This window comes from Candidatus Limnocylindrales bacterium (assembly GCA_035626395.1).
Lineage (GTDB): Bacteria > Desulfobacterota > Binatia > UBA1149 > CAITLU01 > DASPNH01.
In genome coordinates this window covers 173,014-222,503 of the sequence record DASPNR010000011.1, presented here as the reverse complement: position 1 = coordinate 222,503, position 49,490 = coordinate 173,014, and the positions used below count along the sequence as shown (strand labels likewise).

At 66.4% G+C, this 49,490-nt stretch carries 28 protein-coding genes (1 of these 28 running past the window's edge); 16 read left to right on the top strand and 12 right to left on the bottom strand.

Annotated elements, in window-relative coordinates:
• From VEC57_06730 to VEC57_06715, 4 genes are all read left to right on the top strand, one after another.
• Positions 1-121 (top strand): ATP-binding protein (locus VEC57_06730; GenBank protein HYB98816.1); only part of this gene is annotated, 121 nt, incomplete at its 5' end.
• Positions 122-1,060: 939 nt separating this feature from the next.
• Positions 1,061-2,662: a DEAD/DEAH box helicase gene (locus tag VEC57_06725; GenBank protein HYB98815.1), complete on the top strand. Its 1,602-nt coding sequence runs from the start codon at positions 1,061-1,063 to the stop codon at positions 2,660-2,662.
• Positions 2,662-4,470, top strand: a complete 1,809-nt coding sequence (locus VEC57_06720) for an ATP-binding protein (protein ID HYB98814.1) — start codon at positions 2,662-2,664, stop codon at positions 4,468-4,470. The genes VEC57_06725 and VEC57_06720 overlap by 1 nt, the downstream gene beginning before the upstream one ends.
• Before the next feature lie 9 nt (positions 4,471-4,479).
• Positions 4,480-5,409 (top strand): phospholipase D family protein, encoded by a 930-nt coding sequence (locus VEC57_06715; protein HYB98813.1) that lies wholly within the window; start codon positions 4,480-4,482, stop codon positions 5,407-5,409.
• A 50-nt stretch (positions 5,410-5,459) separates the two neighbouring features.
• Here VEC57_06715 and VEC57_06710 read toward each other — a convergent pair whose 3' ends face one another.
• From VEC57_06710 to VEC57_06690, 5 genes are all read right to left on the bottom strand, one after another.
• On the bottom strand, positions 5,460-6,263 hold the full coding sequence (locus VEC57_06710; protein HYB98812.1) for a phosphoadenosine phosphosulfate reductase family protein: 804 nt from the start codon (positions 6,261-6,263) through the stop codon (positions 5,460-5,462).
• The gene (locus tag VEC57_06705) at positions 6,260-9,529 is read right to left on the bottom strand and encodes a hypothetical protein (GenBank protein ID HYB98811.1); all 3,270 of its coding nucleotides are present in this window, start codon (positions 9,527-9,529) and stop codon (positions 6,260-6,262) included. The genes VEC57_06710 and VEC57_06705 overlap by 4 nt, the downstream gene beginning before the upstream one ends.
• A gap of 293 nt (positions 9,530-9,822) precedes the next feature.
• A complete protein-coding gene (locus VEC57_06700; protein HYB98810.1) occupies positions 9,823-10,785 on the bottom strand; it encodes a DUF4007 family protein in 963 nt (320 codons plus the stop codon).
• A gap of 244 nt (positions 10,786-11,029) precedes the next feature.
• Positions 11,030-12,568, bottom strand: coding sequence for a DNA phosphorothioation-associated putative methyltransferase (locus VEC57_06695; protein ID HYB98809.1), 1,539 nt, complete (start codon positions 12,566-12,568; stop codon positions 11,030-11,032).
• A 27-nt stretch (positions 12,569-12,595) separates the two neighbouring features.
• On the bottom strand, positions 12,596-12,817 hold the full coding sequence (locus VEC57_06690; protein HYB98808.1) for an HTH domain-containing protein: 222 nt from the start codon (positions 12,815-12,817) through the stop codon (positions 12,596-12,598).
• A 1,063-nt stretch (positions 12,818-13,880) separates the two neighbouring features.
• On the opposite strand from VEC57_06690, the gene VEC57_06685 reads away from it, so the two are divergent.
• From VEC57_06685 to VEC57_06660, 6 genes are all read left to right on the top strand, one after another.
• Positions 13,881-14,153 (top strand): DUF4236 domain-containing protein, encoded by a 273-nt coding sequence (locus tag VEC57_06685; protein HYB98807.1) that lies wholly within the window; start codon positions 13,881-13,883, stop codon positions 14,151-14,153.
• A 60-nt stretch (positions 14,154-14,213) separates the two neighbouring features.
• On the top strand, positions 14,214-15,155 hold the full coding sequence (locus VEC57_06680; protein ID HYB98806.1) for an HNH endonuclease: 942 nt from the start codon (positions 14,214-14,216) through the stop codon (positions 15,153-15,155).
• A gap of 66 nt (positions 15,156-15,221) precedes the next feature.
• Complete coding sequence (locus tag VEC57_06675) at positions 15,222-15,998, top strand: glutathione S-transferase family protein (protein HYB98805.1); 777 nt, start codon at positions 15,222-15,224, stop codon at positions 15,996-15,998.
• A 152-nt stretch (positions 15,999-16,150) separates the two neighbouring features.
• The gene (locus VEC57_06670; protein ID HYB98804.1) at positions 16,151-17,275 is read left to right on the top strand and encodes a Hint domain-containing protein; all 1,125 of its coding nucleotides are present in this window, start codon (positions 16,151-16,153) and stop codon (positions 17,273-17,275) included.
• 158 nt (positions 17,276-17,433) lie between these two features.
• Positions 17,434-20,082, top strand: a complete 2,649-nt coding sequence (locus VEC57_06665; protein ID HYB98803.1) for a VCBS repeat-containing protein — start codon at positions 17,434-17,436, stop codon at positions 20,080-20,082.
• Positions 20,083-20,184: 102 nt separating this feature from the next.
• Complete coding sequence (locus VEC57_06660; protein ID HYB98802.1) at positions 20,185-21,015, top strand: CAP domain-containing protein; 831 nt, start codon at positions 20,185-20,187, stop codon at positions 21,013-21,015.
• A 110-nt stretch (positions 21,016-21,125) separates the two neighbouring features.
• Here the strand turns inward: VEC57_06660 and VEC57_06655 are convergent, their stop codons facing one another.
• The 6 genes from VEC57_06655 to VEC57_06630 form a co-directional block, all read right to left on the bottom strand.
• Entirely contained in the window at positions 21,126-22,316 is a 1,191-nt protein-coding gene (locus tag VEC57_06655) for a cache domain-containing protein (protein HYB98801.1), read from the bottom strand.
• A 101-nt stretch (positions 22,317-22,417) separates the two neighbouring features.
• Positions 22,418-23,512 (bottom strand): roadblock/LC7 domain-containing protein, encoded by a 1,095-nt coding sequence (locus VEC57_06650; GenBank protein HYB98800.1) that lies wholly within the window; start codon positions 23,510-23,512, stop codon positions 22,418-22,420.
• Between the two features lie 8 nt (positions 23,513-23,520).
• Entirely contained in the window at positions 23,521-23,838 is a 318-nt protein-coding gene (locus tag VEC57_06645; protein ID HYB98799.1) for a hypothetical protein, read from the bottom strand.
• Positions 23,835-27,023, bottom strand: a complete 3,189-nt coding sequence (locus tag VEC57_06640) for a hypothetical protein (protein HYB98798.1) — start codon at positions 27,021-27,023, stop codon at positions 23,835-23,837. The genes VEC57_06645 and VEC57_06640 overlap by 4 nt, the downstream gene beginning before the upstream one ends.
• Positions 27,024-27,069: 46 nt before the next feature.
• Complete coding sequence (locus VEC57_06635; GenBank protein HYB98797.1) at positions 27,070-27,282, bottom strand: hypothetical protein; 213 nt, start codon at positions 27,280-27,282, stop codon at positions 27,070-27,072.
• A gap of 26 nt (positions 27,283-27,308) precedes the next feature.
• Positions 27,309-29,585: a DUF1329 domain-containing protein gene (locus tag VEC57_06630; protein ID HYB98796.1), complete on the bottom strand. Its 2,277-nt coding sequence runs from the start codon at positions 29,583-29,585 to the stop codon at positions 27,309-27,311.
• 422 nt (positions 29,586-30,007) lie between these two features.
• On the opposite strand from VEC57_06630, the gene VEC57_06625 reads away from it, so the two are divergent.
• A complete protein-coding gene (locus tag VEC57_06625) occupies positions 30,008-30,577 on the top strand; it encodes a hypothetical protein (protein ID HYB98795.1) in 570 nt (189 codons plus the stop codon).
• A gap of 16 nt (positions 30,578-30,593) precedes the next feature.
• On the opposite strand, the gene VEC57_06620 is transcribed toward VEC57_06625, so the two are convergent.
• Positions 30,594-33,164, bottom strand: a complete 2,571-nt coding sequence (locus tag VEC57_06620) for a vanadium-dependent haloperoxidase (GenBank protein HYB98794.1) — start codon at positions 33,162-33,164, stop codon at positions 30,594-30,596.
• Positions 33,165-33,513: 349 nt separating this feature from the next.
• Here VEC57_06620 and VEC57_06615 point away from each other — a divergent pair, with 349 nt between their 5' ends.
• The 5 genes from VEC57_06615 to VEC57_06595 all read left to right on the top strand — a co-directional run.
• On the top strand, positions 33,514-37,281 hold the full coding sequence (locus VEC57_06615) for a PKD domain-containing protein (protein HYB98793.1): 3,768 nt from the start codon (positions 33,514-33,516) through the stop codon (positions 37,279-37,281).
• Positions 37,281-38,297, top strand: coding sequence for a hypothetical protein (locus VEC57_06610; protein HYB98792.1), 1,017 nt, complete (start codon positions 37,281-37,283; stop codon positions 38,295-38,297). The genes VEC57_06615 and VEC57_06610 overlap by 1 nt, the downstream gene beginning before the upstream one ends.
• Positions 38,294-40,063, top strand: a complete 1,770-nt coding sequence (locus tag VEC57_06605; GenBank protein ID HYB98791.1) for a hypothetical protein — start codon at positions 38,294-38,296, stop codon at positions 40,061-40,063. The genes VEC57_06610 and VEC57_06605 overlap by 4 nt, the downstream gene beginning before the upstream one ends.
• A gap of 8 nt (positions 40,064-40,071) precedes the next feature.
• Entirely contained in the window at positions 40,072-49,155 is a 9,084-nt protein-coding gene (locus VEC57_06600; GenBank protein HYB98790.1) for an Ig-like domain-containing protein, read from the top strand.
• A 120-nt stretch (positions 49,156-49,275) separates the two neighbouring features.
• Positions 49,276-49,490, top strand: partial view of a hemolysin III family protein gene (locus tag VEC57_06595; protein ID HYB98789.1) — the 5' portion only. 424 nt of this gene lie beyond the right edge of the window; the window shows 215 of its 639 coding nt (coding positions 1-215); its start codon is at positions 49,276-49,278; the stop codon falls past the right edge of the window.

Sequence of the window (49,490 nt, the reverse complement as noted above, 5' to 3'; positions counted from 1 at the left end):
CACCGCGATCCTGGACCGCCTCCTGCACCACGCCATCACGCTCAACATCCGCGGAAACTCCTACAGGCTCAAGGACAAGCTCAAGGCTGGCCTGGTTCAGGAAGCAGAGGCGCAGCAGTGAAACTCAGGGTGGGGAATTTTCAGTTCCCATACCTGGGGAAAATTGGGTTCCCCTTGACAGGCGACGCACCGTGATTGTGTGGTCAGGGAGTGGCAGACGCATTGTGTGGTAAAGTAGCGCACGTCACTCGCACCGTGCGGCAGGCCGTTGCATCGAGGGAAGTATGGAGGATGCCCGCTGTTGCGCTTCAACCAACTCTGCCGACTCGGTAACAAGCGAAGGTGCGGTGCCAATTGGCGTGTCAGGCAGATCAGGACGGAGGGGCTGCTTCGATGGCCCATCTCCGGCAGCGCTGGCTTCGACCCTTTCGGTTCGGGACTGTTAGACGAATGAAGATTCGTATCTTGCACGCTGGCGAGATCCACTTTGACGGCCCTCGGGACCTTGCCCGCTATGACGGTGTCCGCGAGGAGCCGAATAAATTCCTGGAGGTTGGCGGGTTGAGTGGCGAGCCGATCCAGCGCGGGGCATACCCACCGGACCCTTCGCGCCCGAGCGGTAGCACTCACGCGTCGGCGCCAGTTTGGCGGGGACGAACGAACTCCGGCACGACAGCCCGAACCGGCCGAGATGTGTTGAACTACGGAGAGGAAATCGCCGCGCGAGGAAGCGTTCTTCCGCCAGGAGACGAACGAGGGTTTCGTGCCCACAAGCTTGGCAAACTCCAACTGGATCACTCCAGTCTTGGCGCGAAGGCTCTGGGTACTTTTCGCCAGATTGTCGCACGCCTGTTCTTAGGCGACAAGCTTCTGCATGCCGCGAGGGCACCGGAAATAGTGGCTTTCAAGTTCGTTGATGGTAGCTCGTTCGGCCGCGTGAATCCGCATGTTCTTGCCTCCGCAAAAGTTTTTGGCACCACGGCAATCCGGAACGCTCCTCGGTCGCGTAAGACAGCAAGCGAGCCCTTAGAGAAGACATTGGGCACACAAGAGGTCTGTCATGCGCTTTGACCAAGTCCTCTCGCGCGCTGACGACGAGGTGCTAGAACAACTAATAGGTCCACCAGTCGTCCGCCTTCTTAATCTCCTCGACCCGTCTCTCGCGCGTCCTCGCCGTCTACGGGGCTTGGTGACGTCCTTTCGTCCCGCCGACGAACTTCTCCGCGACCCGGATGCCAGACGCGAGCTCCTCGACCTCCTGCCGCCCGACATCGCCGAGACACTGGCCGCGGTGCTCGGTGGTCATAGCCCTGACGCTTACGCATTCCTCCGAAATCTCCGTATTCCGAAAGGTTCGCATAAAGAACGTCTGATTTTTGACTTCTTCGGGGTCCCCCCTACGCCTGTCGATCCAATCGAACAACGCCCTGCGATCGGCGAATCCGTATGCGATTATGCGCTATTCGCTCACCAGCGTGTGGCAGTGCGCAAGGCTCAACTTTTTCTGCGAAGCAGTCCGCATCGCGTTTTGCTACACATGCCGACCGGCGCAGGGAAGACGCGTACTGCTATGCACCTCGTAGCTAATGAGCTACGAGGTCGCGAACCGTGTCTCACTGTGTGGTTGGCATACAGCGAGGAGCTCTGTGACCAAGCTGCATCCGAATTTGAGGCGGCATGGAAAGCGCTGGGGGACCGACCCATCCGTATCTACCGATACTGGGGCACCCGCTCGCTTTCTATTCCCGACGTCCACGATGGTTTTATGGTCGCGGGTCTTGGCAAGACCTACGCGACAGCCAAGCGGGATATGGATTTCATTGTTCGCCTCGCTGATCGCGCATCTCTGGTGATTATCGACGAGGCACACCAAGCGATCGCAGAGTCGTATCGTCTAGTTCTTGAAGTACTCGTAGACCGTAACCCCGGATCCAAATTGTTAGGCCTGACCGCTACTCCCGGTCGAACATGGAACGACCCAGACAAAGACATTGAGCTGGCAAATTTCTTTCACAGAAACAAGGTCTCGCTTGAGGTTCCCGGATACCCGAATCCGGTGGACTACTTGATTGATGAGGGGTACCTAGCGCGCCCATCTTTCGAATCGTTGAGCTACGGTGGCGGCCCAACGTTGACGACAGATGATCTCGCGAAATTGTCGGAATCGCTCGACGTACCTGAGTCGGTCTTAGAGAAGCTCGCGGAAGACGACCAGCGCAACCTCGTAATTATTGCAAAAGTAGAGTCGTTGCTTGCACAACACGCGCGTGTGTTGGTTTTTGCAGCAACTGTTGCACACGCACGTCTGTTAGCTACGGTCCTAGAGGCGCGCGGCAAAGACGCCGCCGCTGTCACTGCTGCCACGTCGGCCAACGAGCGTCATCGGTTGGTCACAAAATTTCGGAGTTCTACACCAACACCCATGGTCCTCTGCAACTATGGCGTGCTGACAACAGGTTTCGATGCACCCCGGACTAGTGCTGCAGTCATTGCACGGCCGACCAAGTCCCTTGTGCTGTACAGTCAGATGGTCGGCCGGGCGACGCGCGGTCCTAAGGCCGGTGGAAACGCGCGGGCTACAATCATTACGATAGTAGATACAGCTCTGCCCGGGTTCGGGCGTATGAGCGACGCATTCATGAATTGGGAGGATGTTTGGTGATGGCCGATTCGCTCGCTTTTGACCTAGTACCGACCCACCTCGCCGTGCAAGCAATGCGCGACAACGGCTATCGCAATACGGCCTATGCGGTTGCGGAACTCATTGACAACTCGATACAGGCGGGGGCGACATCAGTCGAGCTCCTCTGCTGCGAGGATGAGGAGCTTGTGCAGCACCGGGTACGACGACGGATTGCTCACGTGGCGGTCTTGGACAACGGTTCAGGGATGGATGCCAAGGTACTGAGAATGGCGCTCCAATTCGGCAATGGTACCCATCTTGGCGATCGAAATGGCATTGGACGTTTCGGAATGGGGCTACCATCCGCGTCGATAAGCCAATGTAAGAAGGTCGAGGTCTGGTCATGGACGGATGGTCCGGCGTCTTCGGTGTACAGCTATATCGATCTTGAAGAGGTGGCCCGCTCGCGAATGCGTGAGGTGCCGGCACCAACTCCACGCGCACTACCCGAGCTCTGGACCTCCGTGGCGAGAAGCGTGGCCCGATCCGGTACACTGGTGGTGTGGTCGGTACTTGATCGGTGCATGTGGCGCACTGCCCTAAGCGTGATCCGCAACTCCGAATTCCTGATAGGGCGTATGTACAGACGCTTCCTACACGACGGGCGCGTGGCCATTCGCCTCGCCGCTTTCGTGAAGGACGATCCGACTACGATGACAATCGATGACTACGCTGTCGCGAACGATCCGATGTACTTAATGGTTCCAAGCTCCACGCCCGCTCCGTACGATAATGAACCGCTGTTCCAGCACGACGGCGATAACTACGAAATCCCAATGGAGATTGAATTCCAGGGGGTTTGTCACACTGTAAAGATCCGCTTTAGTTTCGCACGAGAGGAAGCACGCAACCGCCCTAACGCAGGCGCCACCGATTATGGCAAGCACGCGGCGAGGAATATTGGGGTCTCGCTGGTCCGTGCAGATCGGGAACTCGACATGGACCAAGCTTTGGTTAATGGCTACGACCCCCGAGAAAGATGGTGGGGCGTGGAGGTAGACTTCCCTCCCAGCCTGGACGAGCTCTTTGGCGTCACGAACAACAAGCAGGCTGCACGACATTTTTCGGAGGTCGCCTCGAATATCAAGAGCCTGCTCTCCGGCGGCGAAACCTCGCTGACTGAGCGTTTGGACAATCTCAAGGAAGACGAGGATCCCACGCTTCCACTCATGGATATAATCTCGCTAATCGACCGCCGTCTCGGCACTCTCCGCAACCTGATCAAAGTTCAGCACAAGGGCACTGGTAAAGGTCGCAAACGTTACGATCCGAATGCTCCCGAGGTTCAGGCCACTGAAGTAACCAGGGAACGGCAACTCGAAGGCCACGAGGGCTTCAGCGATGCCGACGAGCAACTTCCTGAGGCGGAGCGAACCGCAACCCTGACGCAGGAACTGGTCGATACTGGTCTCGGCGAAGAGCAGGCACGCGAGCTCGCCGCACGGACGATCGAGTCGGGGATCAAGTACACATTTGCGGAGGCGAATCTCGAAGGCCGGTCGTTTTTTACCGTGCGTCCGGTCGCAGGAGAGATTCTCATCAAGATCAACATCAACCATCCCGCCTACAAAAACCTCGTCGAAGTCCTTGAAGAGGACGTGGATGACGACCTGTCGCCAGAACATCTTCGCGAGCGACTTACGCGCGCGAACCGTGGGCTGAAGCTGCTTCTGATGGCGTGGGCGCGGTATGAGGACGAGCAACCTTCAGAAGAGAAACGAGAGGAGATTCAAGACATTCGGACGGATTGGGGTCGCGTAGCTGCACGCTTCCTCAGGAACACATAGTGGACGACTGTGATCTTTTCTCAGATCGAGCGGCTTTGTTGCTCCACGGAGAAAGAGATTGTGATTGTTGCGCCATTCATGAAAGCTCCAATCGTGAACCGCGTACTGAGAGCAGTTCCCGATACGGTTGCCGTAACAGCGATCACTCGTTGGTGGCCTGAAGAGATCGTACAAGGTGTATCAGACCTAGATGTCTGGCTGTGTTTTCGAGATCGGCCGCTGGGGAGGCTTTTTTTGCGCCACGACCTTCACGCAAAATACTACCGTGGCGACCACACCTGCCTGGTCGGGTCGGCGAACCTTACAGCACGCGCACTTGGCTTAACAATGTCGCCGAACTTGGAACTCCTTGTGGAGCTGCCAAGCTCCGTAGTCGCCATCCAAAACTTTGAAGCGAACGTGTTCGAAAATGTCGTCGAAGTAACAGACGACCTTTATCGTTGTACCGCTCAAGCTGTACAAATGCTGTCCACGCAAATATCGAAGGTAGAGGACGAACGTCCGGGCGGCGATGCGACCTTCGACATCGGTGTTTGGCTCCCAGCATCTCGGCAACCGGAGGACCTGTATGAGATGTATTGTGGCAACGCAGAGGTCGTGCCATCGAGTTCGCGACTGCCGGCCCTGCGCGACCTCCATGTCCTTCAAATACCGCCGGGCCTGAATCCAAGCGCTTTCGAAATGGTCGTCGGGACGCGACTACTGACGATGCCGGTCGTAGCGGCCGTGGATCGCTTTGTATCCGTAAAGGAACGCCGATTCGGAGAGGTGCGCGACCATATCTATGCACACGCACCAACGCTCGATTCATCGCACGCGTGGCAAACGCTATTTCGTTGGTTGATGTATTTCTTGCCACGACGGTACACCTACCGTCGTCCGGCGCACTCGGAGCTGATAGGTCGGGCGTCTAACGTCGACGTAGCAACGCCCGTTTAAGCGCTCCTTTAATTGATGGAGAAACACTTAGCCGCCTAAGCTGCCCCCGACTACAAGTGGCATATTAAACAGGAAGATTCGTCGTCGTCTTCCTGTGGCTCGATCGCTTCTCCGAGGATCGACACGAGAGTTGTGCCCTTTGACGTGGTCCTCTTACGTGCCTCTCCGTCGCGGATCTTCCGCGCGCGGCTTTCATTTTCCAGCTCTTCAAGGCTTTCGTTCTGTTGCCAGGTATATCGTTTCCCCGATTCCAGATCGGTCTTCTCGTACGACTTGGCTTCCTCGAACAGCTCCGGGTGATTGCCCTTCAGCCCCAACCACTCGTTTTTCCGCTGGAAGAAACAAAAGTAGCAACCAGACCGCGAACGCCATTTGTAATAATCAGGAAGCCCCAGCCCGGCTTCGTCCAGAATTCTGAGAACGTCAGCTTTCTTGATACCGTCTTCCTTGAAAGGGAAGCGCGCCGTGATGTTCTCCTTTGTAGAGATGTATCCGTCGCGGTCTTCATCCGCGCGTATGCCGATGTAGGTTACGACGGGGCCGTCTCCCACGTAACGCTCGAAGGGGACTAGCTTCAGCACTCGGGTACACCAACGGCTTCTCGGAGATGGGAGATAGTTGCCGTGAACCTCAAGCCAATGATCAAAACCGCGGTCGGCGTTCAGGCGAGCTATCGGTTTTCCAAGATACGCTTCCAACTTAGCCAAATACTCGTAGGTTTCCGGAAGCTCCTTCTGGGTATCGGTAAAGATGTACTCCATCTCGGGGATTCGGTCGCGCAAATACACCGCCAATGCCGCGCTATCCTTTCCACCCGATAATCCAAGAATATGCCGAACCCGCTCCGCGGTCATGACTGAGTACCTCGCTCTTCTGACGTGTGCTCCGCAGCATCCTCATCCAAGAGGTCCTCGATCGCTAACGAGAGCGCCGCTAACAGCTCAACATGTCCCAGCTCAGAGCGATGCCCACGGACCATCTCAGCTAGGGCCTCTCTACAGCGGCCGACACGCGCGGCGTCTGGGCTGCTCACGGTAACTACTCGTGCACGCTCCACAAGACCCGGTCGTGCAACAGAAACCCGAAGCAGCAGCGCGTCCACGTCTGCATGTGACGGAGAATCAGCGCCGAACGTAAGGGCTTCGAACGTCGCGAATTTCTTAGCAGCGACACCGAGCGCAGCCTCAAAGCGATCGATGTCCACATCATGCCATGTTGTGGGAGGCTTGCCCGACAATAATGTTGCCAATGAAACCAGCCAGTCATCTGCCGAAAGAGAGGTATCTCGGAGTCGCCCCACCAGAGTTCGAACGGACGGCTCCACGACAATGGCTTCAACGCGTGCGGCTCGGTGAGAGAGCTCCGTCCTTAGACGATTGGCATCGCCGCGAACATCGAACGCTTGGCCCAGCCGCTCCGAGAGCCGCGACCGCAAGCTAGCATCGGCACTCTCAAGCTCAGCCAATGCATCACGAAGCCTCTCTACGAATGCAGCCACATCCTCACGACGCACCGCTCGGGATGACTCGAGCCCGTCAAAGCCACACGCTCGCGGGAGGTCACGAACCAAGAGCGTGTGTGGCTCCTGCGCGCGAAGCAATACCTCCCGGATTGCAGCGGCGTGGGGCGAGACCTGCTTGGTGCGACGGGCATACTCGGAGAGCGTTGAAACTCGGCTGACGAGGCTGCGAACGATGGGGACGATCTGCCTCCCTTTGCGTTCGCCCTTTCCAAGCAAGAGGTGCGCTAGTCTTGCGAAAAGGTCGGCACGTGGGCCGTCCACGTGGAATCTTTGGACTTCAAACCGCTTCGGACTACGAAGCATGCGCTCGACGATAGGACCAGAAAGTCGCGGGATGAACCGATCATCCTCGTAGACTGCCACCTCATCGGCGAGTTGCACGAGACAGACGAGCACCAGAAGCGGCAGCACGCCCTGCTTGACGCCATACGGCGGTGCACTGAGCGTGTCGTAGAGGTCGGCGAGTGAACGTCGTTTCCGCTCCGAACCTTCGAGTTTACTGTAGATTGCGGCCCAAACCTGCTGTAGACCCCCGCGCTGCGCGTTGGCTGGCGGAACGAAGCACCACCCTGCCGACGTCTCGACATGGAGGCTGTGAGCCTGCAATATCGAACGATACATGGCGAGTTCAGGCGGATTACCTTCGAAGCCGAGATTCTTTTGATCTCCCCGTTCGACAATGGCTTCCGCCAGGTTTCGCCGTGCACCCGCCGCAGGCGTTGAGAGCTGACGCCGATTCAACAGCTCACTATGGATATAGGGTGCGTGCTCGTAAGCATGATCACAGAGCTCCGAAAGGAACGCACTGATTGATCGACCCGATCTGAGACCATCGATTCGGCCGTTGCGTCCATACCACTGCGTCGTCGCCTCACCACTCCACAGCCCGAGTAGTAGCATCCGCAGCTGACTCTCCGCATCTGCCAACCGGCCTTCCAATTCCCGTCTTGCGATAGGGTCGCTGTGGAGCTGCTGAGTTTGTGACAGAACCCACTCAATGGCACCGACCTCGTAGGCGGCATCACGAATGACTTCAGCGTCATCCGGCATACAAACGAGAACAGGGATATCCGACGGACCAACTTTCAGCCACATGAAGGCCTCGGTCAGCCGTTGGCGGACCTCGCCAGCAATCCGCTCACTAGTTGGAAGCATCAACCAAACGAGTCCATCCTCCTCGCCTCGTCGCGTCGAAAGCCCCTCGTCGATCTGGCTCTCATCGCAATACGAAATAGAGAAGTAACGGATGGTCCCGGTAGTAAAAAGATGTCTCTTGGCGACCAGGGGTTGCGGTGGGACGAGGCGTTCAAGACGCGGAATGAGCGTCCGCTGAAGGTCCGCTTTTTGATATGCGGACCTTATCAAATCATCGATATTAAGATCGCTCCCCTCCCAAAGTTGGTACGCCGCCCGATACTTACGAAAAACGACCAACGAAGCCTGCACCAATCGTTTCATCGCAAGGAGGTACTGACGTTCGCTTGTACCTCTCCCAACTCCCACCGCCGAGCGAATGAGGTCGTCGGACGCCGATAAGCCGGTCGCCGAAGACACAACGTTCAAAAGTCCGATCGTCTTGACGATCCTCGCTTCGAGATCACCCGAGGATTCGGGCAATCGGCGAAGTGCCTCGTCCACCTGTGCCCATCGACGTCCTACAACACCATACAGGCGGGCACCCCAAGCGGTAGCTACGTAATCGTAGAGACGGTCGATACCATACAAGGGCCAGTCTTCGATTGGTCCGGAGCGTGCTTCGCCGAGAAACGATTGGAAGGCCCCTGGCTCTGTTGAGCCCAAGAACGCGAAGAGTGAGCGTTCATTCTGCGATAGACCGCTGCGAAACAAAGGACCCAAAAGCAGAGCGGTCACGGGATGAAGCGGCGCACACGTCGAAAGTAGCGACGCGACGTCCTCGTCGGAGTGCGCGAGGGCGGCGGTGCACGATTCGAGATCTTGTGCGATAACGCGGGTGTCCGTCACGATTTTCGCCGGTAGCCGTGGCTTCTCAATGGCAGTGCCTATCAGCCGTACTACCTGATCAAGGGACTCGAGGAACGCGATGTCTTCGAAACGTCCCTGTACTTTGGCCCAATCGTTTCTCTGGGCAACGCCGACACGCCCGGCATATCGCTCAAACGCCTGGTGGAGAAGCGTAACAAAGACAATCGGGGTGTCACCGCTTCGATTGGCCGCTTCGGCCAGTTCCTGAAACAGATGAATATCACCTCTGGTAGGATGCTGGGATGCGAATTCAAGGAACTTGCCTGCCTCATCAACGATTATGAGAATTCCTTGACCCGACGTGGCCGACTCCTGAACCTTCCGCGCGTACTCCTCGACCAGCGTGACGATGATATGCGTATTGATCGGGCGACCTTCGAGCAGCTTTGCATGTGCGTCACGGATCTTCGAGAGCACTTGCGGTGGCCGGCGGCTCCAGAAGCCCGCAGCGCTCGCAAGGAGTGCGCGCAATAATGCCTCGTCGAGCGGTGCTCGTTCGCCTGTTATGACGATGGGATGTAGTCCGCCCGCCTCTGCGATGGTCCCTGATTTGCCGAAGAGCGACGCCCACAGCTGCGGATCGGCCTGCTTCAACAGAGCGCGAGCACCCGCCCCTTTCGGTGTCTTGGGAACGCGAAGAAGTCCTGTCAGGAAGAGGGCAAAGGCCGACTTGCCGGAACCGTAAGGGCCGGTGAGACTCCAGGCCCGCGCCGTGTCACGCGCGACTAAGCCATCTGCGATGCGACGTAAAACTCGCCGAACGAGCGGCGTGACAACATAGCCTTCTAGCCAATCATCTCGCGCTGTGTCGCGCTCCAGGTGAACTGAGCGTCGATAACGGGAACGGACGGAGATTAGATCGGCCCAAGTCTTCGGTGTCGATTGCTTCACGCGGCGACCCCGCGGCGAACGTCGAGTCGAGCTTTCTGAAAGTAGTCCGACATGATTTCCAAGCTGGTGGGGAGTGTCCCCCGGATCGCAATCTGTCGTAGGCCTGCGGTCTCGTCGTAAGCCAGCTTTCCAGCCGTAATACGCTCAAGTCGCTCAAGACGGACTAAAAAGGCCTCCTCGGAAAAGACGAACACACGCCCCGGAGAGCCTGCAGCAAAAGCGATGTCGTCAAACGCGATTGTACTTAGGCCCTCAAACCGCCGAACGAGAAAGTCCACGAGCACGGAGGCGACCAGTTCATCAGGCAACCCAGGGCGGTCAGCTCGTTCTAGAACAAACGAACGTCCAGAATCCGCTGTTCGGACTAGCCCAAGCTCCGCGAGCGGACACAGAAGTGTGTCTTCTAGTGGTACAGTTCGTGTTGGTCGAGACGCCGCGTACGTCCGCACGAAGCAGTCGACGTCGCGGACTATGCTGCGATCCGCCGCCCGGGCACCGTGGCCTTCCGCCCAGGTCCGCACAGCCTTCACGAGGTCACTGCGCGTAAACTCCAACCGCGGCAGCACGTTGAAGGCGTAATACCACGTCGCGGTGCGCGCCGGAGATCGCACTAACTGCCAGTGAAGCATCCAAAGACTTGCGGGATCCTCCAAGTAAGGATCCCATTCGGACAGCAGCGCTCGACCGAAGTCGGTCGGCTGAACCGCCGGCTCTCCCCTCAACGCGCCCAGTTCACGCTCGCACAAGATGTTGAGGGCGAGGCCCCAGTGCCGCATCGACCTAACCATGTTCTTGCCAACCCCGAGCGTGACAAGGGCGTCCTCCCTGCCAAAAACTTGAGGGTCAGCTAGTACAGCGTCCAATGCCTTCTTCGGCCAGGTGATTCGAAACGGGAAGGTCTCGTGCCCGGTGAATCCTAAGCGGGCGACCTTACTGTTCGTTGCTCGGCGTCCCATCATCACCCCCCGCGCGCAATCGCTGTTTGGCCACGAACCGCATTACGTCATCCATATGGAATCTAAGAACCCGCCCAACCCGGAAACTCCGCAGTTCCCGCCGCTCGACTAGATTGTAAACCGTTTTTGTCGTCACCCGCAGGTAGCTCGCCACCTCGTGGACGGTCCATACCACTTCGAGAGCGGCCTGGGATTTAGGTTGATTTGGTTCCACGACGTTCCATTTTGGAAAACGTTGAACTCTGTCTCAAGCCCTCCCACCGAGCCTGCCAGGAGTGCGCACAGCCGTCGACTCCACGGATGTAATAGCCCTGAGCGCGTGCCCTTCGAGGCGGAAGCCGCGCAGGGCTAGCAGTTCGGTCCATTGCCGGCGCATACCGATATCGGGGCGATCGAGAAGGCCGGCACTCACCTCAGCCTCTGTCAGTTCACGGAACCGCCCAAAGTACGGGTAGGTAGGCAATACGAGCGCGTCTTTGCGATGGAGGATTGGCGGGTTGTCTGACTTGCCAAAATGCCTGATCTGGTATGACGCGCGCGGCAGATAGACGCGCACGCTATAGAACAGCGTCGGATGCGGGTCGCCATCAAAATCGTTGTACTTGAGGAACGAGATCGCGCGGCCGTCCAGGCGGACCTTGACGACGTCGTAGGCTACGTCGCCGGTCACCGATCGAGCGGCGCAAAGCAGTAGTCGCAATACGGCGGGAAGATCGCTTTCAGCAGAGGTATGAAAATAGAGGTCTTCTGGCAACAGCTTTCCGACCCCCGCCTCCCGACATGCCTTGCTCACGACGTCGGCATTGCCGAGACTGAACAGCAATCGTTCACTCTCCTTCAACGCACGCTGGTAACTTCCCCAAAGGCCGCGAATGTCTGCACGGACAGTGCGCTGTAAGTCTGCCGCGGCCGGAAGCGGTACCAGTTGTAGACGCAGCGAGGCAAGAAAGGTCAGGATGTCGTGCTTGCGCTGTTCTCGCGTCCCTTCAAAGCTTTCCCGGTTGATTTGACTGAGCAGCAACCGTTCGATGCGCTGTGGAGAGCCGAATCGCTCACACAGAACGTCGTACGAAGAGAATTCCTCCGGCAAGGGCACACGTCCCAGTTCATGTGCGCGCCGAACATACCGACGCGCAATGCGGTCCGCCTTGAATTCGGCGATAAGGTCGCTTCGATACTCTAGCCGTCGCGTGAATGCGCGATTGGCGACGAACCGAGCCTGGATAGCGGGGTCTTTAAAAATGTACACGATCCCAAGAGCTGCAACCTGGGGTTTTACGCCGAGCACTTCAGTTACATAGGTCACGAACTCGGTCTGGTCGTAGATTTTTTGAAATGTGCCCGTTCGCGTAAGATGGCCGTCGGCGAGGTCAGCGACGGGCTCCAGCGCACGATCGACGCGTACGCTAACGACCAACAGCTGCCTTGCAAGCTCGTACGCCGTTCTTAGCGTCTCACTCCGTTCACTGGGGTCTTCGATGACGTTCAGGACGTAGGCGAGATTGACGACATCTGCGGGTATACGGTCGACATTCGGCCGGTAATGCGGATCCCAGCCATCGACAACGACCTTCTGCTTACGCAGAAAGCGGATGTCTGCACCGCGTCCGCAACCGTAATCAAAGACGCTGCATTCACGATGGATCAACCCTTCCGAGAGGGCGATGGCAATTGGCCGCGAACACACGTCCCGGTGCATCGCAGTTTTGGCACGAGAGCGCAGTAGATCGGCGCGTTGCGTGGCGTCACAGGTACCTACATTGAAAGCCGCGTCTTCGTTGATCATTTTGGAGTCCAGCAGATCGAAAATCTACTAGCGGCGTGCGGTGAATTGGCTCGGCCCCACTTTCTTCACTGCACAGTCGTCACCCAGCGTTTGTATGCGCTTGTAAAGAGCTCCAGCAACCATGCTGCCTGGATCCTTTGCTCGGAAAACGTAGAGCCCCTTCTCCGCGATAGCTTTTGCGATCGCGGCCGCATGCATCGGCTCACGCGATGCGATAAGTATCTGCTCTGCTGCCTCTGCAATCGTCATTTGTGCCTCCTGAGACATCTGGTCAAACGCAGCGCACCCCGGTTTCGTATTGTGCGGCACGGAATCTAACGCCGGTACGACGAATCAGAAAAGCACTGCGCGGTCGCGTTGCCATCAGTGTTAGGGCAAGCCCAATCGACCTATGTCGGCCGCCGCCTGCCGGTCCGACTACTTCCAGGAGACCCACCCTGCACGAACTTGGCACGAAGGCCGCTCAAGCCTGTTAGCTTATTCATATTCACGATATGCGCGCGGCAAGATCCGCAGACCCGAGGCGGATGCGACCAGTTGCTGCGGTACCGCAGCAAGCATCCGCACTTCAAGCATACCGACTCGATCCAGGCGGCAGGCTGGCGCTTTCTCTTGCTTCCCATGAAACACCGTCCCTCGGGGCAAAGGTATTCCTGCGTACGTAGTCTCGCAAGACGACCGGCTGCGACTTTCCCGAGGGCATCTGCCGCAATCTGCTTGCGCCGTTCGGCCACTGTGGCGTGCCCGACAACGTGGACTTGCACCAATATCCCCTAGCGTAGTGGACGCTTCGATGAAACCCAGCTGGAGACGGCGGTCGCCACGCGGACACGCGCCGCCAATGCGCTCGATCAGTACAGCCGCCGCGCCGCGACGAGCGACGCACGCTGGCTTTCTGTGTCTCCAAGCGCCACGCGAATTCCATGCGCTAGTTCTTCGCGGCAGCTGATGTGCGTGCCGCCGCCGTGCACTCGGGCGCCACCACCTTCGATCCGCGCGCGCTGTCTCTGGTACGCTTGGCCACCGGGGGGACCTCGACGTCGTCTTCGCCGTGGACATGTTCAACGGGGGCCTGGACCTGCCCGAGCTCGACGCCGTGATGATCCGCCGGCGCCGCGCTGTTGATGCGGCCGCGGAAGATCCGACGTCTTCCTGAAGCCACCGAGGCGGCGCTCGCGAGCGATGATGCTCGTCGATGGCGAGTGCCGTCGAAAGACGGCGCCTTACACGGATTGGGCACGCTCATCGCAGAGCCCGCCACGTAGTTGTATGAACCCCGCCCACGACAGACTATCGTCGCCGAGGGCGCACCATGGGCTGGAACTTTCGCAGAAGCATCAACCTCGGCGGCGGCTTTCGCGTCAAACTGTCGAAGTCAGGTGTGGGCGTGAGCGGCGGCACTCGCGGTCTTCGGATCGGCATCGGACCTCGCGGAAAGCGCGTGAACGTCTCCGTGCCGGGCACGGGAATCGGATATACCAAGCAGGAGGGCTGGCGGCGGGGCCAGACCCGCAGCGGTTCCTGGATCGGAACGATCGTCATTCTCGCGCTGCTCGCCCTGGCCGCAGCACTGTTCGTCGGCTGAACTCTTCGTCGTGCAGCACCGCCTGGGCCTATCCCGCCCCGCCCGCTATCCTCGCCGTCGGTGCAAGGCCTCATCCTCAACACCGACTTCGACTGGTACAGCTTCCTGCGCGACCGCCAGCCGCTGGACGAAGTGAACTTCTGGCAGCCCTCCGGCGCCACCACCTTCCACCGCACCGCTCCGGGCACGCCCGTCTTTTTCAAGCTCAAGGCCGCGCACGCCCACGCCGTCTGCGGGTTCGGAATCTTCGCGAGCGCTTCGGTGCTGCCGGCATGGCTGGCCTGGGATTCCTTCGGCGAGCGCAACGGCGCGGCCACCTTCGATGCAATGATCTTCCGCCTGGAGAAGTACCGGCCCGGCGACCGTCGCGATGCCGCCGGTCGCTACAACGTCGGCTGCCTGATGATCGGATCGCCGGCGTTCTTCGAGCGCAGCGAATGGATAGCCGGTCCCGCCGACTGGAAGGGACAGACCGTGCAGGGCAAGGCCGAGGAGCTCCAGAGCGGCGAGGGCGCCCGCATCTACCGCGAATGCCTGGCGCGAGTGCAGTCGGGCGCGGCGCTCGCGCAGCCGATGCTCGTTGCCGACGCCGCGCCGCAGGAGCGATACGGCAAACCGACGCTGGTGATGCCGCGCGTAGGGCAGGGCATCTTTCGCATCGCCGTCACCGACGCCTATGCGCGTGCCTGCGCCATCACCGGTGAGCACTCGCTGCCGGCGCTGGAGGCCGCGCACATCCGGCCTTACTCCCGCGACGGCGAGCATCGCGTCAGCAACGGCCTGCTCCTGCGCTCGGACATCCACCGCCTCTTCGACAAGGGCTACGTGACGATCGACGCCGACCGCAGATTCCTGGTCAGCTCGCGCCTGAAGGCGGATTTCGAGAACGGCCGTTCCTATTACCCGCTGCACGGGCGCGAGATCCACGTGCCGAAGGCCGAGCGCGACCAGCCGTCACGCGAGGCACTGCTGTGGCACGGAGACAATGTATTCCTCGGCTGAGCGGCGTACCGCCAAGCGGCAGATGCCAACCCCGTGCTGCGCCCGTTCTCACAAGCGAGGCCACCCATGGCAAGAATCCTCTACGACAATCCGTTCAGCCCCTTCGCCCGCAAGGTGCGTCTGGTCCTGTCGCACAAGAACCTCGACTACGAGCGCAAAGACTCGCTGGCCGTCTCCGAGCTCGCTGACCTGCATGCGGTCAATCCGCGCGGCGAGGTGCCGGTGCTCGATGATGACGGGCTCATCGTCGTCAATTCCTCCGACATCGTCGCCTACCTCGAGCACCGCTATCCGCAGCCTGCGCTGCTGCCGGCCGATCCCGCGGTGCGAGTCGAGGCGCGCGCCTGGGAGCGTCTGGCGGACGGCCTGATCGATGCGCTGACCCACGACATCTCGTTGTGGACCTGGCCGACCCTGCAGCGACACGACCAGCCGCCGCCGGGACTGGTCGAGGCCGGCATGCGTGACATCGGCATCGTTCTGAGCCGGCTCGAGAAGGCGCTGGATGGACGCGAGTACCTGTGCGGCTCGCTTTCGATCGCGGACTTCGCCTTGTTCCCGCACCTCACCTCGCTGCGCGCTCTTGGGATTTCGCTGCAAGATCATCGCAACCTCAGCCGCTGGAACGTGCGCATGCGCGACATCCCGGCAGTGCGCGAGGACCTCGAGCTCGTAAAGAATGCCGTGCGCGAGAAGTTCGTCGATGCGCCGTCGCCGTATGAACGCGAGAAGGTCGTATGGCGAGGCGACCGCATCGAGTGGCTGATCCGTAACGGCTTCGCCGACTGGTGGTACGATGAGCTACGCGCCGGACGTGCGGTAGTGCCGTCCTCGCTGGAATAGCAAGAGAATCCAGCGCTTCGGATGGAACGCCGTCATTGGCCTGGACGCCAAGACCCGATCGCAGCGCGCAGGTGCGCCCGCCCCGCGCCTTGTGGTGTCAGCTCCGCCGATCCTCGACACTCCCGCGATCCGATCCAGAGGAGCCTGCCGTCATGCGAAACAACGTCCGCAATCTTGCTCTTGCCCTCTCCGTGCTGGGCCTTTCCGCCATGCCTGCAACCGCGCAGCCGCGTCCCGATCACGTTCAGTTCGGGGCCACCGTCGTCGACAACGAGGCCGAGGGCAAGTTCGCGGGGATTGGCCGGGCCGCGAGCATTCCCTTCACCTACTATCTTGGCGCCATGTTCTGCCGGGGCTCGGTTCATGCGAACGATGCCTTCGCGGTGTACTTGCTGGAGCCGGAGCTGTTCAAGGTCGGACCCAAATCGGCCAAGGTGGTGCAGAAGGCGTTCGTGGTCGTGGAGGCGGCGGCCTGGGACGAGGCCAACATGACGTCCTTTTTCGACGTTCCGCCCACCGCCGTCGAGTCGTGCAGCGGCAGCATCACCGGCAAGGACGACGACAAGGACGGCGACCTCGACGGCGGCACCGATGTTCTGACGGCCTCCTACTCGTGCGGCAAGGATCTGCCGACGCTGTTCGGGTTCAATGAAACGCAGACGCAGGCTTTCATCGCCACCTTCGGCGACAAGCCAGCCTGCAAGATCACCGGCGTGCCCATCGACGGCGGCTTCTGTTTCCGCGGCGACACCATCGTCTCCACCGAGCAGGGCCCGCGCCCGATCCGCGACCTCTCGCTCGGCGATCGCGTCTGGTCCTTCGACGAGGCCGCGGGCAGGGAAGTCCTGCAGCCGGTCACCCGCATCTACCGGCGCCCCGGCACGGCGCTGCGCGAGGTCGGCGCCGGCACCGAAACCATCCGCACCACCGACGAGCATCCCTTCCGCGTCGAGGGCAGGGGATGGGTCAAGGCAAGGGATCTGGCCGTCGGCGACCGTCTCGTTTCGCGCGGCGAGGCAGGCGTGGCCGTGGCGTTCAATCGCAGCGTCGATGCGTCCACGTTCTACGCCGGCTACGTCGCGCCCCAGCGCCGCCGCGCCGGCGCCTCGGCGAGCAATCCGCAGCTCGAGCGTGTGTCCGTGGCGACAACCGATCTGTTCCGGGCGGCGCCGCCGCTCGAGGACTCCGGGGCCGCGCCGGTCGTCTACAACATCGAGGTCGGCGGGCTTCACAACTACTTCGTGGGCGCCGGGCGCATCCTCGTCCACAACAAGTAGCGAACGACGTCGGGTCCCGAGTCGTTCCTTTGCGGACGATCGGGACCCGAGGCGAGAACGTATGCGCAGCGTCACCCGCATGGGTGGAATTGTCACAATTCGGTTCGCGGTCCATCATCCGGCGCCGCCGCTTCCCCCGGCGTTGCAAGGAGTCGGACATGATCGAGCGCGCATTCCTGGCCACGTTCTGCATCGTTGTGCACGCCGCTCTGCTCGCGCCGGCCGAGGCCTCCGACAAGTGCACGGCCTCCAAGCTGGCCGCGCTCGGCAAGGCCGAGAAAGGCGCGATCTCCTGCCATAACAAGGGGCTTCTCGACGCCTCCTACGACGAAGCCGCGTGTCTGGCCAAGAAGCTCGGCAAGCTCGAAAAGAAGCTGATCAAGATCGGGCCGGGCTGCTCGGGCACCTACGCGACGTGCGAGCCGCGCGTCCTTTCCTGTCCGGCAGCCGTGGCGGCGGCGGGCCCGTCGGGCGCCACCGCCTGCGAGGCAAGAAAGCGCAAGGCGGCTTCGAAGTACGCAGCGGCGGCGCTCCAATGCCAGGCATCCGATACGCCCGCCGACTGCACCGACATAGCCGAAGCGAAGTTCATCGCCGCCCTGGCGAAAGCAGAAAAGAAAGGCGCCTGCGCGGGAAGCGCGGACGATCTGCTGGCGGCGATCGCCACCTACTGCACGAACACGGTGGCGCCGCCGGCCGGCGATCCGATTCCGCTGTGCACCGGCTGCGCCGATTCGAGCGACTGCAGCGAGGCCGAGCATTGCTCGGGCAGCCTCTGCGTGGCCGACGTCTGCACGCCCGATGCCCTTGCCTGCTCGGATACCGAGTTGCAGCAGTGCGGCGCCGACGGCGGCTCGGTGGAAACGACCGTATGCGAGAGTCCCTCGGCCGGCGACGGCTGCGTGGATGCCGGCGGCGGCGATGCGTGGTGCGCGTGCCAGGACGACTGGGACTGCCCGGCCGGCCATGAATGCGTCGCCGATCGATGCGTGGCGGGCCCCGAAGCGTGCGACGAGCCGTTCCTGTTCGCCGGCGTCCTTCCGGTCGCCGAAATCCAATGGGGCGGAACCGGCATCGCCAATCGCGACGCCGCCGGCGCCCCATTTCCGGCCTCCTCGCAGGTGTCCTCGACGCCGCTCGTCGCCAATCTCGACGACGACAACGGCGACGGCTTCATCAACGAGCTCGACTTCCCCGAAATCGTCTTCCTCTCCTACTGCAACTCGGACATTTCGCTGAACGGCGTCGTGCGCGCCATCCACGGCGGCGGGCCGAGCAAGGGCAACGACTTCTTCGCCACCTGCGGCTCGACCGTCTGGCACGAGGGCGACTCGCTGGCGCTGAGCTGCCCGTGCACGAACGCGACCGCCAATTCCACGTCGGTTCCCGCCATCGGCGACCTCGACGGCGATGGCGTGCCCGAGATCGTCGTGGCGAACGAGAACTCCGGGCTGACCATCCTGAGCAATACCGGAAATCCGATCACGGAGACGGGCCCGAACGTGTGGAGCAGCTACGCCACTCCGGCGCCGGCGCTGGCCAACCTCGACAACGAGGGCTTTGCCGAGATCGTCGTCGGCCGTCACGCCTTCACACTCGGCCACGACGGCAACGGCGACCTCGTCTTCGTCGACAAGTTCAGCGGCAGCCTGATGAACGGCCTGCAGGGGCTCGGACCGATCTCCTGCGTAGCCGACATCCAGGGCGACGCCCGGCTTGAGATCGTGGCCGGCACCACGGTGTATGCGATGCCCGACCCGCCCTCGGGCGTCTCGACCATCGCCGAATGCGCGGTCGGCGACATGAGCGACTTCTGCCAGGGACGCCTCGCGGTGGTCTGGGACGGCCAGACCGTCAACGGCGCCGCCGCCATCCCCAACGCGCAGCGCGACGGCTTGTGCGCCGTCGGCGACGTTCTCGGCACCGATCCGTTGCTTGCGCCGGGTCCCGACAATCCGCTCGACGGCACGGCCGAGGTCGTGATCGTCGCGGAGGGACATCTGCTGATCCTGAACGGGCAGACCGGCGCCCTGCAGCGGAACGTCAACTTCGGCCTGGGCACCGACGGCGGAGCCCCCGTCCTCGACGACTTCGATGGCGACGGCTTTCCCGAGATCGGCGTCGCCTTCGGCACACGCTACGTGGCGCACGACCTCCAGGATGTCTCGGCCGCATGCCCGGCTTGGCCCAATGCGTTCGTCGACACGGCCAGCGGGCTGCAGGGCAACCCGGCGCGCGCGCCCGGCGCCACCTGCGCGGGCGACGACGAGTGCGCCGAGGGCGCCGTCTGCGCGCGCGGCAACTGCGTGTGCCTGCACAACGGATGGCTGCGCGTCACCGAGGACGATTCGAGCCGCGTGACGGCATCGGCCGCATTCGATTTCAACGGGGACGGCGTCAGGGAAATCGCCTACAACGACGAATGCCATTTGCGCGTCTATGACGGCCGCAACGGCGCGGTCTACTTCAAGAACAATTCCCCGAGCCGCACGCGCATCGAGAGCCCCACCATCGCCGATGCCGACAACGACGGCAGCGCCGAGATCCTGGTTCCCTCGAACAACGATTCCTCGTCGTGCTCGGAGGGCAACGACCATCCCAACGGCGTCGGCGTCTGGGGAGCCTTGCTCCAGGAATGGTTCCCGACGCGGCGCATCTGGAATCAGCACGCCTACGGCGTCACCAACGTCACCGAGAGTGCGGCGATCCCGGCCCCGGCGCCCAACGGGCAGACCGATTACAACGGGCGCACCTACGATGCGTTCCGCTCCAACCCCGGGACGTGCAGCATTTCGGTGCAGCCGTAGGCAGAGACGCGCGGCGCACGGGCCCGCGGATGGGAAAGAGAGATGGCGGCCTCCCCGACGGCGTTCGCCGATGGCCGCCGTTCGAACATTCCCGCCGATTGCATGGTCCGACCGTTCGGTGCATCGCGCACCGTCATGTCCATGCGCGTCTTCGTGTCTCTTACGATCGTTCTCGTGTTCGGCGCATCCAGCGCGCACTCGGAGCAGGGCGACTGCGGCCAGCCCGCCAGCACCGGCGAGCAGCCCGTCGCCTCCGATGCCCTCTCGACGCTGCGGACCGCGGTCGGCAGCGGCTCCTGCGAGATGTGCGTCTGCGACGTCAACGACAACGGCGCGGTCACTGCCAGCGATGCGCTGACCATCCTCAAGGCCGCCGTCGGACACGACATCGCGCTCGATTGTCCCGCCTGCGCGACCACGACCACCTCGACGACGACGACCACGACAACCACCAGCACCACCACGACGACCATCGGCGAGCCGCCGCATCTCGAGGGAATCACCGAGGCGCACAACGAGGTTCGCGAGGACGTCGGCGTGGGGCCGCTCGTGTGGAGCGATGCGCTGGCGGCCACGGCGCAGGAATGGGCCGACGCATGCGTGGACGTGCAGGCGCCGTCGGGCGCGATCGACCACAACCCGAACCGGCACGAGGGGCATCCCTACAAGGTCGGCGAGAACATCTACGCGCAGAACCAGCCCTTCCACTACCAGACGGCGATGGATGCGTGGGAGGACGAGAAGCAGTGGTACGTCTACGAGACGAACACCTGCCTGCCGACGAAGATCTGCGGCCACTACACGCAGCTGGTCTGGGAGAACACGAAGGAGGTGGGCTGCGCGACCTCGCACTGCCCCAACCTGACCTACGACCACTCGATCGTCTGCAACTACGGGCCCGCCGGCAACATCACCGGACAGCGGCCGTACTGACGTCGTTGGGCCACCGACGGCTCCGGGCCGCCAACATCACGCGACAGCGGCCGCACGGACGGTGCGGGGCCACCGACGGCTCTGGGCCGCCGGAACTGGGCGTTGCCGAATCAGTCCTCGAACTTGTCGAGCATGAGCTTCATGGACTTGCGCAGACGTTCCATGGCTTCGGCGAGCTTCTGCATCTCGTCGCCGGAGGTCACGCGGATCGGCTCTTCGAGCTCGCCGCGGCTCATGCGGTCGACCGCGACGGTCAGCGCCGAGATCGGCCGCGTGATGTAGTAGGCCACCGCGGCGCCGACGATCAGCGCGAAGGCGAGGGCGCCGCCGGTCAGAATCCAGAAGTTGTTGCGCAGCCGCCGCGCCGATGCGTAGAGGACGTTGCTCGGCATCATGTCGACGAGCACGCCGAGCTGTCTGTCGGGCACGCCGGGGACCGGAATCGGTCGCGCGATCGTGATCATCTCGGCGCTCTCGTCGTGCAGCGGCCCCTTGGCGCTGAGCACGGCGGCGCTCAGGCGCGGGTAGTCGGTGGCCAGGTTGTGCGCAGTGCCGAGGTCGTTGGTGCCGCCCCATTCCTTGTCCTTGTCGGGATGGCTCAGGTAGGCGCCGCTGGCGTCGACGAGCAGCAGCGTCTCGCCTTGCTCGGGCGCCGCCGCCACCAGCTCGAGCATCGGCCGGGCGTTGACCGTGATCTCCAGGACGCCGCGCTTTCTGGACGAGGCGTCGAACACCGGCGTGCTGTAGTGGATGACGGGCCGGTGCGGCTCCTCGAGCTTGCCCGACACGCGATTGAGCTCGATCGGCGTGACGTGGACCTTGCTCCTCTGCAGCTTGTTGGCCTCGGTGTAGAGCGCGCGGCTGGCGTTGTTCTCGAGCCTGGTCTCCGGCGTGATCATGATCGAGTCGCCGGCGCCGCGCTGCGCGCGGATCTTCTCCATGCCCGTGGCGTCCAGGTACGCCACCTGATGGTAGTTGCCGCGGATCTGCAGCAGGCGCGTGAACGTCTGCGCCAGGTTCTTCTTGGCTGCCTCGATGAGAACGGCGTCGCCGCTGTCGAGCGCAAGCCAGTACTGCGAGAGGGAAGGGGCGTCGGCCAGGAGCAGCAGATCGCCGTCGGTGCCGGAGAGCACCTTGTCCATCTGGGCCGACAGGCCGTTGATGCGCGTGTCGAGGCGCTGCAGGCCCTGCTCGCGCAGCGCCTTCTCGACCTGGTCGCCGCCGTACCAGCCGAGCACGAGCATCGGCGGCAGCGTCACCAGCGCGATGGCCAGGAGGATCTTGTTGCGGATGCTGTTCAAGGACGACACTCCTCAGTGTACGCGGAAGGGGAGCCCCCCACGCCCCGTCTGAACCTCATACCTTGCGCGATGGCCTGGAACGAGCCCTGCCTGAACGAGAATCAGCCCTGTCGCAAACGCTCGACGGCGTCGACGAACTTCTTCTTCTCGGCCTCCGAGCCGAGGTCGGCGGCGAGGATCCGGGCCAGCGCCGGCAGATTGCCCAGCGTCGGCGCATGGGCATCGGTCCATTTGGCGACGCCGCGCTTGAACGTCACGCGGGCGACGGGGCCGATGGCCTCGGTGAGCAGGTCGCGGATCTTCGGCAGCACGGTCTCGGCGTCCCAGTCGTCGCGGGCCGGAGCGCGCGGCGGCTCCGGCGCCGCCGGCGGCTTGCGTTGCGGCTCGGGCTTGCGCTGCTCGTCGCGGCCCTTGCCCTGCTGCACCGCATGCTGCGCGGCCTTGGCCTCGCGCGCTCGCTGAGCCTGCTCGGCCGGCGACGGTCTGGCGGGCTGAGCGGGCTTGGCGGTCGAGGGCGAGGGCGCGGCGGCCTGCCTGGCAGCCGGCTGCGCCGCGGCCGCCTGCTGCGGCGCCTGCTTGGTTTCGGGCGCGGCCGGCGCGTGCCTGGCCGCTTCGGGCTTGGGCGGTGCGTCCGCAGGCGGAGCCGCCGGCGTGGGCGCAGCGGTTGGCTGCGCCTTCTGCGATGCGCCCGCGGCGGCGCCCGCGGCCTGCGCGGGCTCGACGGCCGGCGCCGCTTCGACGGCCGGTGCTGCAGGCGCGACCAAGGGCGGTGCCTCGAAATCCGGGGCCGCCGGTGCCACGACGACGTCGGGAAGCTCGGGCAGCGGCGGCAGCCTGGGCTCCTCGATCGGACGCGGCGGCAGCTCGGCCATGCGCCGGAGCTGTCGCACGCTCGAAGCCATCACCGCGCGCAGAAGCGGAAGGTCGACGTCTTCGCCCGTGAGCAGTCCGAGCGTGAAGCCGTCGTCGACCGGCATCACCATCAGCGACTGCGTGCCGAATTCGATGCGCACTTCCTCGAAGCGCGCGTCGATCCTGGACAGCCCTTCGCCGATCTTGACGATCGCCTCCAGCGCAGCCGACAGCGCATCGGTGCGGTCTTCGGGCAACGACGACGCGAGCACCTCGCCCTTGCGCACGACGTAGCCGCCGTGGACTCCTTTCAGAGTTGCTAGATCCCGCAACAGCGTCCGCACAGCCACCTCTACCGAAGCAGGTCTCTGACCTCCGCAGACAGCTCCGAGAGCGGGCGTGAGCCCTCGGAGACCAGAGCGAGGGCTTTTTGATCGTGGATGAGAAGGGAGAGATCGCCGGCCTTGTCGGTCTTGACGACGACGGCCGAGACGTTTCCGAGGCCGGCCTTGCGGTCGAGCTCGTAGGCGGTGCGATAGAGCAGCTCGAAGAACGTGTTGAGCTGCTTCGACTCGATGTTCGAGGCTGCCACCGTTCCGGGCGGGCGCACCAGCGCCGCGCCCTGTACACCCGTCAGCTTGCGAGCCTGTTCGATGACGGTGTCGTTCATGGAACCAGTCTTTTACTTGCCTGGCTGTCCGAAGACGAATCGCGGCCTGCGCCGTCGTCGTCGGCGAGGTCGCTGAGCAGGGAGGCGGCCTGGCGGCGCAGGCGCTGGCGCTCCTTGCGCATCTCTTCGCGCTCGGTGGCCAGCTGCCCGAGCTCCTCCTCGAGCCGGGCGCGCGCGGCGGCCAGCCAGTTCTCCAGGCCCGAGAGCTCGGCGCGGCGAACGGCCGCCCGCTCCTCGAGCGACTCGTGCTCGGCGCGTGCCTGCTCGCGCTTGCGTCGCAGCTCCTCGCCGGCCTGCGTGATGGTCTTTTCCTGCTCGGCGAACTGCGCAGCCTTGGCTTCGGCCTGCTTCTCGAGCGAAGCCAGCTCTTCTTCCAGGGCCTGGCGGTCCTCGCGCAGGCGCTCGGCCGTCGCGGTCAGCGCCTGCTCGCGCTCGGTCAGCGCGGCCTGCTCGGCGAGGTGGCGCTCCTCGATCTGCCGGCACGACGTCTCGAACGCCTCGCGCTCCTCGGCCAGCCGGCTGCGCGAGGCGGTCAGCTCCTGCTCGGAGCTGCGCATCCGCTCGAGCGTCTCGGCTTCCATGCGCTCGACCCTGGCGCGCGTGGCCTCGAGCTGCTCGGTCTGCTGCTGCAGGCGAACTCGCGAGTCGGCCAGCCAGTTCTCCAGGCCGGCGAGGTCGGCCAGCTTGTCGGCGCGCGCCCGTTCGAGCTCGATCTTCTCGCGCTCGAGCTGCGTGCGGGCCGCGGCCAGCTCCTGCTCTCGCTGCTGAAGAGCATGGTCGCGCGCGTCGAGCGCGAGGAACTCGGCCTCGGCCTTCTCCTCCAGCGCGACGATCTCGGCCTGCACGGCGTCGTGCTTGCGATGCAGCTCCTCGGCGCCGCGTTCCAGCTCGGCTTCGCGCTCGGCCAGGAGCGTGCGCCGCTCCTCGATCTCGGCGGCCAGCGCCGCTTCGCGCGCCGCCAGCTCGTCGCGCTGCGCCCGGGTCTCGGCGTCGAACGCGGCCCTCTGCGCGGCGGCCTCTTCGTCGAGGCGCTGCTTCTGCGCGGCCGACTCGGCCTCCAGCTTCTGCCTCTGCGCGGCGGCCTCGGCCTCCAGCCTGCTTTTCTGCTCGGCGGCCTGGCCGTCGAGCGCCTGCTTCTGCGCGGCCGCCTCGGCTTCCAGCTTCTGCTTCTGCTGCGCGGCTTCCTGCTCGAGCGCCACGCGCTGCGCCTGCTCCTGCGCCGCAAGGCTCGCCTCGCGCTCGGCGATGGCCGCCTGCAGCGCCGCCTTCTCTTCGTCGAGCGCCGCGCGGGCCTTCTGCGCCTGCTGCTCGAGCTCTTCCTGCCGGATCTCCAGCTCGAGCCGCTCGTCGTCGAGCTTGCGCCGCGTCTCGGCGCGCTCCTGCGCCAGCTTGCTGCGCTCCTGCCCGAGCAGGTCGTTGGCTTCGGTGATCGCGCGCTCGCGCTCCTGCGCGCGCTGCGACCATTGCTCGACGTCGGCCTGATGCTTTGCCTGCGAGCGCTCCAGCGATTCGAGCTCGGCGGCCAGACGCGCGCGCGACTCGGCCAGCCACGTCTCCAGCCCGGCAAGCTCGGCGAGCTTGTCGGCCCGCGCCTGTTCCAGGCGCGACTGCTCGTGGGCAAGCTGCGCGCGCTCCTTTTCGAGCGCGGCGCGGGCCTGCTCGAGCTCGGCCTGGCGGGCCGAGAGGCGCTCGGTCTCGGCCGCGGCGCGCGTCTCGAGATCGGCGATTTCGCTCTCGAGCGCTTCGCGGTCGGCGAGCAGGCGCCCTTCGGTGGCGGTCAGCTCGGCTTCGCGCTCGGCCGCGGCGGCCAGGCGTGCCTCGACCTCGGCCTCCATGCTCTGGCGGTCGCGGCCGATCGCGGCCTCCCGCGCATCCAGCTCCTGGCGCATCGCCGCGAATGCGCGCTCCTGCTCGGCGCGCGCGGCGGCAAGGGCGGCACTGGCTTCCTCGTGCTTCTTGCGATCGGCTTCGAGCGCCTCGAGGCCGTCGCTGAGACGACGGCGCGAGTCGGCCAGCCACGTCTCCAGCTCGGCGGTCGCACGCACGCGTGCCTCGGCTTCGGCATGGCGTGCGGCGATGTCGCGCTCGCGCTGCGCCAGCGCGGCGGCGAGCTCGGATTCGCGCCGTGACATCTGCGCCTCGCGCTCGGCGAGCGCGGCGCTGCGCTCGGCGGCCTCGCTCTGCGCCCGTGCGCGCAGCTCCTCCAGCGCGGCCATGCGCCGGTCCAGCTCGGAGCGCTCTTCCTCGAGCCTGGCGGTCAGCGCTCGTGCCCCGTCCTTCTCCGCCTGCACGTCGGCGAGCAGCGCGGTGCGCTCGCGCTCCAGGCCTGCGCGGCGCTGCTCGACCTCGAGCGCCTTGGCCTCGATCTCGGAGATGCGCGCCTGATGGGCGAGGCGGGCCTGCTCGCGCTCGCCTTCGAGGGCCACGCGGTCGGCCTCGAGCTTGCGCAGCTGCGATTCCAGATGCGCGTTGCGCAGCTTGGCCTCGCGCTCGGCGTCGGCTTCCTGCTTGGCCAGATCGGCAAGACGCGCCTGGATGGCGGCGGTCTCCTCGTCGATCTTGCGGCGGATCGCCTCGATCTCGAGCACGCGCTCGTCCAGCTCGCGAGAGCGCGCGGCCAGCGCGGCCTCGCCCCTGGCGCGGTCGGCCTCCAGCGCCTCGATGCGGCGGGCAAGGTCGGCGCGCTCGGCGTTGAGCTCCTTCTGGCGGTCGGCCAGCTCCTTGCGTGCGATCTGCTGGTCGGCCTGCATGGCGGCGCGCTCGCGCGCCAGCGCCTGGGCCTCGTCGTCGATCTTGTCCTGCGCCTCGGCGATCGCGCGCTCGCGCGCCGTCAGCTCCTCGGTGCGCTTGGCGGTTCGATCGCGGACGGTCTTCTTCTCGGCTTCGAACGCGGCCAGGTCGCGGTCGAGCTGCGCGCGCTGCTCGAGCAGCTCCTGCCCGAAGATCTTGGGGTCGAGCGTCAGATTGACGTGCTGCTCGAGCTCGGCGCGCTCGGCCTCGAGCTGACGGCGCTGCTCCTCGAACTCGTCGAGCGCCTTGCCGAGGTCGGCACGGATCTGCGTCAGCTGCGCGGCGCGCTGGCGCAGCGTCTCGCGCAGCGTGGCGACGGAGGAGACCGCGTCGCGTTTGGCGTTCTCGATGCGATCGCGCAGCGCCTCGATCATCGGCGTGGGCTCCAGCGGCACCTGTTTCCTCTCTCGATCCTCTTGCACGTCTTCCTCGCGGCCACTCTCACGCGTTGCCCGGTTTCTCGTCGTTGCCCAGCCCGAGCTCGCCGTCCCTCTTGCGGTCGAGCTCCTTGATCTGCTCGTCGTGGACGGCCTCCATCAGGTCCTCGAGCGCACGAAGCTTGGCGTCGACGACGAGCTGGCTGAGCCGCCCTTCGGCGTCATTGTCGAAAGCGGCCAGGCGCTTTCGCAGCTCTTCGATGATGTCCTCGGCCATGCTCGTTCCCGGTATCCGTCCGTCTCTCAGCGTCCGGTCTGGATGAAGCTCGAGACCTCGAAGACTTCCTCGGTGGTGCCTTCGCGCTCGCCCACGTTGATGTACCAGCCTTCTTCGCCCGGATACTGCGGCGAGGGCAGCTGGCAGCGCGTGCAGTGCGAGAACTGCATGTCGATCATCGCGAACGCGGGGTAGAAGAACTGCTCGTAGTCGTAGGTGATCTTGGAGCCGGGGAAGCTCTTCTTCGTAAAGCGCGCCGTCTGGATGAGCGCCTTCCACAACCCACCGTTGAGGTCGTAGATCTCGGTGTACGGGATCAGCCAGCTCTCGCGGTCCAGGTAGATGATGCGTTTGCCGAACGCGTACTCGGGAAGCTTCGACTTGCCCTCGATGACGTAGACCTCGCGCGGCTCCCATACGTCGTCGAACAGGAAGTTGGCCGAGCCCGGCTGCCAGTCGGGCGGAAAGCCCTCGCCGTGCATCGAGGCCAGAATCGTCTTGACCCCGAGCAGCCGCCACTCGGTCCAGGCCGGATTGCCCGAGAAGCCGCCGTAGCTGTCCAGATCGATGTCCTGTCCGAACACGCCCTCGGAGCGCTGCGCGGTCGACAGGCGCCGCACGCGCTTCTGCTGCGGGAAGTACAGCCACGAGTCGTCCTGGCGCGTGGCGTCCAGGTAGCGGTTGTAAGTGAAGCCGGCGCCCTTGAGATCGAACGGCTCGAGCAGCGGATAGAGCAGCTCGCGGTTGCGCACGCCGCCGGCGTTCTTCCAGGTCGGCTTCGGCTCGGTATAGAAGCGGCTGACGTAGTAGAGACGGCGGAAGTGCTCGTTGACGTAGGCGCGCTCGATCTGCAGGCCCGTGTTCTCGTCGAGGCTTCCGGTCTCGCAGCTGAAATGGCGGATGTCGACGTCGTCGACGATCAGCCGCGATGCGTTGTTGTGCATCAGCTTGGTCGCGGCATCGGCTTCGTCGGCGGTGACGAACGGGAAGGGGATGCCGGCGACGTAGTTGAGCAGCTCGGTCTTGTCGTCCGACAGCTTGACCTGCGCGTGGTAGCGCTGCGTGGCCTCGGCGCGCGCGGGCTCGAGCGGCATCGGCTTGGGCGCGACGATGCGCAGCCTGGCGCCGCGGCCCAGCGCCCACTGCACGCTCGGGCCGATCAGGTGCTCGTACTCGGCCATGTTGGCCGCCGAGACGACGCTTCCCGGCGCGGGCACCTTCACGTCCTTGAACTGCAGCATCGAGGCCGGCGGAGGCGGCGGCGACTCCAGCGGCATGTCGCGCTTGATCGATGCCAGCGTCGGCGCGTCCTCGGGCGCGACGATGACCGGCACCTCTTCGGGCGGCAGCGGCTGCTCGAGCTTCTTGGCGGAGGCCACCGCCGGCTCCGGCTTGGCCTTGGGCGGCTTGGCGACGGCCGGCGCTTCCTTCTTGGCCGGCTTGGCCGGCGCCGCGGGCTTGGCGACCTTGGCCGGCGCGACGGACTTGGCCTTGGCCGGCACGGGCTTGGCAGCCTCGTCCTTGGCGGGTTTCGCCGCCTCGGTGGCGGCGGGCCTGGTGGCGGCAGGCGCAGGCACGAGCGGCTCGGGCGTCTCGGGCATGACCGGCTCGCCAACCTTGGCGATGGCTTCAACCTTCGCCGCTTCGACGGCAACGGGCGCCTCGCTGGCACGGCTGGCGGCTTCGGCCGGTGCAGGCACGGCCTCGACCGGCGCGACGACGACGGGCGGCTCCTTGGCCGCTTCGACCTTGACCGCAGCATCAGCCGCGGGCGTCGGCGCCGGTGCGGCAACCGGTGCGGGCGCCGCTTCGGCAGGCGCCGGCGACGGGGCCGACGAGGCTGCGACCGGGGGTGCCTGCGGCGGCGCGCCCGCAGAAGCAGGGGCGGGCGCAGGCTGCGGCGAGGCTGTGGATGAGTCTGTGGATGGCGATGCGGGCGCTGCAGGGGCGGCGGCGGCCGGATCGGCGGCCGGCGGCGCGGGCGATGGCGCGGCCTCCGGCGCCGGCGGCGGAGGAGGCTCGGGCACGCCGAGCAGCTTGCGCAGCACGTCGACGTTGGGATCGGCGCCGGCGGCAGCGGCGCTCGGCGCGGTGCCGGAGCCTTCCTGCGCGGCGGCAAGAGCGCCAAAACCAAGGACAATCGCAGCGATTGCGAACGTGGCCCCGGCGCCGGCGCGTGTCAGCGCAGAGGCCGCACGTGCCGTGCGAAGAAGGGCGTTGCGATCAGTGCGCCGGCCTTGGGCGCCGGGCTCGAGTTGTTGCTGTGCCGGAGTCGCGCGGACTCCCTTTTCCACCTTTTTCACCAGCAGACCCCTCCCGAGAGCCGAACGGACGATCCTGGTTACGTGGCAGCACAGTGGTCATCAAGCAGAAAGTGGCTCGACAACTATTGACGATGGCCAAAAACAGCGTTCCCGCGCAGCCGGCTCGTCCTCCGTTCGCTCTACGACCATGCCCCACATGTTGCAAAGGTGGGGCCGAGGGCCCCGAGACCGCCGTTTTCACGCGCGCGGCCGAGGGCGGCCCCATGAGTGAGCTCATCCTGCAGTGTGCGCAGCAGTGACGGCGACGGGTGCCGCCACACGGTCGCCGCAGCGGCACGACGTGACGCGGAAGGGAACGCGTCTTCGGGAGAGCAGCCGATCCACGGCTGCACCCGAAGGAGGCTTCATTCATGACATCCACAGGCCGCCGCGCCGCGCGCGCTGCTTCATCCATTCTGTGCATGACGTTGGTCGCCGCCGGCGCCGCGCACGCCGCCGACACCTGCAAAGCGAAGATCGACAAGAAGACGGGCGTGATCTCGCTTGCCGCCACCAACGTCGCCGGCCTGGTGGCATGGTACGACGGCGGCAACGAAGCCCTCGGCTACCACGCCTTCGACTACGGCAACTGCGTCGTCAAGGACGACGACATGGTCTGTCCGCTCGGTGCCGCCGACAGCCCGCTGGCCACGATCCCACCGCCGAGCTGCGTGGTCTGCATCGAGGACGGCACCGGCAACGACTGCTGTGCTCGCATCAAGGGCTGCACGCCCGGCGTGCGCGACTGCGTGCAGGTGAACGAGAGCATCGTGCTTGGTGCTTCCAGCGCCGGCAGCGTCACCGCGCAGTGCCCGATCGGCTACGCCGTCATGGGCGGCGGCGGATCCAGCACCGATCCGTTCGACATGCAGCAGCTGTCGGTGTCGCGGCCCTCGGCGAGCGAGGACGGCTTCCTGTGCAAGGGCTTCAACCACAACGGCGTGTTCTCCGGCAATCTGAGCTGCGCCGCGATCTGCTGCCGGCGGCCGTAGCGCCGCCGCGGCGGCGTCATTCGCCGAAGTACGCGAGCGCCAGCTCCCACGCATCCTCTCCGATGACGGCGCCCATCTCGCGGCCGCCGAAATCGTCGGCGCGGATGTGGATGCCGCCCCACAGGCGCGAGATGCCGGCGTCGTCGGCGGCATCGAAGTAGGTCGCCCACTGCAGCGTGACCGGCTGCACGGGCCCGTACTCGAAGTCGAGGCTGCCGGGAAGCTTCTCCACTTCGTGCAGCCCGCCGGGGAAGAAGGCGCTGCCGGTGATGTTGGTCATCACCACCGCGGCGGCGCGGCTGAAGGTGCTGTGCCCGGAGACGTAGGCGGCAAACGCCGGCGTCACGAACGTGGGCAGCTGATACGGGATCCACTCGATGCCGCGGATCCATCCGACGCCGCCGACCTCGTGCTCCCGATCGCTCGGCGTCCCGAGCCACGATCGCACCGCAACCTGTCCGACGTACGCCGCAAGATGCGCGTGGCGCTGTCCCGGCGCGGCGCTTTGCGCCGTGATGATCTCGACGAGGCCATCCTCGAGCGGAATGCCGAGCGGATGATAGGACGGGCCCGAAGGGTTCGACGATTGCCCGCGCTGCGCCATGTAACGGATGATCGAGATCGGCCGTGACGTGTCGTACTCGCGCTTGGCTCCCCACGCGGCCACCGCGGCGTCGTGCACGGCGCCGTTGAGTACGAAGTAGAGCTTGACGTCCCACTCCAGTGCATCGAGCGGCTCGCCGGTGCCGCCCAAGCGCCGCTCGAAGCGCTGGTCGTAGGAGACCTCGTTGGCCAGCACGTTCCAATGCCCGGGCGGCGTCTCCGAGCTCGGGCCGTCGGCCCAGAACTCCGCCGTCAGGCGCGCCCAATCGGCGCGGCGCACGATGTTGTCCTCGTAGGGAAGCCCGGTGGCCGGATTCAGCGCGTGGCCCGTGCCGGCATTCGTGCCGAGGGGATTGTTGCCGCGCGCGCCCGGCGAGATGTTCAGCAGCGTCGGATCGTTGCCGTCCAGGCCGCTGCTCAGGCGCACGACCTGAAGGCCGCTCTGCTTGAATTCGTGGTCGCCGTCGCCGCCGAGCTGCGGCGGCGCCCCAGGATCGACGTAGATGTCGCCGGGATCCTCGCGCGTCAGGGCGAACGGCGTGACATTGCCCCAGTGCGGCCCGACGTAGGTCTGGATGTTGCTCGGCGCCGGTATGCCGTTCTGCTCGATGCGGAACTCGAGGGCCAGAGGCTGCCAGCGGTTGGGATCGTTCATCGGCGCGCCGGGCTGCGCCACGATGAGCGGATCGTTGGCGGGAAAGTAGCCGGTGTCGTCGGCGTAGCCGGCCTGCTCGTTGGACCCGTCGGTCAGACCGTGGGCGATGACGGCGGCGCCGATGCGGTTGCCGACGGCCGCTGCCGAGCCGCCGGCCGTCGTCGTGACGCCCGGATCGTGGCCGAGCACCCGCATCCAGTAGTCGAAGTTGACCAGCGAGTTGTAGGCCGAGACGCCGGCGGCGAAGCGGTGCGTGAGAACGCGGAAGGCGGCGTAGCTGATCGCTTCGTCGACCTCGGCATCGGCGTCCTGCACCAGCGGCGACTGTTCGCTCAGGTACGCCGACTCGACGTCGCCGTGGTACGCGACCCAGGCGTCGTACATCGCCGCCGACAGATGGAAGAGGTTGCGCGCATGCACCGTCGGACGCGGCGTGTCGCGACGGATGGCTTCGAGCAGTGCCTCGTTCCACACGCGCGCGACCGAATGATCGGGCGCAGCCGGAAAGCTGCAGCTGCCGTCGCGCGTGGAGTCGTCGTAGAGGTCGCACAGCGCCGGCGCGCCCTCGATCTGCTCGAGCCGCTCGCACACCGAGCACGCTGCCGCGCGGTCCAGGCACGCGGCGACGCCGGCGAGGTCGCCATCGCCGCACGGGCCCGGCAGCGCAACCGGAACCGCTGGATCCGCGCACGTCCCGGCGATCCTGCTCTGCGCGCGCGCCAGCGCTTCCTCGACGTGGCTCTGGCCGCGCCCGTCCAGGCAGGTGCTCAGCGCGACGGCGTTCTGAAGGTTGCCGTTTCTGAGGCCGCGGCGGGTGCAGCGGTGGAAGCTCTTCAGGCGCGCGGTGGTCATTTCGGTGATGGCGCGCGCGACGGCGAGCTGGCAGCGCGCGAGCGCGGCGTCACCGGTGCCCGGCGTCAGCGCATCGATCACCTGCTCGCCGAACGCGGCGGCAAGGGGAAAGCTGGCGGAGACCGCGGCCGGAAGCTGCGCGGCGTCGCTGGAGCCGAAGCCGGGCCGCTGCTCGCAACGCGCGCGCTCCATCGACTCGGTTCGTTCGGCTGCCGCGACCATTCGCGGCGAGGTACTGGTGAAGCAGTCGCCGGCAGCCGGACCTCGGAGCCTTCCGGCCAGTGTCGCCTCCGTGCATTCGAGGATGCGATCGCCGGCAGCCTCGGCGGCGAGCACGGCCGCGCGATGAACGCCGACGAAGCAGCCGCGCTGGCGGGCGCTCGGAAGCTGCGCCGGCGCCGGCGCAGCCGGTAGAACCGTCAACACGAGCAGGGCGGCCGGCAGCAGGCGCCGATGTCGAAGGCGGAACGTGATCATCACCCGGCTTGCCCCCGGCAGAGGTCGGAGCAGCCATCATGGCAGGCACTGCCCGGCGCCGCCACGCGCGATCTGCGCGGAACAACCCGAGACCAATCTCTGCTTCGACCCAGATGGGCCTTGCCGGAGTCCCGAGCGGCAGTCATGATCCCGCGGTCGGGAAGGCTGCCGCCGGCGGCAGCGCGATGTCTGCGTGCGGAGGGTGTGCACGCGATACGGCACCGACGAACAAAGGAGCGTCGTGCCGGGGGAGTCCAGTTCCAGTCTTCCGCGTCCATTGCCTGCACGCGCGTTGCGCATCGCGAAGACGTTCCTCGCCCGCACTGCGTTGACGGCGCTCTCCTGCGCGATGACGGCGCCCGCTTCGCACGCCGCGCTCGGCGATTGCGGCCAGCCGCTGAGCACCGGAACCAGGCCCACCGCGTCCGATGCTCTGTTCGTGCTGCGCAGCGCCGTCGGCCAGTCTTCCTGTGAGCTCTGCATCTGCGACGTCAACGGCAACGGCACCACCACGGCCAGCGACTCGCTGGCCGTTCTGCGCAAGGCCGTCAACCTTCCGGTCACCTTCAACTGCATCTCGTGCGAGGACTGCGGCAACGGCGAGGTCGACGAAGGCGAGCAGTGCGATCCTCCCGGTGAGAACGGCTGCAACGATCTGTGCCAGCTCTGCGCCGGCGCCACCGAGCTGTGCAACGGCGTCGACGACGATTGCGATGCCCAGACCGACGAAGGCTTCGGCGAGGAGACGTGCGGCATCGGCCTCTGCCAGCGCACCGTCGAGCTGTGCGTGGAGGGCGTGCCGAATCCGTGCGTGCCGCTGCCGGCGCAGCCCGAGGTCTGCGACAACGAGGTCGACGAAGACTGCGACGGTTCCGACTGCAAGGCGCTCTCCCTGGACGTGGACGAGCCGGCGCTGGCCGTGACGAACGAGGACACCGTCGACGTCAGCGGAAGCGTCGATGAGGACGCGGTCAGCGTCACCGTCAACGGTGTGGCCGCCGTCATCGCCGGGGGCGAGTTCCACGCCGAGGTCCCGCTGCGCAGCGGTCCCAATGCCGTCGTTGCCGTTGCGGTCGACGACGCGGGCAACCAGGGCGTCGATTCCTTCCACGTCACGCTCGACGATTTCGCGCCCGCGCTGGCCATCACCTCGCCGCCGGCCGGGTTCGTCACCACCGATGCCTCCATCGTCGTCACCGGCGCCATCAACGACATGGTGGGCGCCGCCTTCGGAGCCACCGTCACGGTCAATGGTGTCGCCGCGTCGGTGGAGAAGGGAACCTTCGTTGCCGAGGACGTGCCGCTGGTGATCGGCCAGAACACCGTCACCGCCGTCGGCAGGGACGCCGTCGGCAACGAGAAAAGCGCATCCATTTCGGTGGAGCGCCGCACGCCCACCGGCATCGCCGTGCGCGTGCATTCGGGCGACGCGCAGGCAGGCGTGGTCGGCGAGGAGCTGGCCGAGCCGCTGGTGGTCGAAGTGAGCGACGACGGCGGCAGTCCCCTTGCCGGCCGCGTCGTCACGTTCGTCGTCGATCGCGGCGACGGCACGCTCGCCGGCGGCGACCTGCAGGGCCAGCGCACGCTGATGCGAACCACCGGCGCCGACGGCCGCGCCGCGGCGGTTCTGACGCTCGGCACGCGCGCCGGCGCCGGCATCAACGGCGTGCGCGCCAGCGCCGTGGGCGCCGCCGGCGAGGCGCTGTTTTGCGCCAGCGGGTTTCCCAAGCTCCCGCACGCCATCCGTGCGGTGGCCGGTGAGAACCAGACCGGAGTGGTCGGCACGCCGCTGCCGACCCCGCTCGAAGTCGTGGTCGTCGACGAGGACGGCAATGCGCTGGCCGAGGTGCCGGTGCTGTTTCGCGTGCTCGCAGGCGCCGGCGCCTTCGACGGGCAGGCGACGATCGAGACGGCGACCGACCAGGAAGGCGTGGCGCGCGCCGTGTTCACGCTCGGGCCGGCCACGGGCCTCAACAACAACGTCGCCGAAGCCTACTTCCCCGGCATCGAAAGCATGAAAGCGAGCTTCGTCGCCTCGGCCGTTGCCGCCGGCGATCCGTCGCAGACCTCGCTGGCGGGCATCGTCCTGGACGACGCCAACACGCCGATCCCGATCACCACCGTTCGCGCCACTGCGCTCGACGGCGAGAGCGAGGTCGTCACCGAGACCGATGCCGACGGGCAGTTCCTGCTGCAGGGCGTGGGCGTCGGCCAGATCTTCGTCTTCATCGATCCACGCACGACGCCGCGCACGGAGAAGTTTCCGGCACTGTCGCTGGAGACGGTGACGGTGGCGGGCAAGACCAACACGCTGCCGAACGGGCCGGTGCGCCTGCCGGAGATGGTCGGCATCGGCGAGATCGTCGGCGGCAGCAGCGACGTCGTCGTGCAGATGCCGGGCGTGCCGGGAATGACGCTGACCGTGCTGGCGGGGTCGGCCACGTTTCCGGACAACACCAAGGTCGGCCGCGTCGCGATCAATCAGGTGCATCTGGACAAGGTGCCGATGACGCCGCCCGGCGGCACCAGCTTCATGGGACCGGCCTGGAGCATTCAGCCGCCGGGGGTCGTGTTCGATCCGCCCGCGCGCGTGACGGTTCCCAACAGCGATGCGCTTCCGCCCGGCGCGGTCGTGGACCTCTTCCAGTTCGACCACTCGGTCAACCGCTTCCTCAACATCGGTCCGGCCACGGTGGAGGAGAGCGGCATGCGCATCATCTCCAACCCGGGCTTCGGCGTGACGCGCTCGGGCTGGGGCGGCGCAACGCGCACTCGCCCCCGCAACACGTGCGCCTCCGGCTGCGACGACGGCAACGCCTGCACCGCCGACAGCTGCCAGAACGGCACGTGCACGCATGCTCCGGTCGGCGACGGCGGCGCCTGCGGCGGAACCACGAGCGATTGCGGCATGCCCGTGTGCATGGGCGGCCAGTGCGTGAGCCAGAGCGGCGAGATCAACTGCGATGACGACGATCCCTGCACGACCGACCGCTGCACGGCCGGGCAGTGCTTCCACGATCCCAAGGCCGAAGGTGCATCGTGCGACGGCGGCAACGAGTGCATCGACTACGTCTGCGAAGGCGGGGAGTGCGTCGAGTCGCTCATGTTCCCCAACGGCAAGTCCTGCAGCGACGGCAACGCCTGCACGTACAACGACATGTGCGAGCTCGGCGTGTGCAAGGGCGACCCCGCCGTCTTCGAGATCGACGCCAAGGTGCAGGGCATGAAGTCGGCCGACCGGATGACGGACTGTCCCGTCTTCTTCAGCGTCTCCATCGTCAAGACCAACTGCACCGGAACCGTCAGCTTCGAATGGGACTTCGGCGACGGCGCCCTCGGCGGCGGCCCCGCGCCGATGCACCGCTACACGCGCGCCGGCACCTTCCCGGTCAGCGTCACCGGGCGCTGCGGCTCCTGCGAGCAGGCGATGGACACGGACAACGTCACCGTCCACAGCGGCCCCGACCTGCGCATCTCCCAGGTGACGCCGCTGGGCAAGATCAACCTCGGGACCGATGCAGTGCTGACCTACGAGGTCGTGGGTCCGGGTGATCCGTTCGACGAGGTGCACTTCCGCGTGCGCGACAAGAGCAACGACGTTCTCGTCGAACGGACGGGCCTGCCCACCACCGCCGGCTTCCATTCGGTGACATGGACGGGCGCGAAGTGGGAGCAGGTTTTCCCGGGCGCGTTCGCCAACCCCGCCGGCGGCCCGTTCGAGCTGGAGATGCGAGGCATCAAGGACCAGTGCGACGTCACCGAGAGCGAGAAGCGCGATACGCATTTCGTCATCGAGGCCGACCTGAAGGACGAGCCGGCGCCGGGCACCTTCCCCGTAGGCCCTTCCGGACTCGATGACCTGCTCGACGCGCTCAAGATCGTTCTCAACAACGGCTCCGACGTCCTGACGGTCAGCGGGCCGGGAGCGATTTCCGTGACGGGCCCGTTCACCTCCAAGCACATCCGCGCCGAAAGCCCGCAGCTCGACATGCTGCCCGACGGGCAATACCAGGTGATGTTCCGCGATCTGCGCGACGAGATCGGCAACTTCACCGACGCCGACGGCAATCCGGCCAACGGCATCCAGGAATGGAAGTTCCCGGTGGAGCTGCGCTGATGCGATTTCTTGCCGTCATCGTCGCCTCGTGCCTGTGCGTGGCGCTTCCGGCTCTGGCAACCGAGGTCGTCACCGACGAGGACCGTCTGATCGAGCGCATGCACGCCGGCGACGTCGACGGCGCCCGCGCCGGCTTTGCCGAGCTCGTCGACGTGCGGCTCTCGCGCGCGCAGCAGCTGCAGTCGGCGGCGGGGCCGGACGCAGTCGGCAGTGCGGCAACCTACGTCGGCCTGGCGGCGCGCGCGCTCGAGATATGGCAGAGCTCGGAGCTGCATCTGCGCACGCCCGCGTCGCCGACGCCGCCGCAGGTCGTCGCGACCGTTCTCGACAAGGCCCGTCGGGTGCACGCGCAGGCGTCGCAGTTGCAGCAGACCGCCAGCGCCCGCGGCCTCGCCGGGCGCTCGGTCGGCAGTGGCGGCGCCGCGGCCGACGTCGCACGCGACAAGACGCACGCCGTGCTGCTCGAGACCGTCGCCTTCACGCGCGACCATGCCAGCGCCGCCGAGCGCGCCTCGGTCCTTTCGATGGCCCGCAGCCTCGGACCGGCGCCCGCCGGCGTGGACGCGTTCGATGCCGCCAATCCGGACGTGGCCCGCTTTCTCGGCGCCGCCCCTGCCACGCCCGCAGCGCCCAAGACGCCGCGACGCCAGCGGCTGCACGATGCCGGCGAGGGCGAGGAGGCGATGCGGTCGCTGCTGCGAAGCTACTACGAGGCCTGCTTCGACGGCTCGCGCGAGCGCATCCGGATGCTGCTGGCGCCCGGCTACGATCCAGGCCGCGTGCTCGACGAGCTCGTGGCGGAGCAGCGCGGGCGCCGGCTCCAGGACCTCGGGCCCGTCACGTGGAGGCACGTCGGCGAGGCGGCGGTTGAAGTCACGGTGGGCGAGATGCGCGTGGCCGGCGCCGACGGCAGTCCGCAGACATTGCGCGACCAGCTCGTGCTGAGCCGTCAGGCCGACGGCAGCTACCGCGTCGCGTTCCTCGGCACGGCGGCGCAGTGGGAGGCGTCGCGATGATGCGCGTATGGAAGGCTGCGCTGTGCACCGCGCTGGCGGCGGCGGGATGGGCCCTGCCCGATCCGTCGCATGCCGCGTTCACGGTCAGCGGAACCGTGGCCGACAGCTCGATCAAGCTGATCCCGGGAATCCGCGTGCGCGTCTTCGACGACGACGTCGGCGCCGACCAGCTTCTGGCGACCACCTACACCGACGCCGGCGGAGTCTTCCAGGCCGTCATCACGACCGCCGACTTCGGCGCCGAGCTCAATCCCGACATCTACGTGGTGATCGACTGGATGTTCCTGCTGCAGCCGTCGGCATCCTTCGGCGGGCATCACATCGTGCTGAAGTCGCACAAGCCGGCCAACGATCCGTTCGATCCGGGCACGTTCTGTACGACTCCGGACCACGATCCGGCGTCCAACCTCAACTGCACCGTTCTGCTGATGACGGACAGCCTGAACCCGGCGCGAGCGTCGATCGCCAACCTCACGCGCCTGATCACCCAGGCCGTATCCTGGTACGAGAACCGCAAGGGCACCGCGCCCTGGAGCCTGACCTACGACATCGAGGTGCACATCGTCACCGACAGCACCACCTCGTATGAGTTCCTCGAACAGATCAACATCGCCGACGTCGACATCAACGCCGTCAACGTGGCGATGCTGGGGCAGGGGTACCAGTCGGACATCTACCACGAGTTCGCCCACCTGGTGCACGACAAGAATCACGGCGGCATCGTGGCCGACGGGATCGCCAACCGCAGCCACAATTCCAACTCCGAGAAGAATCCGATCTTCGCGCTGACCGAGGGCTGGGCCAGCTACGTGCAGAGCCGCACCGACGGTCTGGCCGAGCACGCCAACGACGGCAAGGTCGATCCGATCGACGACTCCCTGTTCACGACGTGGCGCGGCGGCTCGCCCAACGACGTCGACGGGAACGCGGAAAGCACGTCGGGCAGCACGGGCCGCGAGGGCCTGAGCTTCGAGAACGGCGAGGAAGTGGAAGGCGCGCTGAGCGCCTTCTTCTACCGCGTGCACGTCGATCCGCTCTTCGGCGGCACCGACAACTTTGGCGTCCTCTTCCGCGAGTTCGTCCTGGGCAAGCCCAACGACATTCAGGAGTTCGTGCAGGACCTCGTCTCGACCAGCGGCGCGGGCAGCCAGCGCACGAAGCGTTTCTTCCGGTACCTGCAGCAGCACGGAATCTTCTGGACACGCGCGCGCCTGACCACCTCGCCGTTCGACGAGACCGCGCCGCCGGACGACGCCGACGCTGCCACCGAGGGCAACTACAAGGACATCGCCGGCTTTTCCTACCTGCGCGGCACGGTGACGACGCGGCTGCAGACCACGCCCGCGGTGGTCCTCGGCGTCCAGAACGTCACGCCCGCCTCCAAGGTGAAGATCGGCTACAAGCGCGCGTTCGACGACCTCAACGACAGCTTCGCCGCCTTCGCGAGCTTCACGCCGCAGGTCGCGTTCTCCGGCGTGGACGCGACGATCGAGCTCGACACGACCACGTTCGGACCCGGCAAGGGCGATGGCGATTGGGATCTGGTGGCGGTCTCGGAGAACCAGCACGGTTTCGAGGACGACATGCGGCCGGACTGGGTCGGAGATCCCAACACGACCGTGGACCGCGAGGAGAAGTATCTGAAGGTCATCGGCGCCTGGTACGACCGCGATCGCAATCCGGCGACCTCCCCCGAAAAGCAGGGCAAGGTCGTCGTCGACAACACCGCGCCGGTCGTCGATCCGGCCAGCGTGATGCCGAAGTAGGAATGGCGATGAACGAGGAGCGCCGCCAGCCACGCTACGCTTTGCGCATCACCGGGATCGCCGCCGCTGCGCTGGCGTGTGCACTGAGCGCCTCGCCCGTGCGCGCCGACTTCGAACTCGACCAGACCTGCACGGCCAAGATCCTCACGCGCAACGTCGCGGTCAACGCCGACGGAACCTTCGCCATTCCGAACATTCCGATGCCTGCCGGTCCCTTCCGCGTGCGCGTCCTCTGCCTGCGCGAGGAAGGGACGATGTACGGCCAGGGGCCGTTCGTCACCGGCGTCCCCGACGGATCCACGAACGTCGGCCCCATCGAGACGGCGCAGGTCGATCCCATCCCGGTGATCCTGCAGATCGGCGCGACCTCGACCATGCTGACGGCGGCCGCGCCGACCTCGCAGCTGACGGTGCAGGGAGTGCTGGTCGACGACAGCCTCATCGATCTGACCGCCGCCTCCGCCGGAACGTTCTACATGTCGTCGAACCCGGCCGTGGCCACGGTCGGCGCCGGCGGCCTGGTCACCGCCGTCTCCAGCGGCAACGTCCTCATCAACGTCGTCAACGAGGGTCTGGTCGGATCGATCGCGCTCGGCGTGACGCTGAGCAACGACGGCGACGGCGACGGCATTCCCGACGACTACGAGCTGGCCAACGCCACCGACCCCGGCGGCCGCAACCTGGCGCGCGAGACCGGAGCGACCGCCGCCGCCAGCAGCAACACGGGCAGCGCGAGCCTGGTCATCGACGGCGAGCTGCTCACGTCGTGGTTCACCGCCTCGGGCGACACGGCCAACCAGGGCCAGGCGCCGTTCGTCGAAGTGGTGCTGCCCGTCTCGGCCGGCACGCTGCAGGTGGGCGTGGTCGGCAACCGGGGCATTGCCGACGGGCGCGACATCTTCCAGGGACGCTTCGAGGCGTTCAACGCGGGCAACGTCAAGATCTTCGACAGCGGCATGGTCAGCCTGCCGGCGCCGCGGCGCGATCTTCGGGTTCCCGCTGCGCTCGAGGGCGTGCGGCGCGTGCGCTTCACGTCGCTGGCCGACGAGAGCCAGACGCCGGGCCTGGCCGAGCTGGAGGTGCTCGGGGCCGGCGGAGGCGACGGTCTCGATCCGCAATTCGCCGGAGATGCCGCGCAGGATTTCGACAAGGACGGACGCAGCAACCTGCAGGAGTACCAGGCGGGCACCAGCATCTTCCTCAGCGACACCGACGGCGACGGTGTGTCCGACGGCCTGGAGGCGATGCTGGGCTCGCAGCCGCTGCTGGCCGACAGCGACGGCGACGGCCTGATCGACGGCGAGGAGCGCAGTCGTACGAGCAACAGCGACGGGAGCGGCCCCATCAACCTTCTCGACGCCGACAGCGATGACGACGGCGTGCTCGACGGAGACGAGGTCGCGCTGGGTCTCGATCCCACCGTCGCCGACAGCGACGGCGACGGGCAGAACGACGGCAGCGAGGACAGCGACGGAGACGGCATCATCAACCTGGAGGAGCTGGCCGAAGGCACCGATCCGACCGATCCCGACACCGACGACGACGGACTGACCGACGGCGAGGAACTGCTGCCCGGCAGCGACGGGGCCACCAGCGATCCGCGCGACGCTGACAGCGACGACGACGGCATGTCGGACTTCTTCGAGTCGACCTTCGGCCTGAACCCCAACGACGCCGGCGATGCGGACGACGACGACGACGGCGATGGTCTGACCAACGCCGAGGAAGCCGAGGCCGAGACCGACCCCTTCGACCCCGACCAGTCGCCGCCGGCGGTGGAGCTGACGATTCCTGCCGACGGCGCCAGCGGCGTCGTGCGCAACAGCGCGGTCCTCATCCGCTTCGCCGAAACGATGCGGGCCTCCAGCCTGAGCACGCAGACGGTGACGCTGGACTGCGGATCGGGCGCGGTGGCGGGCACGGTGCGCGTTTCCGAGGACGGCCGCTGGGCCAGCATGCGTCCGGCGGCGCAGCTTCCGGCCTCGACGCCGTGCGAGCTGACGGTCGAGGCCGTGCGCGACCGCACCGGCAACATCCTCGAAGACGCCTACACCGCGAGCTTCGTCACCGGCACCACCACCGACACCGTCAAGCCGAAGGTCCTGGATCTGGATCCGGACTCGAGCGGCGTTCCGCTCGATGCCGTGACCACGGCGGTGTTCGACGAGCCCATCGATCCGACCACGCTCGGGCCGGCCACGTTCCGCGTCCGCAACAACACGCTGCTTACGCTGGTGCCGGCCGTGCGCTCGGTCGATGCGAGCGCGCGCTACGCGTTCTACGTGCCCACGACCACGATGGGCGTGGGGACCAGCCACAACTCCGCGGTGCTCGGCAACGTGCTCGACGTGGCCGGCAACGTGCTGTTCACCAACGTCGGCTCGTCGTTCACCACCGGCTTTGCGACCGACGACGAGCCGCCGACGGTGGTGGGCACCAACCCTTTCGACGGCGCCAGCGCCGTCGCCACCAACTCCTTCGTCGAGGTCCGCTTCAGCGAGCCGGTGGATGGGCTGACCGCCAGGGGCGCCGCCGTGCGGCTGCTTCTGGCGGGAACGCCGGTGGCCGCCTCGGTCAGCCTGCGCGATGCCAACCGCGTGGTGCGGCTGACGCCGTCGGCGCCGCTGGCGGCGAGCACCGCCTACGCCGTCGATATCGATGCCGGCCGCATCCGCGATCTCGCCGGCAACGCGCTCGTTGCGCCGGTGCAGGCGCAGTTCACCACCGGCGCCGGCACCGACACCACGCGCCCCGTCGTCCTCTCCAGCAGCCCCGCCCACGCCGCCGACAACGTCAGCACCGACGTCGTTGCCAAGGTGCGTTTCTCCGAGCGGTTGAACGCGCTCTCCGTCGGCGATGCCAGCGTCAATCTTCACGACCTGCGCACCAGCCGCAGCGTCGCCGTCGAGCGCAGCCTCGACGAAAGCGGTACGCTGCTGACGGTCACGCCGCTGGCGCCGCTGGAGCTGGCGCGCGAGTATCAGCTCAGGCTCGAGAGCTCCCTGAGCGACGTGGCGGGCAACTTCATGTTCGCCAACTACATCTCCTTCAGCACCATGACGGCGCAGAGCGACGAGGAGCCGCCGGTGGTGACGTTCGTCAACCCGCCGCACCAGTCCACGCAGGTGCCGGTCAACGTCGCTGTCGAGGTGCAGTTCGACGAGGCGATCGCGGCGCCGTCGCTGACGGCGTCGAGCTTCTACCTGCAGGGGCCGGGCGGAGCGGTGGCGGCCACGCTGTCGCTGGAGGATGCGAACCGGCGCGTGGTGCTCGATTCGGCCGCCAACCTCGTGCCGTCCACGCAGTACTCGATCATCGTCGACGGCGTCGAGGATCGCTCCGGCAATGTCTTCGGCGAGGAACAGGGCGCGGCCGAGCAGGGCGCGACGCCGCGCGCGGCCGACGGCACCGCCGACCTGGTGGCCACGTTCACGACCTCGGCCTCGGCCATCGCCGACACCGCGCGTCCCACCGCCAGCTTCAATCCTGCGCACAATGCGGCCAACGTGCCGGTGGCAACCAGCGTCGTCGTCACCTTCTCCGAACGCATCAATGGCGCCACCGTCACGCCCGATACGCTGACGCTGTCACGCACCGGCGTCAGCGGGCGCATTCCCGCTGCCGTCTCGCTCGATGCGGCCGGCACCGTGGCCACGCTGACGCCCGCATCGCCGCTGCTGCCGCAGGCCAGCTACACCGCGATGGCCGGCTCGGCCATCGCCGACACCGCGGGCAACCAGATGTTGACGAGCAGCGCCGCGTTCACCACGGGCGCCTCCAGCACCGACACGACGCCGCCCGAGCTCATCGCCGCCGCGCCGGATCATCAGAGCGTGGACGTGCCGGTGGGAGCCGACATCGTGCTGACGTTCTCGGAGTCGCTGCACCCGCAGACCATCGACGACGACAACGTGCACCTCTTCATCGACGGCGCGCGCTTCGGCCTGAACCTGTCACGCTCGGCCGACAACACGACGATCATTCTGGATCCCTCGGCCGAGCTTCCGGGACGGCGACAGGTGGACGTCGTGCTGGACCCCGGCGTGACCGACCTGGCGGGAAACCCGCTCGCGGACACCGTCGTCAGCTTCATCACTGCGGCCACGCCCGACACCACCCGGCCTACGGTCGTCACCGTGCGGCCGGGCTCCGGTGCCACCGGCGTGGCGCCGTCGCGCGGCGTCACGCTGTTCGTCAGCGAGCCGGTCCCGCCGGGGCTGGTCCCGCGCTCGCTGTTCGTTTCGGCCAACGGCGACCTCGTCGAAGGAACGCACCGGAACGAGAACGGGCAGGTGCTGTTCGAGGTCAACGATCCCACGCCGTCGCCGACGATCACGTTCACGCCGGACCTGCCGCTTCCTTTTGCAGCCCTCGGCGAGGTGTTCGTCACCACCGACCTGGCCGACGTGGAAGGCAACACGCTCCCGAGCCTGTTCCGCTCCACCTATCAGGTCGCGGCCGATGCGGCGGCCACGGTGCCGACGGTGGTGTCGGTCTTCCCGGTCTGCTGCGCGCCCGTCGGCACCAACGCTTCGTTCTTCGCGCGCTTTTCGGAGCCGATGAGCCTGGCGTCGCTGACCGAGACGAGCTTTGCCGTGCGCCTGAGCAACAACGCGTTCATCGCCGGCACCCGCACGCTGGATGCCACCGGCACCGTCGCCCGCTTCACGCCCGACGCTCCGCTGCCGGCCGGCGCCACGGTCAACGTCACCTTCGACACCACGGTGGCGGATGCCGGCGGCGGCACGCTCGCGAACAACCGCTTCTTCTCCTTCCAGACCGGCGCGGGCACCGAGACGGCGCCGCCGGCGGTGACGTCGGTGACGCCGCCCGACGGCGCAACGAGCGTCGGCATCAACGCCATCGTCCGCGTGCAGATGAGCGAGCGCATCAACCCGCTGACGGCGGATGCGACGACGATGATTCTGGAAGGGCCGGGGGGCACGGCGGTGCCGGCCAGCTTCACGTTCGGCGACGGCGACACGCTCGTGACCCTCACTCCGCACGCGCCGCTGCAGCCGCTGTCGGCGTACACGCTGACCGTCAGCGGCGTGCGCGACGCGGCCTCCAATCCGGTGGCGCCGTTCGCGGCCGGCTTCGAGACGGGCGCAGGGCCCGACCTCGTGCGTCCGGCGGTGGTGCGATACACGCCGACGGGCGCGGGGCAGCCCATCAATCCCGTCATCGCCGTGCAGTTCAGCGAGCCGATGGCGCTGGCGTCGCTCGATGCCGGCGTGCTCGCCGTGCGCAACCAGACGACCAATGCCGTGGTGACCGGCACGCTGAGCCTCAGCGACGACGGCCGCACGGCCTTCCTCGTGCCGTCGGCGCCGCTGTCGGTGGGCACCGCCTACACGATCTCGGTGCTGAACCAGGCCGAGGACGTTGCCGGCAACACGGTGCAGTTCAACACGTCGGCCAGCTTCAGCACGGTGTTCGAGCCCGACGCCGATGCGCCGGGCCTGGTGCTGCTCGATCCGGCCGACGGAGAGGAAGGCGTGCCGCGCAACGCGCACGTCAACGCCCTGTTCGACGAGCCGGTCGATCCGCGCAGCGTCGACGCCGCCAGCTTCGCGGTCAGCGCCGGCGACGCGCCGGTGGAAGGCTCGTTCTCCTTCGACGACGCCAATCGGCGCGTCGTGTTCACGCCGCTGCACATCCTGGAGGCCGGAGCCGAGTACGAGGTCACGCTCGACGGCATCGCCGACGCATCGGGCAATGCGGCACAGCCGGTGACGGCGAGCTTCACCACCGGCCCCGGCACCGACTTCGTCGCGCCGGTGGTCGTGCGCACCAGTCCTGTGGGCAACGCCACCGAGCTGCCGCGCCAGGCGCGCTTTGCGATCGAGTACAGCGAGGCGCTCGATCCGACCACCGTCGATACCGGTGCGATCACGCTGACGCGCCAGACTCCGGACAAGGCAATCGACATCGCCGTCGCGCTCGACGAGGACCGCAGGGTCGTGCGCGTGGAGCCGCTGCAGCCGCTGGAGCCCGACAGCTTCTACGTGCTGCGCGTGCTGGCGGGCTCGGTGCGGGACACGGCCGGCAACGGCACGGCGTTCAACTTCAGCATCACCGTAGGCACCGGCTCGGCGATGACCGATGCGACGGCGCCGGGCATCCTCAGCGTCAGCCCCGTCGATGCGCAGACACAGGTGCCGGTCAACACGACGGTGCAGCTGCAGGCGAGCGAGGCGCTGAGCCAGGTGGCGCTGCAGGCCGGCGCGGTGCGGCTGGAGCAGAGCGGGCAGGTGGTGCCGGCCGCGGTCTCGCTGTCGGCCGGCGAGCGGCGCATCCGCATCGATCCCAACGCGAGCCTGGCCGCCTCGACTACCTATACGGTCGTCGTCGACGGCATCGAGGACTACGCCGGCAACTCGATCGGCGGCGGCGTGCGCATCGGTGTGGACGGCGTCATCGACTTCACATCCTCGTTCACGACGGCGGCGTCGGCCGTCGCGGATACGACGGCGCCGTCGGTGCAGAGCGTGGTGCCGGCCAACGGCTCCACCGGCGTTCCCGTCGGTCAGGTGGTGACGCTGAATTTCAGCGAGCGCGTGGCGGCTCCCACCGTCCACTCGGACTCGATCTACCTGGAGATGCCGGGGCTGGCGGGGCACCTGGCCGCCAGCGTCGCGCTGAATGCCGCCGGCACGCAGGCGACCGTGACGCCGCTGCTGCCGCTGCCGCCCTCGACCGTGATCACCGTGCGCGCGCCTGCCGGCTCGCTCACCGATACGGCGGGCAACGCCAACTTCTCGTTCTCCTCCACGTTCACCACCGCCGCCACGGGCGCCGATGCCACCGCTCCCACGGTCCTCGACGTGACGCCGGACGACGGCGCCAGCGGCGTGCCGGTGTTCCAGTCGGTCGTGGTCACGTTCTCGGAGTCGGTGCGGTCGAGCACGCTGACGACGGACACCGCGGTGCTGTACGTGGACGGCAGCGAGGTTGCGACGACGCTGACGCGCTCGCTCGACAACACCGTGCTGCGGATCGATCCCTCCACGGCCTTGCCGGCAGGTTCGCAGGTGACGCTGCTGCTGACCGACGCCATCCAGGATCTGTCGGGCAATGCGCTTTCGGACTTCGCGGCCAGCTTCACCACCGCCGCCGCGTTCGACAATGCCGCGCCGCAGGTGCGGCGCGTGCGGCCGCCGAGCGGCGCCACCGGCGTGGCCACCGGCACGAGCGGCGTCGTCTTCTTCAGCGAGCCGGTCGATGCCGCCTCCGCCGTCTCCTCGATGTTCGTGGCGGCCGACGGCGTGCTGCAGGACGCGACGGTTGTCGGCTCTTCGGCAGATCAGGTTCAGGAGATCGTGCCCGACGCGCCGTTGCCGGACGATTCGTTCATCGAGCTGTTCGTCACCTCCGACCTCGAGGACGTCGCCGGCAACAACCTGGCATCGTTCCGCTCCACCTTCCGTACCGCAGCCGACGAGGCGGCCGTCGCTCCCACGGTGCAGTCCATCTATCCTGGCTGCTGCACGGGGTGGCCGCGCAACGCGCGCTTCGCCGTCCGCTTCAGCGAGCCGGTGCTGGCCGGCAGCATCCATGCGAACACCGTCACCGTCGTCGACCTCACCACCGGACTGCCGATCGATGGCGCGCGCACGCTGCTCGACGGCGGCCGCCTGCTCGTCTTCGCACCGGCTTCCGATTACGTGGCCAACCACGCCATCCGCATCACGTTGACCACCGGCATCACCGACCTGACCGGCACGCCGCTGGCGGCGCAGGTGCAGTCGCAGATGACGGTCGGCGCCGCCACCGACGCCGTCGTGCCTGCGGTCGTCTCGCTGTCGCCGGCGCAGGGAACGCAGGACGTCGGCACCAACGCCGCGCTTCGCGCCCGCTTCAGCGAGCCCGTCAACCCGCTGACGGTGTCGGCCGCGACGATCACGCTCGATGACGGCAACGGCGTCCATACCCCGTGCTTCCTGACGGTGGCGGGCGACAACATGTCGGTGGTGGTGGAGCCGCACGCGCCGCTGCTCGAGAACACGGCCTACACGCTGGAGGCCTCGGGCATTCTCGACGTCGGCGGCAATGCCATCGCGCCGGCCCTGGCCGGCTTCACCACCGGCGACGGGCCGGACTTCGATGCGCCGACCATCGTGCACATCGCGCCCGAGGGCTCGGGTCAGCCCGTCAGCAGCGTGGTCAGCGTCGTCTTCAGCGAGCCCATGGACGAAGGATCCTTCCACGACCTCAACGCGTTCCTGCGCCGCAACGATACGTCGGCCACACTGCCGGCCACGCGCAGCTTCAGCGCCGACGGCCGCACGCTGTTCCTGACGCCGACGGCGCCGCTGCCGACCTCCGTGCCCGTGCGTCTGATCCTCGGCGGCGGCATCGAGGACATCGCGGGCAACGGCCATGGCGGTTTCAGCCTGATCATCTTCACCACCGGCACCGCCAGCGACGCTGCTGCTCCGCTCCTCGTCTCGACGGCGCCCGAGGACGGCGACACCGCGCTTCCGATCAACGCGCTGGCCATGGTGCAGATGAACGAAGTCGTCGACGCTTCGCTCGTTGGCCCCGCCACCGTCTTCCTCGAAGAAGAGGGCGGGGCGGTCGTCGAGTCCATCTATTCGTTCGAGGATGCCGACCGCCGCATCCTGGTGCGGCCGGTCGATCCGCTCGATCCGTCGAGCACCTACGTCCTGACCGTGCAGGGCCTGCGCGATACCAGCGGCAACGATCTTGCCGGCAGCCACGAGTTCTCCTTCACCACCGAGGCCGGCGCCGACTTCTTCGCGCCGTCGGTGTCGAGCTCGGTGCCTGCGCATCTGGCGGCGGGCGTCTCGCGCAGCTCGGCCGTCACCCTGACGTTCACCGAGCCGCTGGCGCTGCCGAGCGTGGCGGCGAGCGCGTTTGCGCTCACGTCGTCTCCGGGCAACGTGCCGGTGCCGTTCACGGTGGCGGTCAACGCCGAGCGCACGATGGTGACGCTGACGCCGAACGCGATGCTGGCGGGCAATACGCTGCACATCGTGCGCGCTCATGCCGGCGCCGCTGCGGTGCGCGATCGTGCCGGCAACCAGGTGTCGACGAGCTTCCAGGCATCCTTCACGACCGGGCCGTAGCGATTTTCCTGGCGACCTCTTCGCCGGCCATGGACGTTGCCTCGAACGGCGTGCTAGGTTCGCCGCCGTTCGGGCCGGTCGCAGTGGTTGTGTGCCGCTGCGCGTCGAAGGGGGCATTCCATGAACGAGTCGGCACGACGCTTCCATCGCGAGGAGATGGCGAGCACGGTCACGCACGCGGCCGGGCTGCTTGCCAGCCTCGTCGGCGCCGTCATCCTGATCAGCATGGCCTGGCGCAGCGAGCTGCCGCTGCGGCTGACGAGCTCGCTCATCTACTGCGGCACGCTGGTGCTGGTCTATCTTTCCTCGACCCTGTATCACGCCGCCCGCCATCC

Bases quoted from the DNA above. Each gene is read 5' to 3' on its own strand.
- VEC57_06675 (HYB98805.1), top strand. From the start codon at position 15,222: ATGGCAAGAATCCTCTACGACAATCCGTTCAGCCCCTTCGCCCGCAAG.
- VEC57_06600 (HYB98790.1), top strand. From the start codon at position 40,072: ATGAACGAGGAGCGCCGCCAGCCACGCTACGCTTTGCGCATCACCGGG.
- VEC57_06615 (HYB98793.1), top strand. From the start codon at position 33,514: ATGACGGCGCCCGCTTCGCACGCCGCGCTCGGCGATTGCGGCCAGCCG.
- VEC57_06690 (HYB98808.1), bottom strand. From the start codon at position 12,817: ATGACGATTGCAGAGGCAGCAGAGCAGATACTTATCGCATCGCGTGAG.
- VEC57_06620 (HYB98794.1), bottom strand. From the start codon at position 33,164: ATGATCACGTTCCGCCTTCGACATCGGCGCCTGCTGCCGGCCGCCCTG.
- VEC57_06660 (HYB98802.1), top strand. From the start codon at position 20,185: ATGGTCCGACCGTTCGGTGCATCGCGCACCGTCATGTCCATGCGCGTC.
- VEC57_06695 (HYB98809.1), bottom strand. From the start codon at position 12,568: ATGATCAACGAAGACGCGGCTTTCAATGTAGGTACCTGTGACGCCACG.
- VEC57_06635 (HYB98797.1), bottom strand. From the start codon at position 27,282: ATGGCCGAGGACATCATCGAAGAGCTGCGAAAGCGCCTGGCCGCTTTC.
- VEC57_06720 (HYB98814.1), top strand. From the start codon at position 2,662: ATGGCCGATTCGCTCGCTTTTGACCTAGTACCGACCCACCTCGCCGTG.
- VEC57_06605 (HYB98791.1), top strand. From the start codon at position 38,294: ATGATGCGCGTATGGAAGGCTGCGCTGTGCACCGCGCTGGCGGCGGCG.
- VEC57_06685 (HYB98807.1), top strand. From the start codon at position 13,881: ATGGGCTGGAACTTTCGCAGAAGCATCAACCTCGGCGGCGGCTTTCGC.
- VEC57_06665 (HYB98803.1), top strand. From the start codon at position 17,434: ATGATCGAGCGCGCATTCCTGGCCACGTTCTGCATCGTTGTGCACGCC.
- VEC57_06645 (HYB98799.1), bottom strand. From the start codon at position 23,838: ATGAACGACACCGTCATCGAACAGGCTCGCAAGCTGACGGGTGTACAG.
- VEC57_06725 (HYB98815.1), top strand. From the start codon at position 1,061: ATGCGCTTTGACCAAGTCCTCTCGCGCGCTGACGACGAGGTGCTAGAA.
- VEC57_06610 (HYB98792.1), top strand. From the start codon at position 37,281: ATGCGATTTCTTGCCGTCATCGTCGCCTCGTGCCTGTGCGTGGCGCTT.
- VEC57_06625 (HYB98795.1), top strand. From the start codon at position 30,008: ATGACGTTGGTCGCCGCCGGCGCCGCGCACGCCGCCGACACCTGCAAA.
- VEC57_06710 (HYB98812.1), bottom strand. From the start codon at position 6,263: ATGACCGCGGAGCGGGTTCGGCATATTCTTGGATTATCGGGTGGAAAG.
- VEC57_06700 (HYB98810.1), bottom strand. From the start codon at position 10,785: ATGATGGGACGCCGAGCAACGAACAGTAAGGTCGCCCGCTTAGGATTC.
- VEC57_06670 (HYB98804.1), top strand. From the start codon at position 16,151: ATGCGAAACAACGTCCGCAATCTTGCTCTTGCCCTCTCCGTGCTGGGC.